Below are 56075 nucleotides of genomic sequence, written 5' to 3'. Positions count from 1 at the left end.
TGTAGAAGGGATGGAAGGGCACCGTGTCCTTCTTCGCCGTCGCGAGGTCCTTGCGCCGCACCTCGACGCCGGTGGGGTTGTTGTTGCCGGTGGTGTGGAAGGCCCAGATGTGGACCGCCACCAGCCCAACGATGACGAAGGGCAGCAGGTAGTGCAGCGAGAAGAAGCGGTTGAGCGTCGGGTTGTCCACCGCGAAGCCGCCCCACAGCCATTCGACGATCGGCTGGCCGACCAGCGGCAGCGCCGAGAACAGGTTGGTGATGACCGTGGCGCCCCAGAACGACATCTGGCCCCAGGGCAACACGTAGCCCATGAAGGCAGTCGCCATCATCGCGAGGTAGATCAGGATGCCGATGATCCAGGTGATCTCGCGCGGGGCCTTGTAGGAGCCGTAGTAGAGCCCGCGGAAGATATGCGCGTAGACCGCGATGAAGAACATCGAGGCGCCGTTCGAGTGGACGTAGCGCAGCAGCCAGCCACCGTTCACGTCGCGCATGATGTGCTCGACGCTGGCGAAGGCCAGGTCGACATGCGGCGTGTAGTGCATCACCAGCACGATGCCCGTGACGATCTGGATCACCAGGCAGACGGTGAGCACGACACCCCAGATCCACATCCAGTTGAGGTTCTTGGGTGTCGGGAAGTTCAGGAAGTCGATCGCCAGCGCCACGGCGGGCAGGCGGGTGTGGAGCCACTTCTCGATGCCGGTCTTCGGCTCGTAGTGGTCCTGAGGAATATGTCCCATCGTGCTCTCCTCAGCCCAGCTTGATGGTCGTGTCATCGAGGAACGCGGCCTGCGGCACGTAGAGGTTCTCGGGCGCCGGCCCTTTGCGGATGCGGCCCGAGGTGTCGTAGTGCGAGCCGTGGCAGGGACAGAACCACCCGCCGAAGTCGCCGGCGCCATCGCCCAGTGGCACGCAGCCCAGATGGGTGCAGACGCCCATCATCACGAGGAACTTGCCCTCCTCGTCCAGCGCGCGGTTCTCGTCCGTCGCCGGGACGGTGCCGGGTATGTTCGCATTCTGCGCGCTCTGGTCCTTCAGGTCGCTCAGGCTTACTGCGCGGGCGGCCTCGATCTCCTCGGCGGTGCGGTGGCGGATGAACACGGGCTTGCCGCGCCACTTCACCGTGAGCTGGGTGCCTTCCGAGATGCCCGAGATGTCGACCTCGATCGATGCGAGCGCGAGCACGTCCGCCGAGGGGTTCATCTGGTCGATCAGCGGCCAGACCGCGGCGCCGGTGACGACGGCACCGGTCGCGGCGGTCGCGACGTAGAGAAAGTCGCGCCGGGTGCCTTCCTCGTGGTGTTCTGCGTGAGACACGTCTGCCTCTCCTTCTTCGCTGCGTGCGCGCACCCCGCTGGGCGCGGGGCAGGTCTCTTATACGGGGCGCGCGGATGCGCGACGCGCATGCGCCCGCTAGGATGGGCCACTAACTAGCCAGACTGCGAGGGCCGGTCCAGCGAAGATCGCGACGCAGAATGCCGCAGCGTGCGGTTTGAGGGGGTAATTTTGTCGTGTGAAACCGATGCGCCGCGCATTGCGCCCCGGATCGTGCTGGTCGAGCCCGACATGGCGCCCAATGTCGGCGCGATCCTCAGGCTGGGCGCTTGCCTCGGCGTGCCGGTCGATGTCGTCGAGCCCTGCGGCTTTCCGTTCAGCCCGCGGGCCTGGCGGCGGCAGGCGATGGACTACGCCGATCTGGCCGTCATCGCGCGGCACGACTCGTGGGCCGCCTTTATGGCCGCGCGGCCGCCGGGCCGGCTGATCGCGCTGACGACGGGCGGGGCGGTGCCGCTGGGAGCGTTCCGCTTCGCGCCGGGCGACTGCCTGCTGCTGGGCCGCGAGAGCGCGGGCCTCGCACCACAGGTTCTGGCGGCGGCGGATGCGCGGGTCGTCATCCCGATGCATCCCGGCGCACGGTCGCTCAATGTGGGGATGGCGGCGGCCATCGCGGCCTTCGAGGCGCTGCGCCAGACGGGCGGGCTTGCGCCCGCGCCCGGCGAGGCGGTCAGAGGCTGAAGCGCGCGATGGCGGCCTCGTCCCACGCCATGCCGTGACCGGGGCGCTCGGGCGCGGTGACATGGCCGTCGCGGATCGTCGCGGGCTCGGCCAGCACCGGGCCCGCGATGTCGAACCATTCCAGCATTTGCGCGGTTGGCGTGAGCGCCAGCAGGTGGGCCGAGACCTCGATGTAGAGGTGGCTCGACATCGGCCGCCCCTCGGCCGCCGCCAGCGCCGCGGCGTCGAGAAATCCGCTGACGCCGCCGATCTTGATCGCGTCGGGCATGATGAGATCGGACGCGCCTGCGTCGAGCGAGGCGCGCATGTCCGGAAGGCCCCACCAGTTCTCGCCGGTCTGAACCGGCGTCGCGATGGCGGCGCGGACCTCGGCGTGGCCGCGGTGGTCCTGGGCCAGCACCGGCTCCTCGATCCAGGCGGGCGCGGCCTCGTCGAGCAGCCGCATCCGACGCACGGCCTCGGGCGCGGTGAAGGCCTGGTTGAAGTCGAGCGCGACCCAGGCATCCGCCCCGGCGGCGCCGCGGGCCGCGTGGATGGCGGCGAGGTCCTCGCGCGCCTCCGGGCGCCCGGCGCGCAGCTTGAAGGCGCGGAAGCCGCGGGCGAGCGAGGCCTCGGTGTCGCGCGCGACACCCCCGGGGTCCACCATGCCGATGCCGTCATAGGCGGGCAGGGGGCGCGGCTGACCGCCGAGGAAGCGCGCGAGCGGCAGCCCCGCGAGCTTTGCCGATGCGTCCCAGAGCGCGATGTCCACCGTGGCGAGGGCCTGCGCCACCATCCCCTGCACGCCGGCGAGCCGAAAGCGCGCGGCCAGCATCGCGCCCACCGCGCGCGGCGCCACCGGCTGGCCGGCCAGCAGGGGTTCGAGCGTCTGCACCAGTGCGGAGAGAGGCTTCGCCGCGAGGGGCGTGTAGGCGAAGGCATAGGCGATGCCAGTGACACCCGCATCGGTGGCGATATCCACCAGCACCAGCGGCGCCACCTCCAGCGTGCCGGAGGCGGTCACGTGCGGGGCGGCGAGCGGGGCCGCCACGGCGCGCGCCCTGAGCCCCGTGATCCTTGCCGTGTCCGTCATTCCGCCGCCTCCGTCGCCATGGCGTCCCCTGCGTCGATGAACCCGCCCGATTGCCGCGCCCAGAGTCGGGCGTAGAGCCCCTGGGCCGCGAGCAGGTCGGCATGGGTCCCGCTCTCGACGACGCGGCCACCGTCGAGCACAATGATGCGGTCCATGCGCTGGATGGTCGAGAGGCGGTGCGCGATGGCAATCACCGTCTTGCCCTCCATCACCACCTCGAGCGCGGCCTGGATCTCGGCCTCGACCTCCGAATCGAGCGACGAGGTCGCCTCGTCGAACACCAGGATCGGCGCGTCCTTCAGCACGGCGCGGGCGAGCGCGATGCGCTGGCGCTGCCCGCCCGAGAGCTTCACGCCGTCCTCGCCCAGATGCGCCTCGTAGCCGCGGCGACCCCGGCCGTCGCCGAGGCCGAGGATGAAGTCGTGCGCGCGCACCCTCCGCGCCGCCTCGATGGCCGCTTCGCGCCCCGCGTCGGGCCGCCCGTAGAGGATGTTGTCGAGCGCCGAGCGGTTGAAGATCGCCGCCTCCTGCGTCACGGTCGCGATGTGGCGCCTCAGCCCGTTCTGCGTGAGGTCGCGGATGTCGTGCCCGTCGATGGTAATGCGGCCCGATTCGACGTCATAGAGCCGCAGCAGCAGCGCGATGGTCGTGGACTTGCCCGCGCCGGATGGGCCGACGAGTGCCACCTTCTCGCCCGGCGCGACATGGAGATCGAGCCCGCTCACCCCGCCGCCCTCGGGCCGGCCATAGCCGAAGCTCACGCCCTCGAAGGCGATCGCGCCCTCGATCCGGTCGGGGTCGAGCGCGCCGTCGCGGTCGGTGACGGCGTGGGGCGGCGAAAGGGTGCGCATGCCGTCCTCGACCACGCCCGCATTGGCGAAGATGCCCATGGCGGTGAACGAGATCCAGCCGCTCATCTGGCTGAGCCGGGTCGAGATCAGCCCGGCCAGCGCGATGGCGCCCGGCCCCGTGGCCCCGATGGTCCAGAGCCAGATCGCCATGCCGATCATCGCAGCGGGCAGGATGCCGGCGAGGATCGCGAGCAGCGTGCGGAACTGCCAGACAACCCGGCCAAAGCCCAGCGCGGTCTGCCAGTGCCGCGCCATCGCGGCCTCGGCGGCGGCCTCCTCGCGCTCGGCATGGGCGAACAGCTTCACGGTCTGCATGTGCGAGATGCTGTCGACGAACTGCCCGGTGATCCCGGCGCGGGTCTCGGCCTTAGCACGGGACAGGCGCCGGATGCGCGGCAGGTAGCGCCGCACCAGCCAGCCATAGGCCACCGCCCAGATGGCGAGCGGCACGAAGAGGCGCCAGTCGGTGCCGATCAGCACCAGCGCCGAGCCGATCACCGCGGCGATGCCGTAGGTCACGGCGTTGATGCTCTCGGTCACGGCGTCCGATAGGGCGAGGCCGGTCTGCACCTCCTTCTGCACGATGCGCCCGGCGAAATCGTCGTTGAAGAACTCCATGCTCTGGCCAAGCGTGTGGTGGTGCAGCCGCTGCGTCCCGAGCAGGAACAGCCCCGGCCCCAGCGCGCGGCTGACGAAGCCGCTCGAGAGGCTCATGAGCGCGGGGCGCACGCCGAGGAAGAACAGCAGGATCAGCGCCGTCTCGGGCCAGTGCTCGGCCAGGAACGTCGTCCCCGGCCCGAGCGCGGCGCGGTCCACGAGCCACGCGACGAGAAGCGCCGCCACTGCCTCGGCTGCGCCCAGCAGCACCGCGACCAGCGTGAACCAGCCAAGGGGCGCGCCCGTCCCCCTCAGCATCCAGCGCGCGAAGGCCCCGGCGCTTCGGGGTGGCGGGCCGCCCGCGCGGGCGAAGGGATCGATGAGGCGCTCGAAGAAGCTCATTCCGCCGCCTCCTCGGCCGTCTCGACGGCCGCGTCGATGAAGCCGCCCGACTGCCGCGCCCAGAGCCTGGCATAGAGTCCGCCCCTGGCGATCAGTTCCGCGTGGCTGCCGTCCTCGACCACCCGGCCGCGGTCGAGCACCACGATGCGGTCCATCCGCTGGATGGTCGATAGGCGGTGCGCGATGGCGATCACGGTCTTGCCCTCCATCAGCTCGCCCAGCGACTGCTGGATCGCGGCCTCGACCTCGGAATCCAGCGCCGAGGTCGCCTCGTCGAGGATCAGGATCGGCGCGTCCTTGAGCACGGCACGGGCAAACGCGATGCGCTGGCGCTGCCCGCCCGAGAGCTTGACGCCCCGCTCGCCCACGAAGGCGTCGAGCCCGCGCCGCCCTTGCTGGTCGACAAGATCGGGGATGAACACGTCCGCATGGACCTGCGCCGCGGCCGCCATGATCTGGTCGTCGGTGGCCTCGGGCCGCCCGTAGCGGAGGTTGTCGCGGATCGAGCGGTGCAGGAGGGCAGTGTCCTGCGTGACCATCGCGATCTGCGCGCGGATCGAGTCCTGCGTGCAGTGCGCGAGGTCCTGCCCGTCGATCAGCACCCGCCCCCTGTCGGGGTCGAAGAACCGCAGCACAAGGTTGACGAGCGTCGATTTCCCCGCGCCCGAGCGGCCGACGAGGCCCACGCGCTCGCCGCCGCGGATGGTGAGCTGGATGTCCTCGATCCCCCCGCCATGGCGGCCGTAGTGGTGGGCGACATGCTCGAAGCGCACCTCGCCCGCCGTCAGGCGCAAGGGCTGGGCGCCGTCGTGGTCCCTGAGGCGCAGGGGCTGGCTCACGGTCTCCATGCCCTCGTAGACCGTGCCGATGTTCTGGAACAGGACCGAGAGCATGTTCATGATCCAGTCGACCATGCCGTTGAGCCTGAGCACCAGGGCCGAGGCGGCGGCGATGGTGCCGACCGTGATCGCGCCCACCTGCCACAACAGGATCGCATAGCCGATGACACCGCCGACCAGCACGGTCGAGAGCCCGCCCAGCGCCACCTGCAACCATGTGTAGAGCCGGGTCTGGCGCGCAAAGGTCCAGCGGAAGTCCTCGAGCGCGTCGCGGGCATAGCTCTCCTCGCGCTCGGCATGGGCGAACAGCTTGACGGTCTGAATGTTCGAGTAGCTGTCCACGATGCGCCCGGCGAGGCGCGAGCGGGCCTCGGCCACGCGCTTGCCGTTCTCGGTGATGCGCGGCACGAACCAGATGGCGATGCCCACGAAGCCCGCGAACCACAGCGCCAGCGGGATCAGCAGGCGGGCGTCGGTCTCGGCGAGGATGGCGGCCGCGCCCAGCAGGAAGATCGAGGCATGCCAGAGCTCCGACGTGATCTGGTGGACCGAGTCGTTGATCGCGGGGGCAAGCTGGATCTGCTTGTTGGCGATGCGTCCGGCGAAGTCGTCGGCGAAGAAGCCAAGCGACTGGCGCAGCATCTTGCGGTGCGTGCGCCAGCGGATCAGCGCGCCCATCGGCGCGTAGAAGCCTTGCCCCGAGATGATCGACTCGAGGATGAGCGAGGCCGGGCGCAGGAAGGCCACCACCAGCGCCATGACCAGGAACTCGGGCCAGTGCTCGGCCCAGAGCGTCGCGGGCTCGGCCTCGCGCAGGATGTCGACGATCCGGCCCGCATAGCGCGCGAGCGCGGCCTCGGTCAGCGCGAACACCAGCCCCAGCGCCATCGAGCCCGCCAGCACCCAGCGCGCCGGGCGCAGCATCGTCCACATGAACGGGATCAGCCGGCCGGGAAACTCGGCGTCCTCGTCATAAGGCTGATAGGGGTCTATCAGCCGCTCGGCGCGGTGCATCAGGCGGGACAGCATCTCGATCGTTTCCGTTTCGGCCTTGCGGCGTGCCCGCGGCCAAGCCTAACTCTGGGACGACACCGGGAGACGGCAAGAATGAATGACAGCTTCGATGCCCGCAAAGCGCGCGCCAGCGCGTGGTTCACCGAGTTGCGCGACATGATCTGCGCGGCCTTCGAGCGGCTGGAGGACCAGCTGGCCGACGGGCCGCACGCAGGTATGCCAGCGGGGCGCTTCGAGCGCAAGGCGACGCGGCGCGTGGCGTCCGACGGCTCGGACGGCGGCGGCGGCGAGATGAGCGTGATGCGCGGGCGCGTGTTCGAGAAGGTGGGCGTCAACATCTCCACCGTCCACGGGCTGCTGGAGGATCGCGCGCAACGCTCGCTGACCGCGAGGAAGGAGATCCCGGGGCTGGCCGAGGATCCGCGCTTCTGGGCCGCGGGCATCAGCCTCGTGGCACACATGCGCTCGCCCAAGACCCCGGCGGTGCACATGAACACGCGCATGTTCTGGACGCCCCAGACCTGGTGGTTCGGAGGGGGCTCGGACCTCAACCCGATGGTCGAGGTGCCCGAGGACACGGCCTTCTTCCATGGCGTCCTGCAAGCGGCCTGCGACCGGCACGACCCCGATTACTACCCCCGCTTCAAGGCCTGGGCGGACGACTATTTCATGATCCGCCACTGGGGCGAGGCGCGGGGCGTCGGCGGCATCTTCTACGACGACCTGAACACCGGCGACTGGGAGGCCGATTTCGCCTTCACGAGGGACGTGGGCCGCGCCTTCCTCGACGCCTTCGTGCCGCTGACCGAGCGCCACCTGCACGAGCCATGGACCGAGGCCGACCGCGAGTGGCAGCTGGTCAAGCGCGGCCGTTATGCCGAGTTCAACCTTGTCTACGACCGCGGCACACAGTTCGGTCTGCAGACCGGCCACAACCCCGAGGCCGTGCTGATGAGCCTGCCGCCGGTCGCCAAATGGCCGTGACGGACCGGATCGCACTTGTCACCGGGGCGTCGTCCGGGATCGGTGCGGCGACGGTTCGCGCGCTCGCCGGCGCCGGATGGCAGGTCCATGCCGTCGCGCGGCGCGCCGACCGGCTGGCCGAGCTCGCGGCCGAGGTGGGCGCGGTGGCGCATGCGCTCGACATCACCGACACCATGGCGCTCGAGCGGCTGGCGGTCGCGGTCGCGCCGGATCTTCTGGTCAACAATGCCGGGATTGGCGCAGGCATCGCGGGGCTCGCGGGCGCGTCCGAGGAGGACGTGGCGCGAACCATCGGGGTGAACGTGACGGCGCTGTTGCAGCTGCTGCGGGTCTTCCTGCCGGGGATGCGGGCGCGGCGGCGGGGCCATGTGGTCAACATCGGCTCGGTCGCCGGGCTCTACCCGAACCAGTCGGCGATCTATGGTGCCTCGAAGGGGGCGGTGCGCCAGCTCTCGCGCAACCTGCGGCTGGAATTGCGCGGCACCGGTATCCGGGTGACCGAGATCCAGCCAGGCCGCGTCGCGACCGAGTTCTACGACGCCGCGATCCCGGATGACGCCGCGACGCGCGACCGCCTCAAACGCACCGCGATCCGCGAGCTTGCGCCCGGAGACGTGGCGGCGGCGATCCTCTACGCGGTATCGGCCCCGGCGCATGTGAACGTGAGCGCGATCGAACTGCAGCCCACCGAGCAGACCTTCGGCGGCGTGTTCTTCGATCCGCTGGACGCGTAGTCCGCCCGCAGGATACCCGTCTGCGCGCCGTCATTTGACGGGCGCGACGACAGCCTGGCGCCGCCGCCGCATCGCCTGCCAGCCGAGATGCGCGAGCAGGGCGGCGAGGATGATTGCGCCACCAGCGACGGTGCGCGCCGATGGAACCTCGGCATGCGCGAGCCAGACCCAGACCGGGCCCAGCACCGGCTCGAGCGTGCCCACCAATGCCGTCAGCGCCGCGGGTGCAAGCCGCGCGCCGGTGACGAAGAGGGCAAGCCCCAGACCGAGATTGAGCGCCCCAAATACCGCGAGCAGCCCCATGTCACGCGCACCAACCGCGAAGCCGCCCGCGAGCGACCCCGCTACGGCGGCCGAGATCAGCGTGCCCAGGAACACCGCCGGTACCATCCGCACATGCGCGTGGCGCCGCGTGATGACCGTGGCCGAGGCGAGCGCCACGGCGATGAGCAGCGCAAGCCCGTCGCCCACGGGCGAGACCTTGCCGGTGAGCGAATCGGACACCATCACCGTGACCCCCGCGATGACCGCGGCGATGGCGATCCAGGTGGGGCCGGCCACGCGCTCGCGGAACAGCACCCAGCCGATCAGCGCGGCAAACAGCGGCACGCCCGCCTGCATCAGCAGGATGTTGGCGACCGTAGTGTGGGCAAGCGCGAGGATGAACGAGGTCGAGGCCGTGGTGAAGCACAGCGCGACCCCCAGACCCGGCAGCCGGATCCCCGCTACCAGCCGCAGCGTCCCCCGCGCCCCGTCGCGCCACAGCAGGAAGCCCAGGAGGAACGCCCCCGCCCAGACCGCGCGCCAGAACACCACCGTCCAGTCGTCGGCCACGCCGATGGCGCGGGCGATGGCGCCGCCGAAGCTCCAGACCAGCGCGGCAAGCCCCACCAGCAGAAGGCCACGCGCCTCCTCGCCCATGCCGCGCGCGGCGGCGCCCTTCTCGACCATGCCTGTCGCCATGGCGCGACAGTCGCGCATCGCGCCGGGCAGCGACCGACCGTCAGCGACTGCGAGGAGTCGCGAAAGGCGATTGGCGCCCGCCCTGCGGTCATGGGGCTTGCCCTTCCCGCCCCGGCGGCAGAAGGTGATGCAGGGAGCACAGTGCGGCGCCGTCGCGAGACGCGGCGCGGAGATCTCGCGGCAAGAGTGATCTCGGGCTCGAGGACCCGGTTTTCGGCGCCTGCGTCATCGCGGCGTCGCTGATGATCCTCAAGGCGGTGGCCATGTCGTGGCTTACCGTGGTGCGGATGATGCAGGAAAGGGGCGGCTTCCGTTCGCCCGAGGACCTGAGGAAGGCCCCGCTCAACACCGAGCCCGACCCTCGCCAGCTTGCGCCGAACGAGCGGGTCGAGCGGATCCGGCGCATCCAGATGAACGGCCTCGAGAACCTGCCGTTCTTCCTCGTCGCGGGCTTTCTCTCCGTCCTCACCGGACCGCCGCCGCTGCTCGCGCAGGCTTTGCTCTATGGCCACGTCGTCTCGCGGCTGCTGCATTTCGTGGCCTACTACACGGCACAGACGCACGAGGTGCGCGCCACCTTCTGGACCGTGGGCTCGCTGATCCTGATCTTCATGGCGGCCCGGACGCTGCTCGCGGCTCTGGGTTTATAGGGCGAGGCCGGCACGCGGCGCGCCCTTTCGCCGGGGGCATGGCTGCTGCTAGGAGAGTGGCCAGACGCAACCCAGCCGGAGCCACGCCATGATCGCCATCATCTTCGAGGTCGAACCCGCCCCGGGCGCGATGGAGCATTATCTCGAGCATGCAGCGCGCCTCAGGCCGCATCTCGAGAAGATCGACGGCTTCATCTCGGTCGAGCGCTTCGAGAGCATCACCAACCCCGGCAAGCTCGTGTCGCTGAGCTTCTGGCGCGACGAGGAGGCAGTGGCCCGCTGGCGCAACCAGGCCGATCACCGCTGCAGCCAGGCGGCGGGGCGGTCGGGACTGTTCGCCGGCTACCGGCTGCGGGTTGCGGGCGTGATCCGGGACTACGGCCTGCACGACCGCGCCCAGGCGCCCGAGGACAGCCTCGCGGTTCTCTGAGCCCGCCGGGCGCGCAATGCGTCAGGCGGCGTCGTCGCGGATCGGCGCCACTTGGTGGTTGACCATGCGCCAGCCGTCGCGCTCGCGGACGAACACGTTCGAGGCGATCAGCCGCAGGCGCCCGATCTCCTCGCGGCACAGGATCATCGCGGTCTGCCCGGCGACGATGGCATGCGGCTCCAGCGCCTCGATCGCGAGCGCGCGCGAGCGCGAGAAGATCCCGCGCCAGCTTTCCATCACGGCTTCGCGGCCGAACAGGCTGGGGCCGCCCGGATGGGAGCAGCTCACGCGCCGGACGCGGGACCAGACCGCATCCATCGCACGCAGGTCGCACCCGCGCATCGCGCGGTAGAACGATTCGTTGGCCTCGATCACGGCTTCGGTTTCGATATCGGACATCTATGGGCCGGCAGCTACGGAACTTGGGTCAGTGCGGGACAGTGGATTTGTTCTGTGGCAACAAGATGTCGGCGGGGTCTCGCAACGGCAAGTCCGTGAGGCAGGGGAAGGGGACGCAAACGTGTCACAATTTTTTGTGTTGGGCTGGGGCTCGCTGCTCTGGGACCTCGAGAACCTCGCGCCGCATGTCGCCGGCGCCTGGCAGAGGCGCGCCGGCCCCGTCCTGCCCATGGAGTTCACGCGCGTCAGCCCCAAGCGGCGCATGGGCCTCGTCGTCTGTCTCGACGCCCGTCACGGGGTCGGCTGCGCGACCCATGCCATCGCATCGCGCCGCGATCGGATCGAGGAGGTCGCGGCCGATCTCGCGGCGCGCGAGCGGGCGGCCGACCGACATATCGGGCGCGTGTGCCTCGCGACCGACGCCGCTGCGGGGGCGTCGGCCGAGGTGATCGACGCGGTAGCCGCCTGGTGCCGCGCGACCGGCCGGCGCGGCGCCGTCTGGACCGACCTGCCGTCGAACTTCGCCGAGCATCTGGGCGAGCCCTTCTCAGTCCCGCGCGCCTTGTCCTACCTGAGAGGGCTGGCGGGCGAGAACCTCGACGAGGCCGTGCGCTACATCGAGAGCGCGCCGGCCGAGACCGACACTCCGCTGCGGCGCCACCTTGCCACCGATCCGTGGTGGCGGGCCGAGGCGGCGCGCGTGGCCGGCTTCTCGTCCGCCACCGGGGCGGGGGCCGCGCCGGGCTGAGTGCGCATCCTCAGCCCTCCAGCACCAGCCACAGCGCCGAGGCGGCAAGCAGGCCGCCCATCGCCATGTTGAAGGTCCTGAGCCGCCAGCCGCTGCCCAGCGCGCGCCCGATGCCGGCGCCGAAGGCCGCCCAGCCATTGGCCGAGGAGAGGCCCGAGAGCACGAAGATGCCGGCGGCGATCGCGGCCTCGAGCAGCGGGCGCGCGCCGGTGGCGAAGGTGGCCGACACGCCGATGCTCATCACCCAGGCCTTCGGATTGACCCACTGGAAGGCCGACGCTTCAACGAAGTTGAGCGGGCGAGGACGGACCTTCGACCCGGCGGCGCCGGCCGTCGCGATCCGCCAGGCGAGCCACAGCATCACCGCGCAGCCCGCCCATGCCAGCGCGGTGCCGAGCGCGGGCTCGCGCTGGAACACCTCGCCCAGCCCCAGCGCGATCAGGAACAGCATCACCGGAAAGCCCAGCGCCACGCCCATCGCGTGCGGCAGCGTGCGGCGAAAGCCGAAGGTCGCGCCCGAGGCGGCCAGCATCATGTTATTTGGCCCGGGCGTCCAGGTCGAGGCGAGGGCGAAACCCGCCAGCGCCGCGATGGTCTCCCATCCCATGGCATCCCCCGGTATTTGGTCAGCCTTCATGACCTTTATCGAGAACCTGCCGCAGCAGCGCGACCTTGTCCAGCGCGAATCCGCTGGCGATCCAGGCATTCTCGGCGCGGGCGAGCGCGACGCCGACCGCTGGGCCGGGGATCATCCCGGCGGCGATCAGGTCGCGCGCGGCGAGCGGCAGGCTGGCCGTGGCGCCGCGCTCGACCTCGCGCCCCGCGGCGGCCCAGTCCGGCGGAGGCGCGCCCGCGGCGGCCGCGAGCAGGAGCCGCCCCCAGGCCGCCCGCGCGCCGAGGCGGTGGGCGGTCGCTTCGATGGGCCCCGCCTCGCCCGCCGCGGTCCGGATGGCCGCCAGCGCCTTCGCGTCCGCGCCCGACATTCGCAGCGCCCCGGCCTCGTCGACTGCGCCCAGCGCGGCGAGGCGCACCAGCCAGTCGGGCGCGCGGCGTGCCTCGCCCTCGGCATGGACCAGCGGCGCGAGAAGCCGCGCATCCGCCCCCGGCAGGCAGCGTGCCAGCACGCCCGCCGCCTGCATCGCGGCGGTGGCGGGCGCGGGGTCGGCCGCGGCCAGGAGCTTGCGCATCTCGGTGCCGATGCGCTCGCGCGCCAGCCGCTCGATCCCCTCGGCGAGCTCGGCGCAGGCGGCGAGGCCCTCGGCCTCGATGCCGTTTGTGCCGTACCAGGCGGTGAAGCGGAAAAAGCGCAGGATGCGCAGGTAGTCCTCGCGGATACGGTCATGCGGGTCGCCGATGAAGCGCACCCGCCGCGCATCCAGATCCGCGAGCCCGCCCAGCGGGTCGATCACCCGCCCGCCGCCATCGGCATAGAGCGCGTTGATCGTGAGGTCGCGCCGCTCCGCATCGGTGCTCATGTCGGTCGAGAAGGCGACGGTGGCGTGGCGCCCATGCGTCTCGACATCGGCGCGGAAGGTGGTGATCTCGAAACCCTTGTGGCCCGACACCGCGGTCACCGTGCCGTGCTCGATTCCGGTCGGCACCGCGCCCAGCCCCGCCGCCGTCAGCCGCGCGGTGACTTCGTCGGGAGTAAGCGGCGTGGCAAGGTCGATGTCGCCGGGCTCCTCGCCGATCAGCGCGTTGCGCACGCAGCCGCCCACCAGGAAGGCGTCGCCCCTCAGCGCGGTCAGCACCGCCCCGAGGTCGGGGTCGTGCAGCCAGGCGCCCTCGATGATCCGGTCGCTGCGCCAGTCGGGGTCGACGCCGCCGGCAAGGTCGGGGTTCATGCCGCGCCCTGTTCCGCCAGCATCGCGAGCCGGTCCGCGAGGCCCTTGAGCATGCCCGCCGTCGCGCCCCAGATGTAATGCCCCTCCCACGGCATGGCGTAGAAGTAGCGCCGCGTCCCCTGCCATTCGCGGTGGTGGCGCTGGCGGTTCGCGGGGTCCATCAGGAAGTCGAGCGGCGCCTCGAACACCTCGTCCACCTCGTTCGGATCGGCCAGCGGTCGCCAGGCGGGCGCGACCAGCCCCACGAACGGCGTCACGCGAAAGCCGGTCGAGGTGAGGTAGGGGTCGAGCGTGCCCAGCACCTCGACCTGGTCGGCAAGGATGCCGATCTCCTCGCGTGCCTCGCGCAGCGCGGTTGCAAGCGGCGAGGCGTCGTCGGCATCCACCTTGCCGCCCGGGAAGCTGACCTGCCCCGCGTGGTGCTTGAGATGCGCGGCGCGGCGCGTCAGGACCACGTGCAGGCCGCCGGGGCGCTCGACCAGCGGGCACAGGATTGCGGCCGGGCGCTGCGTGAGCCGCGGCATCAGCGCCGCGCGTACCTCGGGGTTCAGGTCGAAATCCGACCTGTGTCCCAGCGGGGGAAGCGCGAGCGCCGCGTGGATGTCCGCGAGTGCGAGGGGCATGGGCCTGCATGTGGTGGAAAGCCACAGTTTCATCAATATCGTGGCGCAGTTTACGCTCGGACTGCAAGGGCTCCGAGGGATCACGATGAAGCACGGCGCCGCTCCTGCGGCCGGGAAGCCCGTCGACGCGCGGCCACGCTCCTGCGTGTCCGAGGCGACCGGGCTGATCGGGCTCGCCGGGATGATCGCGTCGATTGCCGCTTGCTGGACGCTGGGCATCGGCGTGGTCGGGGCCACGGCGCTCATCCTTCTGGGGACGCATGGGCCGATGATCCTGTGGCTGGTGCTGGCCGAGCGGGTCTGGGCGCGGTCCTCGACCGGGCTCGACTGGGGCGCGCCGCGGCCCTGGGCGCAGGTCTGGCGCACCAGCGCGACCAAGCTGGCGGGGCTGGGCGTCACGCTGGCCGCGCTTGGCGCGGGCTACGCGCTCATTCCGTATTATTCGGGCGAGACGTTCCGCTTCTTCCATCTCGCGCTCATCGCGCTCGGCGCGCTGATGCCGCTCTGGGCGCTCTATGTCGTCGTCGTCGACCGGGTGATGGTCGAGCCGCGGGACGAGCTGTGGCATTTCGGGCAGTTCGTGCTCGGCCGCGGCGGCAGCGACGCGCAGATGCTGCGCAAGCACCTGCTGGGCTGGGCAATCAAGGGGTTCTTCACGGCCTTCATGTTCTCGATTCTGCCCCCGGTCGTCGCGCGGGTCTCGAGCGCCGACCTCGCCGCGCTGCTGGCGGAGCCGGTGCGGCTGGGACTGTTTCTCGTGACCCTCTGCTTCCTTGCCGACGCGATGTTCGCGGCGATGGGCTACCTGCTACCGCTGCGGGTGCTCGACGCGCATCTGCGCTCGCCCAATCCGCACCTGATGGCCTGGGTCGCGGCGCTGGCGTGCTATCCGCCCTTCGCGGTGATGGCGGCAGGCGGGCCGCTCGACCACCGGGCGCTGTCGGGGAGTTGGACGCAGGTCTTCGGCGAGAGCGGCGTGCCTGCCATCGCGTGGTGCGGCCTGCTTCTGAGCCTTGCGGTCCTCTACGCCTGGGCCACGGTCATCTTCGGCGTGCGCTTTTCCAACCTGACGCATCGCGGCATCATCACGAACGGCCCCTACCGCTATTTCAAGCACCCGGCCTATCTTGCCAAGACGCTCTACTGGTGGCTTGCGCAACTGCCTTTCCTGACGGCCGCGACGCCGGGGCAGGCCGCGCAGGCGAGCTTCCTCCTGGCCTGCGTGACCGCGCTCTACTGGCTGCGGGCGCGCACCGAGGAATGGCACCTGATGGAAGATCCCGCCTACGCCGCCTATGCCGCGTGGATCGCCCGGAATGGCCTGATCCCGCGAATGATCGCCCCGCTGCGGCGATGGCGGGACGGGGCGGGAGTGCTCACGCCTCCATCTCGGCCGACGGAATGACCGGGAAGAACTTCCCGCCCGAGCGCAGGCCGAACCAGCGCGTGCCCTCGACGCGGTCATGCTCGCCGATCTCGACGAGGCGGTAGAAGCTCTTGCGGTCGATCAGCGCCTCGAGCCCGCGGCGGACATGGACATAAGGCGCGGGCTCGCCGGTTTCGGGGTCGCGCACGACGCGGATCGGGTTCTCGGGGCCGGCCGCGGTCTCGTCGCCGACATTGGTCTCGAAAACCACGACCTGATCGGGGCCGGGGTTCTCAACCCGGAAATCGACCGCGACGAAGGGCGCGTCATCGACCGTGATGCCGATCTTCTCGACCGGCGTGACAAGGTAGTGGCGTCCGTTCTCGAGCTTGAGCACCGAGGCAAACAGGCGCACCAGCTCCACCCGCCCGATGGGGGTGCCGAGATACCACCACTGCCCGTTCCGCGCGATGCGGATGTCGAGATCGCCGCAATAGGGCGGGTTCCACAGGTGCACCGGCGGCGGCCCCTTGCGCCCCTTCGTCGCCGCGCTCACCGCCTTGGCCAGGCTGTCGGCCTTGCCCGGATCGGTCGTCGGGTCGGAAACCATCGCTTGAACCCCTGTTGCCTTTCACCCCCGCCGCATACCTTATGGTAGAGAAAGCCGACCACAACCCAAAGCCACCGGGAGACCGTGCGGATGACCGACCCCGTGCTCGAGATCGAGGAAGCCGGCAGGACGCTGGCGCGTGCGCGCGCCGAGATCGGCAAGCGCATCGTCGGGCAGGCGGATGTGGTCGAGCTTGCGCTCACCGCGATCCTGTCGGGCGGGCACGCGCTGCTGGTCGGCGTGCCGGGCCTCGCCAAGACGCGGCTCGTCTCGACCTTCGGCACCGTGCTGGGGCTCGACGCGAACCGCATCCAGTTCACGCCGGACCTGATGCCGGCCGACATTCTCGGCTCGGAGGTGCTGGAGGAGGGCAAGGACGGCTCGCGCCTCTTCAAGTTCATCGAGGGACCGATCTTCACGCAGCTCCTGCTCGCGGACGAGATCAACCGCGCGAGCCCCCGCACCCAGTCGGCGCTGTTGCAGGCGATGCAGGAGGGCGAGGTGACGGTCGCGGGCCAGCACCGCAAGCTCGCGCGGCCCTTCCATGTGCTCGCCACCCAGAATCCGATCGAGCAGGAGGGCACGTATCCGCTGCCCGAAGCGCAACTCGACCGATTCCTTTTGCAGATCGACGTGGACTACCCCAGCCGCGACGAGGAGCGAGAGATCCTGCTCGCGACCACGGGCGTCGAGGACGCGCAGGCCGCGCAGGTGCTCGATGCCGCGGGGCTCATCGCGCTGCAGCGGCTGGTGCGCGCCATGCCGGTCGGCGAGCGGGTGGTCGAGGCGATCCTGACGCTGGTGCGCGCCGCCCGTCCCGAGGGGGTCGAGGCCGCGGTGGCCGCGAACTCGCGGCTGGCCTGGGGACCCGGGCCGCGCGCGGCGCAGGCGCTGATGCTGGCGGTGCGCGCGCGCGCGCTGATCCAGGGGCGGCTTGCGCCTTCGCTCTCGGACGTCGAGGCCCTTGCGGTGCCCGCGCTGACCCATCGCATGGCGCTGACCTTTGCCGCCCGCGCCGAGGGCGCGACCATCCGCGGCGTGATCGGCGAGATCATGGCCGGGCTAAGGCTCGAGGAGGCGGCCTGATGGCCGAGCCCGCCTCGCGCGCCAGCCGCGACCGGGCGGGTTGGCTGCGCCGGGACGCCGAGCGCATCTCGGGCAGCTTGCCGGCGCTGCTGGTCGAGGCCGAGCGGCTGGTGGCGTCGGTCGCGACCGGCGTGCATGGCCGGCGGCAGGCGGGGCCGGGCGAGACCTTCTGGCAATATCGCGCGGCCCAGCCGGGCGACGCGCTCACCCAGATCGACTGGCGCCGCTCGGCGCGCTCGGACCGGCTTTATATCCGCGAGATGGAGTGGGAGGCGGCCGAGACCGTTCTGCTCTGGGCGGATCGGGCCCGCTCGATGCAGTTCCGCTCGGAGACGGTCCCCCGCACCAAGGCCGAGCGCGCGGCGCTGCTCGCGCTCGCGGTCGCCGTGCTGCTGTCGCGCGGCGGCGAGCGGTTCGGCCTGATCGGCACCGAGGCCGAGCAGCCGCGCACCGGCGAGCGGCAGTTGCAGCGCATGGCCGCGATCCTGACCGCGCCGCCCGCCGCGGACGCGCCCGACTACGGCGCGCCGGCCGCGTTTCCGCTGCCGCGCTCAGGGCGGGTGATCTTCCTCTCGGACTTCATGGGCCCCCGCGAGCAGGTCCTGCCGGCGTTGCAGCGCGCCGCGGGGCATGGGATCGGCGGCGTCTATGTCCAGATCCTCGACCCCGTGGAGGAGGAGTTTCCCTTCATCGGCCGCACCCGGTTCGAGAGCGTGGGTCGCGGCGTGCGGCACGAGACCGACCAGGCCGCGGCCTTGCGCGAGCGCTACCGCCACCGCCTGGCCGAGCGGCGCGACGAGCTGGCCGCGGCTGCCCGCGCCGCGGGCTGGCAGCTTCTGCTCCATCGCACCGACGAGAGCCCGCGCAAGGCGTTGCTGCGCCTCCATGCCTTCCTCGGGGGGGCGCGATGATCGGCCTTGGCGCGATCGGCTTCCTCAGCCCCTGGGTGCTGGCGGGGCTCGCGGCGATCCCGGTGCTGTGGTGGCTCCTGCGCGCGATCCCGCCCAGTCCCAAGGTCGAGATCTTCCCCGGCGTCCGGCTGCTGCTGGGGCTCGAGGACCCCGAGCGGCAGGCGGCCAAGACACCGTGGTGGCTGCTTCTGCTGCGCGCGGTGATGGTCGCGGCGGTGATCGTCGGCTTCGCACAGCCCGTGCTCAACCCTTCGGCGCGGCTGGGGCAGGCGGGCGAGGGCGCGGTGCTGATCCTGATCGATCAGGGCTGGGCCAGCGCGCCCGACTGGAGCGACCGCATCGCGCTGGCGGGCGCCACGCTCGACGAGGCGGCGCAGTCCGGCCGGCAGGTCCGCCTGTGGCTCGCGGCCGAGGCGCCGGGCGAGGTGCCGCCACCCGTCGCGCCAGCCGCGGCGCGGCGCGTGCTCGATGGCGCGCGGCCGCAGCCGGTGGCGACGGCGCATGCGGCCGTGCTCGAAGCCCTTGCCGCGGCCGATCCCGCGGGGGTCGCGCAGATCCTCTGGCTCCATGATGGCCTCGCCTATGACGACGCGACGGCCGAGCTCGCCCGCGCGCTCGCCGCGCGGGCGCCGCTGCGCCTGATCGGACCGGCCGAGCCCGCCCGCGCGCTCACGCCCCCCGCGCTGGCCGACGGGCGGATGGTGGTCGAGGTGTTGCGCGCCGACCGCGAGCCGGGGCAGGCCGCGGTCGTGGCGATGGCCGCGGCACCCGACGGGCCAGAGCGGCGCATCGCCATCGGCGAGGCGGCGTTCGACGCGGGCGAGGGTAGTGCGCGCGCCGCGTTCGACCTGCCGCCCGAACTGATCGGGCAGGTCACCCGCGTGGTGCTGGCCGAGCGGGCCTCGGCCGGGGGCGCGGCGCTGGCCGACGCCGCGATCCGCCGCGTGCCGGTCGTGGTGATCGATCCGGCGACCGAGGGCGAGGTGGCGACGCTGACTTCGGCCCGCCGCTATCTGGCCGAGGGGCTGGTGCCCTGGGCCGACGTGGCCGAGGCGCCGCTGGCCGAGGCGCTGGCGCGCGACCCGGCGGCGATCTTTCTGGCCGACCAGGGCGCCTTCGCGCCCGCCGAGCGCGAGGCGCTGACCGCGTGGGTCGAGGCGGGCGGCCTGCTGGTTCGCTTTGCCGGGCCGCGGCTTGCGGCGGCGATCGGCGAGCCGGTGGCCGGCGGCGTCCCGGGCGAGGACCCGCTGCTGCCGGTGGCGCTGAGGCGCGGCGGACGCGTGCTGGGCGGCGCGCTGGCCTGGGGCGCGCCGCGCACCTTGGGGCCGTTCGACGCGCAGGGCCCGTTCCGCCGCCTCGCGATCCCTTCCGAGGTCGATGTCCGCACGCAGGTGCTGGCCGAGCCCGGCCCCGACCTCGCGGGCCGCGTCTGGGCCACGCTCGACGACGGCACGCCGCTGGTGACCTCAGCCAGCCGCGGCGAGGGCCGGGTGGTGCTGTTCCACGTGTCGGCCGATCCCGACTGGTCCTCGCTGCCGCTCTCGGGCCTGTTCGTCGAGATGCTGGGTCGTCTGGTGGCGCTGGCGCCGGGGCAGGCCGCCGCGGTCCCCTCGACGGACGAATTGCAGGGCACGCAGTGGCGGCTCGAGCGGGTGATCGGCCCCGAGGGCGAGCCGCTCGCCGCCCCCGACGGCATCGACCCGGTGCCGGGCGAGGCGCTGGCCGCGGGCCGCGCCGGCGCGGGCCTGCCGCCCGGTCTCTACGCGCGCGCCGACGCGGCGCCGCGCGCGGCCGGGGCTGCCGAGACGCTGGCGCTCAACCTGCACCGCGCGGGCGACAGCCTGGCCCCGATGCCGCCGGCGCCCGGCGGCGCGGTGGCCGAAACGCTGGGCGGAGCGGAGACGCGCCATCTCGCGCCCGCCTTCCTGATGCTCGCGATCGCGCTCGCGGCGCTCGACACGCTGGCCACGCTGTGGCTCTCGGGCCGGCTACCGGGCTTCGGGGCATCGGCCCGGCGCGGCGTGTCCGCGGCGGCGCTGGCGGCCGCGGCGTGGCTGGCAGCGGCGGGCCTGCCCGAGGGTGGCGCGCGCGCGCAGGTGACCGGCGACCCACCAGGTGGCGGCAGCGCCACCGATGTCTCGACGGCGGCCGAGACGACGCTCGGCTATGTCGTCACCGGAGTCCCCCAGGTCGACCGCCTGTCGCGGCAGGCGATGATCGGCCTTGGCGATCAGTTGCTGCGCCGCACCGCGGTCGAGCCCGGGCCGCCGCGCGGCCTCGATCCCGAGACCGACGAGCTGAGCCTGATCCCGGTCATCTACTGGCCGCTGACCGAGGCGGCGGCACCGACTGAACTCGCGCTCGAGCGGCTCGCCCATTACATTGCCCATGGCGGCATGCTGCTGATCGACACGCAGAACGGCGCGGCCGGCTTCGGCGCGACGCCTGCCGCCGAGATGCGCCAGATCGCCCGGGCGCTGAACCTGCCGCCGCTGGCGCAGGTCGATGGCGACCATGTGCTGAGCCGCACCTTCTACCTGCTCAACGACTTTCCCGGCCGCTGGCGCGGCGGGCGCGTCTGGGCCGAGGCGCCGAGGCCGGGTGCCGGTGCCGCGGGCGAAGAGAACGACCTGCCGCAGTTCGACCGGGTCGACGACGATGTCTCGCCGGTGGTCGTGGGATCGGCCGACTGGGCGGCGGCCTGGGCAGTGGACGAGACCGGGCGCCCGGTCGTGCCGGTGGGGCGTGCGGGCGACCGGCAGCGCGAGATGGCCTACCGCTTCGGCATCAACCTGGTGATGTATGCGCTGACAGGGAACTACAAGTCCGATCAGGTGCATGCCCCGGCGGTGCTGGAACGGCTGGGCCAGTAGGAGGGCGCGGTGCAGACGACGATCGCCTTCGACCCGCTGCTGCCCTGGCCGCTGATCGCGCTGGCGGCGGGGCTTGCCGTCTTTTCGGTCGGCGCGGCGATGTGGCGCGGGCTTGCCGGGTGGTGGCTGCGGGCGCTCGCCCTCGGCGTGCTGATCGCGGCGCTGACCGGCCCGCAGCTCAAGCGCGAGGAGCGCGAGGGGCTGGGCAATGTCGGCTTCCTGGTCGTCGATCGCAGCGAGAGCACGACGCTCGAGGATCGTGGCGACCAGATCGCGGCCGCGGTGGCCCGGCTCACCTCGGATGCCGAGGCGCTTGCCGAGCGCGGTGGCGGCCTCGACCTGCGGGTGGTCGAGGTGGGCCCCGACGGCACCGGCCGGAACCGCGGCACGCGGCTTCTCTCGGCGCTCGACGAGGCGGCGGCGCGCGTTTCGGCCGACCGCATCGCGGGCGCGGTGCTGGTGACCGACGGCCAGGTCCATGACGAGGGCCGGCTCGACGCCTTCCCCGCGCCGGTCCATGCGCTGATCGCGGGCGGGCGCGACGGCTTCGACCTCAGGCTCGAACTGACCAACGGCCCGGCCTTCGGCATCGTCGGCGAGAGCGTGACCTTCCGGCTTCGCGCGGTCGCGCTGGGCGAGAGGCCCGCGGGCCTCGGCTCGGCGGTCACCGCCCAGGTCTCGGTCGATGGCGGGCCGGCGCGGCCGCTCAGGATGATGCTGGGCGAGGAAACCGAGGTCGAGATCGCCATCGAGCATGGCGGCCCCACCGTGGTGGACATCCAGCTGCCGGTGCTGACCGAGGAGCTGACCGACCGCAACAACCGCCTCATCGCGACCGTCAGCGGCGTGCGCGACCGGCTGAGGGTGCTTCTGGTCTCGGGCGAGCCGCATCCCGGCGGGCGCACATGGCGCGACCTGCTGAAGTCCGACCCCACGGTGGACCTGATCCACTTCACCATCCTGCGCCCGCCCGCCAAGCAGGACGGCACGCCGGTGTCCGAGCTGTCGCTGATCGCCTTCCCGACGCGGGAGCTGTTCCTCGAGAAGATCTCGAACTTCGACCTGATCGTGTTCGACCGCTACCGCTGGCGCGGCGTGCTGGCCAGCGCCTACCTGGCCAACATCGCGCGCTACGTCCGCGAGGGCGGCGCGGTGATGGTCTCGTCCGGCGCGGCCTTCTCGGGACCGCAGAGCCTCGCGCGCACGCCGCTGGGGGAGGTGCTGCCCGCCGACCCCACGATGGAGGTGTTCGAGCGTCCCTTCCTGCCGCGGGTCAGCGCGCTGGGCCAGCGCCACCCGGTCACCGCGGGGCTGGAAGCCGCGGCCGGGCTGGCCGAGGATGGCGACCCGCGCTGGGGGCGCTGGCTGCGCCATGTCGATGTCGCGCAGAGCCGGGGCGACGCCGTTATGGAAGGCGTCGAGGGCCGGCCGCTGCTGATCCTCGACCGCGTGGGCGAGGGGCGCGTGGCGCTGCTCGCCTCGGATCATGCCTGGCTGTGGAGCCGCGGCTACGAGGGCGGCGGGCCGCAGGCCGACCTGCTGCGGCGCACCGCGCACTGGCTGATGCGCGAGCCGGAGCTGGAGGAGGAGGCGCTGTTCGCGCGCACCGAGGGCACGCGCATCCTGATCGAGCGCCGCACGCTGGCCGAGACGCCGCCCGAGACGGTACAGGCGGTGACGCCCTCGGGCGCGCCCGCCGAGATCACGCTGCGCCCGGCGGGGCCGGGCCGCTGGCGCGCCGCCGTCGAGGACGCCGAGGAGGGCCTCTGGCGCTTCACCGACGGCACACGGCGCGCCGTCGCGGCCGTGGGGCCGCCGAGCCCGAAGGAATACGAGATGCCGCTGGCGACCGACGCCCTGCTCGAGCCGCTGGCCGAGGCCACGGGCGGCAGCGTCCGCTGGCTCGCGGACGGCGTGCCGGAGCTGCGCCTCGTCGCCGAGGGGCGCCGCGCGCAGGGCCGGTCCTGGGTCGGCATGACCGACCGCGACGCCTACCGGGTGAGCGGCGTGCGGCTGAGCCCGCTCTTGCCGGTGTGGCTCGCGGCCCTGATGACGGGCCTCCTGTTCCTCGGGGCGTGGCGGCGCGAAGGCCGCTGAGGGCCGCGCGTCAGGCGTCGCGCCGGTTGCGCCCGAGCGGCGCTGCTGCCGCGGTGCCGGTCGAGGGGTTTCCCCGGACCGCGCGCCGCGCTAGGAGGGCCGCCCGGGAACGATCAAAGGACGGCAGGCAGGCATGGCACGGCGGCGCAAGGGCAATCCGGTCCATGGCTGGCTGGTGATCGACAAGCCGCTGGGCATCACCTCGGCGGCGGTCGTCAACAAGGCGCGCTGGGCGCTCAAGGCGCAGAAGGCGGGCCATTCGGGCACGCTCGACCCGCTGGCGACCGGCGTGCTTGCCGTGGCCTTCGGCGAGGCCACTAAGACGGTCGCGCTGGCGCAGGAGGGGGCCAAGACCTACCGGTTCACGGTGCGGCTGGGGCAGGCGACCGCCACGGACGACGCCGAGGGGGCGGTGATCGCCGAGAGCGACGCGCGCCCCACCGACGACGAGATCCGGGCGGCGCTGCGCGGCTTCGAGGGCGATATCGAGCAGATCCCGCCGCGCTTCTCGGCCGTCAAGGTCGCGGGAGAGCGGGCCTATGACCTGGCGCGCGAGGGCGGTACGTTCGACCTGAAGTCCCGCCCGCTGCGCGTCCATCGCATCGAGCTTGTGGCCCGGCCCGACCCCGACCACGCCGAGATCGAGATGACCTGCGGCAAGGGCGGCTATGTCCGCTCCATCGCCCGCGACCTGGGCGAGCGGCTGGGCTGCCACGGCCATGTGACGGCGCTCAGGCGGCTCGCGAGCGGCCCGTTCCGGCTCGCAGATGCGATTCCCTTTGAAATGCTCGACGAAATCGGGCATGAGGGCGCCACCGTGGATCTGCTAGAGGTGGCGACCGGGCTGGACGACATCCCGGCCTTGGCCGTGCCCGAGGCGATCGCGGCGCTGCTCCGCAAGGGGCAGGCCGTTCCGGTTCCGGGCTCATCGCTCGCCGACGGGGACATCGCATGGGCGGAATGCCAAGGGCAGCCCGTCGCCATCGGTGTTTTCCGGGCGGGCGTTCTGCATCCGGACCGGGTGTTCAACCTCTGATAGACCCGAAGGGAGTCACCCGATGTCGATCACGCCCGGGCGCAAGGAAGCGCTCATCAAGGAATACGCGGCGAAGGAAGGCGACACCGGCTCGCCCGAGGTGCAGGTCGCGATCCTCACGGAACGCATCTCGAACCTCACCGAGCACTTCAAGACCCACGCCAAGGACAAGCATTCGCGGCGTGGCCTCCTGAAGCTCGTAAGCCAGCGGCGCAAGCTCCTCGACTACGTGAAGGGCAAGGACGAGGCACGCTACCGCGACCTCATCGGGCGTCTCGGCATCCGCCGCTGACGCGCCCCGCGACGATCCGGCGCGGCCCGCCACGGGCCGCGCCGCACCATTTCAGGGCAGGGCCGCGCGCTGCGGCCGGGGCCTGGACGGCAAGACGGGCGGGTCCGCCGCCCGGGGACGCAGAGGGCCGCGTGCCCGTCCCGAAACGCGGGCATTCACGTCCGACGACGCCCCCGTCACGCCCCGGCGGGCAGCGTCAGGATGAAGCGAAAGGGGCCGCGCCGCTTGGGCGCGACAGACGGGCCGGGCCATCCGGGTGCCGGCCGGGAACAGGAAAACGCATGTTCGATATCGTTCGCAAGGAAATGCAGTGGGGCGGCGAGACGCTCGTCCTCGAGACGGGCAAGATGGCCCGCCAGGCCGACGGCGCGGTGGTCGCGACGCTCGGCGAGACCACGGTGCTGGCCACCGTCGTCTACGAGAAGAAGCCGAAGGTCGGCCTCGACTTCTTCCCCCTCACCGTCCACTACCAGGAGCGCTACTACGCCGCCGGCAAGATCCCTGGTGGCTTCTTCAAGCGCGAGGCCAAGCCCACCGAGAAGGAGGTGCTGACCTCGCGCCTCATCGACCGGCCGATCCGGCCGCTGTTCGTGCCCGGCTTCAAGAACGAGACGCAGGTCATCGTCACGGTCCTGAGCCACGACCTCGAGAACGACCCCGACGTCCTCGGCATGATCGCGGCCTCGGCCGCGCTGACGCTGTCGGGCGTGCCCTTCCGTGGCCCGATCGGGGCTGCGCGCGTGGGCTTCGCCGATGGCAAGTACGTCCTCAACCCCAGGGTCGAGGACATGCAGAAGCTGTGCGAGAACCCCGATCAGCGCCTCAACCTGGTCGTTGCCGGCACCAAGGACGCGGTGATGATGGTCGAGTCGGAGGCCTACGAGCTCTCCGAGGACGAGATGCTGGGCGCCGTGCAGTTCGGCCACGAGCAGATGCAGCCGGTGATCGACCTGATCGTCGACCTCGCCGAGGCTGCCGCGAAGGAGCCCTTCGACTTCCAGCCCGAGGACAACTCGGCGCTCTACGCCAGGGTCAAGGCGCTGGGCGAGGCGGGCGTTCGCGCGGCCTACGCCGTCAAGGACAAGCAGGACCGCCATGCCGCCATCGGCGCCGCCAAGGAGGTGGTGCTGGCCGGCCTGAGCGAGGAGGAACTGGCCGACGAGAACGCGGTCGGCAGCGCCTTCAAGAAGCTCGAGGCCTCGGTGCTGCGGGGCGATCTGGTCGAGAAGGGCGTGCGCATCGACGGCCGCGACCTCTACACCGTGCGCCCGATCCGCTGCGAGGTCGGCATCCTGCCGCGCACCCACGGCTCGGCGCTGTTCACCCGCGGCGAGACGCAGGGGCTGGTGGTCACCACCCTCGGCACCGGCGACGACGAGCAGATCATCGACAGCCTGGAAGGCGACTGGCGCGAGCGCTTCCTGCTGCACTACAACTTCCCGCCCTACTCGGTCGGCGAGGCGGGGCGCATGGGTCCTCCGGGACGGCGCGAGGTCGGGCACGGCAAGCTTGCGTGGCGTGCGCTGCAGGCGGTTCTGCCGGCGCCCACGGACTTCCCCTACACCATCCGCATCGTGTCGGAGATCACGGAATCGAACGGTTCGTCCTCGATGGCCACGGTCTGCGGCTCGTCGCTTTCGATGATGGACGCGGGCGTGCCGCTGAAGGCTCCGGTCGCGGGCGTTGCCATGGGGCTGGTGCTGGAGGATGATGGCCGCTTCGCGGTGCTGACCGACATCCTGGGCGACGAGGATCACCTCGGCGACATGGACTTCAAGGTCGCGGGCACGTCGCAGGGCGTCACCTCGCTGCAGATGGACATCAAGGTCGCGGGTATCACCCCCGCGATCATGAAGCAGGCACTGGCGCAGGCCAAGGACGCGCGGATGCACATCCTGGGCGAGATGGCCAAGGCGCTGACCGAGGGACGGCAGGAGTTCTCGGTCCACGCCCCGCGCATCGAGACCATGCAGATCAACCCCGAGAAGATCCGCGAAGTGATCGGCTCGGGCGGCAAGGTCATCCGCGGCATCGTCGAGGAGTCGGGCGCCAAGGTCGACATCAACGACGACGGCGTGATCAAGATCGCCTCGCCCGATGCCGCCTGCATCGAGAAGGCACGCGACCTGATCAACTCGATCGTGGCCGAGCCCGAGGTCGGCAGGATCTACACCGGCAAGGTGGTCAAGATCATGGATTTCGGCGCCTTCGTGAACTACTTCGGCAAGCGCGACGGCCTCGTTCATGTCAGCCAGATGAGCAACGAGCGCGGCGTGAACCCCAAGGACATCGTCAAGGAAGGCCAGTCCGTGAAGGTCAAGCTGATGGGCTTCGACGACCGCGGCAAGACCCGCCTGTCGATGAAGGTCGTCGACCAGGAGACAGGCAAGGAGATCGTCCGCGAGGACGCGCAGAGCGAGGGCTGAGCGCCCCGCGCCCAGCCTGCGACCGACATGGAGATGCCCCGGCCTCGGCCGGGGCATTCTTCGTTTCACGCGGAGCGCTGTCGGCTGCAGGCCCGCACTGGCGGGCTTTGCTGCGCCACGCGGAGTGGGGGTTTATAGTTGTGAAGATTTCTGCCATTATCGCGCTAAGGTTGTAATTCCGCCTCGGGAGACGGCAGATGGCGTTTCAACCCGCGCTGAAGGCGCTGATCGCGCAATATCTCGACGCTTATGCGGCGCGCGACGCGCGCGCGGCGAGCGCCGTCTTTGCCGAGCGGGCACGGATCATCACCCCCTTCGGCCCGCCGATCGTCGGGCGCGACGCCATCGCGGCGGCGCATTACGATTGGTTCGACGACGGCGAGACGAACAAGCGGCTCGACGTGGTCGAGGCCGGGGCGCGCGGCGAGATGGGCTATGCGGTGCTGCGCTGGTCGGCCGATCTGCGCGAGCCGGACGGGCGGATCGTCCGCGACACGGGGCTGAGTCTCAATGTGCTCATGCACAGCTATGGCGGCTGGATGATCGCGCAGACCGCGCTGGTGCCCGACGCCTCGACCCTGGCCGGGGTGCCGCCGCTGGAACTTGCCGAGGCGGGGACGCCGGTCTGAGTCGCCCGCGCGCCTGGTGCCGCGCCGCCTGGACTCAGCGGCCTTCCTCGAGGCGCAGCATCACCCCGCCAGCGGCGTCGAGGAGCAACAGTTCGCCCGCGTTGATGCGCCAGCCGCGAACGTCTTCCAGCGCTTTCAGCAGCTGGCGCTCGACGCGCATCACCGGGGTCTGGCAGCCGCGCTTGGTCAGCGCGAAGGCGCCGAAGTCGAGCACCTCGGGCGAGGCCTCGTAGGTCGCGCGAAAGTCGTTGCAGCCCGACGAGCCGCGCGCCGTGCCGCCCTCGTCCAGCCGCAGCGTCGCCCGGACAGGGCCGCGCAGCGGCTCGTCGAGGATCGAGACGACCGCCCAGTCGCGCCCGACCGGGCTTGCCCCCGCCTGGCCCGCGGCGATCGAGATGCGCTCGAGCAGGATCTCGGGATCCGCCGTGCCGCCGCTGGTCAGGACCGGTGTCGCGCGCAGGCTCTCCATCAGGGCGAGCTTGCCCACCGTCATCCGCGCGGTCAGCCGGTAGCTGCCCTGCGGCGCGATCAGCGCGTCGTCGTAGAGCAGGCGGAAGACCAGCGGCCCTTCCTCGCCCGGCCGCATCACGATCGAGGCGAGCTCGACCGCACCATCCGGTTGCCCGGCGTCGATCAGCCGGACCGTGACCAGCGTGCCTCGCGGCAGGCGCGTGCCGCTGTCCCAGTTCACCGTGCCGGTGATCTCGGTCACCCCCGCCGGTGCCGTCCCCGCCATCGCCGCCGCCATCGCGGCGCCCGCCACGAGCCGTCGCAGGCCGCGCCCGCGCCGCCGCGGGCGGGCCACGTCGTCCCGATGCAAGCCGCCGCTCTCCGGATCCATTGCGCTCATCCCCGTCCCATGCCCGGCCAGACTAACCCGGCCGGGCACGCGGGGCGAGGGGGCGCTGCGTCAGCCGTCCCTGCGGATCGTGGCGTTGGTGGGGTCGTAGGGGCTTTCCTCGACCACCTCGGCGTCCCAAAGCTCGTTCAGCATCCGCACCTTGAGCTTCTGGCCCACGGTGGCGAAGCCGGGCTCGACATAGCCGATGCCGATCTGCTTGCCGAAATGGACGGAATAGCCGCCCGAGGTGAGCCGCCCGACCTTGCGCCCGTCGGCCAGCAGCGCCTCCTTCCCCCAGGGGTCGGTGTCGGCGGGGCCGTCGATCAGCACGGTGACGCAGGCCGCGCGGATGCCGGTATTCTCCATCGCCGCCTTGCCGCGGAAGTCCTTGTCCATGTCGACGAAGCGGTGGAGTCCCGATTCTAGCGGCGTGGCGTCGCGCCCGAGGTCCGAGCCGAAGGCGCGGTAGGACTTCTCGTGCCGCAGCCAGTTCATCGCGCGCGCGCCGCAGAGCTTCAGCCCATGCGGCTCGCCCGCCTCCATCAGCCGGTCGAACAGGTAGTTCTGCATCTCGATCGGGTGATGCAGCTCCCAGCCGAGCTCGCCGACATAGGCGACCCGGATCGCCATCGTCGGGCACATGCCGAGGTCGATGGTCTTGGCCGACAGCCACGGGAAGCGCTTGTTCGAGAGCGCGGTCGCGGGGTCGGCATCGACCACCAGGGGGCGCAGCACCTCGCGCGCCCTCGGCCCCGCGATGGCGAAGACGCCCCACTGGGTCGAGACGTCCTGGACCTCGATCCAGCCGAATTCGCCGCGCTTCCTCGCTGCTTCCTTGACCAGGTAGTCGTGGTCGTAGGCCTGCGCCGCGCCGGCGGTGACGCAGTAGTACTCGTCCTCGGCCAGCCGCACGATGGTCAGCTCGGTCCGCACGGTCCCGGCATCGGTCAGCGCGTAGGTGAGGTTGATGCGCCCGACCTTGGGCAGCCGGTTGCAGGTGAGCCAGTCGAGGAAGGCGGTCGCGCCCGGCCCCCTGATCATGTGCTTGGTGAAGGCGGTCGCGTCGAACAGGCCCACCCCCTCGCGCACGGCGCGCGCCTCGGCTTCGGCGAACTTCCACCAGCCGCCACGGCGGAAGCTGCGCGAGGCGTGGTCGTCGAAATCGGGGCCGTCGGCGAAGTAGATTGGCCGCTCCCAGCCGTTCACCTGCCCGAAGCGGGCATTGCGCGCTACCATCCGGTCGTAGCACGGCGCGGTGCGCAGCGGGCGAGCGGCCTCGCGCTCCTCGTCGGGGTGGTGCAGGATGAAGACGTGGGCGTAGCACTCCTCGTTCTTCTTCTGCGCATACTCGCGGTTGACCCACTTGCCGTAGCGGCGCGGGTCGAGCGCCCACATGTCGATCTCGGCCTCGCCCTCGGTCATCAGTTGCGCGAGGTAGTGGCCGGTGCCGCCCGCCGCGGTGATGCCGAACGAGAAACCTTCCGCGAACCAGAAATTGTCCACCCCCGGCGCTGGGCCGACCAGCGGGTTGCCGTCTGGCGTGTAGCAGATGGGACCGTTGAAGTCGTCCTTCAGCCCCACGCTCTCGGAGGACGGGATGCGGTGGAGCATCGACATGTATTCCGCCTCGATCCGCTCGAGGTCGAGCGGGAACAGATCGGCGCGGAAGCTGTCGGGCACGCCGAACTTGAAGCAGGCGGGGGCGCCGTGCTCGTAGGGGCCGAGGATCCAGCCGCCGCGCTCTTCGCGGACATACCACTTGGCGTCGGCGTCGCGCAGCACCGGGTGTTCGCCATGGGTCTTGCGCCACTCGACCAGTGCGGGGTCGGGCTCGGTCACGATGTACTGGTGCTCGACCGGCATGGCGGGGATGTAACAGCCAATCATCGCCGCCGTGCGCTGGGCATGGTTGCCGGTGGCGGTGACGACATGCTCGCAGCGGATCTCGAAGGGCTCGTCGGTCGGCACCAGGTTGCCGCCCTTCTCGCCCATGATGCGGCCGCGGACGACCCATTCGCCCCCCTCGCGGTGGAAGCTGTCGACCTGCGCCTTGCGCACGATCTCGACGCCGCGCTGGCGGGCGCCCTTGGCCATCGCCTGCGTCACGTCCGCGGGGTTTATGTAGCCGTCGGTCGGGTGGTAGATCGCGCCCTTGAGATCATCGGTGCGCACCAGCGGCCAGCGGTCGGCGATCTGGGCGGGGGTGAGCCACTCGAACGGGATGCCCACGGTCTCGGCGGTGGACGCATAGAGCATGTATTCGTCCATGCGCGCCTGCGTCTGCGCCATGCGCAGGTTGCCGACGACGCTGAACCCCGCGTTCAGCCCGGTCTCGGCCTCGAGCGTCTTGTAGAACTTCACCGAATAGTCGTGGATATGCGTGGTCGCGAAGCTCATGTTGAACAGCGGCAGCAGGCCCGCGGCATGCCAGGTCGAGCCCGAAGTCAGCTCGTCGCGCTCCAGCAGCACGGTGTCGGTCCAGCCGGCCTTGGCCAGGTGATAGGCGATCGAACAGCCGACGGCCCCGCCGCCGACCACCACTGCACGCGCATGCGTTCTCATCGCCTGTCCCTCCCGGCCGACGCGAATTCAGGCGCGACCATGGCGGATCGGCGCGGCGCGGGCTTGGGGGGATGCGACGCGGCGCGATGGGTTTCCGACCTCCGCCGCGTCGTGCCGGCTGTGCCCGCGCGCCTTGCCGGGAGCGCGGGCAGGTCTTGTGCCGGCGTCAGGGGAGCGAGTGGTAGATCACCACCTCGATGCGATCCGAGGGGCCGAGCTCGACCAGATGCCTGCCGACGCCCACCCAGCGCGCGCCGGGCGTGATCTGGGGCAGCTTGCCGGCGATCTGCTCGGGCACCGGGCGGACCGGCGCGTTCGCAGGCAGGGTGTTGCCGGGATAGATCTGGTCGTCGATCTCGGGTGCGAGCCCGGTGCCGGTGTTCACGACCGCGGTCCGGCCGAAGGCCGCCTCGACGATCGAGACGATCTCGCGCTCCTGCGCGGCCCGCTCGGCCGCCGCATCGACGGTGAGGCGCTGCTCGAGCGTGTTCTGCGCTGCCGCCGCGCCGGGGCCGGCGAGGAGTCCGGCGGCGAGGGCCGCGGTGGCAATTGAGCGGAAAAGCAGGTGTTTCATCGAACTCTCCCTTTCGGTCCGGTGCGCATGGCCCGCCCGGCATGTGCCGTGCGCCGCGCGCGTCGCGCGCGCCCGGGCGTCCCTGGCCGGCGCGCGCTGGAACAAGCTAGTGATAGAACGCGCGAAGTGCGAGGGGGGTTGCAGCGCCGCGCCTCGGACCATTCGCGCCGATCCGGACGCACGCGGCTCAAGCAGGGCTGCGTCCCGGGCTCGACCCGGGGCCTCGTATCGTCGGCGATCCCATCGCTGCCCCGGCTAGGGGCCGGGGCCGCGGGGTCTTCGCCGATGGATTTCAGTCGGTGCAAGCCGGTATCAGACCGGGTCCTTGTGGACGATCACCTCGGCGCGCGGGAACTCGGCCAGCAGGTGGTGGCGCAGCGTGGCCCCGATCGCGTGCGCCTCGTGCAGGCTGCGGGTGCCGTCGATTTCGACATGGATCTGGATGTAAACCCGCGAGCCCGAGCGCCGCGTCTTGAGGTCGTGAAACCCCGCGAGCCCCGGCGTCGCGCGGGCGATGGCGGCGATGCGCTCGATCTGCCGAGGGTCGAGCTCGCGGTCGAGCAGGCCGGCGAAGGCCTCGGCGGCGATGCCCCACGCCCCGCGCATCAGCACGCAGGCCGCGAAGATCGACAGCACCGGGTCGAGCCAGGCGATCCCGAGCCAGCCCGAGGCGCCCAGCGCCAAGATGGCCGCGCCGGCGGGCAGGGCGTCCGAGAGGTAATGCAGCGCATCCGCGGCAATGACGCGCGAGCCGGTGCGCCGCGCGACATAGCGCTGGAACAGCACCAGCGCCGCCGTGATGCCAAGCGAGACGACCATGACCGCGATGCCCGCGCTTTCCGAGGCAAGCGCCACCGGCTCGATCAGCCTGGCCATGGCGTTCCAGCCGATCGCGAGCGCCGAGCCCGCGACGATAAGCGCCTGTCCCAGGGCGGCCACGTCCTCGATGGCGTCATGGCCGAACTGGTGCTCGGCGTCGGGCGGGCGGGCGGCATAGATGATCGCCGCGAAGTTCGCAGCCGAGGTCAGCAGGTCCAGCGCCGAATCGACGACGCTGGTCGCCACCGACAGCGAGCCCGTGGCCAGCCACGCCCAGCCCTTGATCGCGACCAGCACGAGCGCGGTCAGGATCGCCGTCGCCCCCGCGATCCGGTTCAGCCGGTGCGAAGCCGCATCCCCCTGCGGCAGCGTGCTTGCCATGCCCGGCCGCCTCGTCAGCTGCCGCCCGCGCGCACGCGCGCAAGCAGGGCGGAGGAGAGATAGCCGTCCGGTGTCAGACCCTCGCGCAGCTGGAAGGCCCGGATCGCCGCGCGGGTGTTGGGGCCGACGATCCCGTCGACGCCCTGGGTGTCGAGGCCCATCGCGGTCAGGCGCTCCTGAAGCTCCACCGTCTCGCTCCGTGACAGCGGCCGCTCGCCGCGCGGCCAGGCGGTCATGTAGGGACCGGCGCCGCCGATGCGCTCGGCCAGGTGGCTCACCGCGAGCGCGTAAGAGGTGGCGTTGTTGTAGCGCCGGATGACGCCGAAATTCGGGTAGACCGCGAAGGCCGGCCCGGCCGCGCCCGCGGGCAGCAGGATCGACACGCCCTCGCCCGGCGGCAGGGCGGCGGCGCTGGCGGTGGTCACGCCCATCGCCGACCACTCGGCGGCGGGGCGGCGGGTCGATTCGTCCGCCGCCATGAAGTCGAAGCCGGCGGGCAGGCGCGCCTCGACCGCGACCGGCGCCCCGCGCGTCCAGCCGAAGGCCGCGAGGTAGTTTGCGGTCGAGGCCAGCGCGTCCGCGGCGTCGGGCGCCCAGACGTCGCGCCGCCCGTCGCCGGTGAAATCGACGGCGTAGTCGAGGAAGCTCGTCGGGATGAACTGCGTATGCCCCATCGCGCCCGCCCAGGACCCCACCATCCTCCCCGGCGCGACATCGCCCGATTGCAGGATCCGCAGCGCGGCGAGAAGCTGTGCCTCGGCGAAATCGCGCCGCCGGCCGTCATGCGCCAGCGTGGCCAGGCTCTCGATCACCGGGATCGAGCCGTAACTCGCGCCATAGGCGCTCTCCAGCCCCCAGATCGCCAGCACCACCTCGCGGTCGACACCGTGGCGCGCCTCGATGGCGTCGAGCAGCGCCGCCTTCTCGACGGCCATCCGGCGCCCCGTTGCGATCCGCGAGTCCGACACCGCGCTGTCCAGATACTCCCAGATCGGGCGGGCGAATTCCGGCTGGAAGCGGTCGAGTTCGATCACGCGCGCGTTGGGCTCGACGCCGGCAAAGGCCGCGTCGAACACCCCCGCCCGGATCCCTTCCGCCAGCGCCCGGCCGCGGAACGCCGCGCGCCATTCGGCGAAGCTCACCTGCGGGGCGGGGGCGATCTCAGGCGCCACGGGCTTGGCCCGCGGTGTCGGCGCGGCCGAGGTGTTGGCCTGCGCCGCGCAACCCGCCGAGACTGCGCCCGCAACAAGGATCGCCACGACCCTGAGGCCGCGCCGGATGCGTGTCATGCCGTCTGCTCCCTGCCATCGGGATTTTCGCAGAACTCTAGCCGCCGCCGCCGCCCGCGTCGAGCCGCGCATGCCGTGTCACCGGCCCGCCCCCCGCCGTCTCGATCCGGCCCACTGCCTCGGCAAGCGGCTCGATCGCCACCGCCATGTGGTGGGCGTTCGCGTGCAAGAGGCGCGTGCCATCCAGCATGACCCCGACATGGCCGCGCCAGAAGAACAGGTCGCCCCGGCGGGGTGCCGCACCGGGCGGCAGCGTCGCGCCCAGCGCCGTCGCCTGAACGCCGGAATCGCGCGGGCATGCATGGCCCGCCGCCTGTCGCGCGACCTGCACGAGCCCCGAGCAGTCGATCCCGAAGCTGCTGCGCCCGCCCCAGAGGTAGGGCACGCCCACGAGCCGCTCGGCCTCGGCCACCCAGTCGGGCGCGGGCCGCGCCAGCGACTCGAGATGCTCGGCCATGACATGCCCGCCGCGCGCCAGCCGCGCCATCGGCGCGCGCGTGCCCGCCGCCCCGCACGTGCCCACGACCGCGAGCCGCGCGCCATAGGACAGCACCGCCTGCGGCCGCGTCTTGATGTCGGGCTCGGCATAAAGATGCGTCATCAGATGCGCGACGCGGTGGGTGGGTTCGGGGCCGAGGGGCGCGAGCGCTTCGGCCGGGACATGCCCCGCATAGCCGTCGAGCGCGGCGTGGCCCCGGCACCAGCCGCCGCTGTGCTCGATCACGTCGAAGCGCTCGCCGAGCAGGAGTTCGGTGTCGAGCCCGCGCCGCCCGCCGCCCGGCTCGCGCATCACCGGCGCCGTGGGCGCGATCACCCGCATCGGCCCCAGCGCCGGATGCTGCGCCGCCGGCGCGCCGCTCAGTTCCAGCCGGGTTCCAGCCGCGTCGCTCATGGCCTGCCGTACCTGCGCTCCAGCACCGCGAGGAGCGCGCGCGCGGCCTGCGCCTCGGCCCCCTTAGGCCGGCCGGGTTTCGGCTTGGGCGTCCAGGCGTAGATGTCGAAATGCGCCCAGGCCGTCTGGTCGACGAAGCGCCGCAGGAACAGCGCCGCGGTGATAGACCCCGCCATGCCGCCCGAAGGCGCGTTGTCGAGATCGGCGATCCCCGGCTCGATGTCCGCCTCGTAGCCCGGCCACAGCGGCATCCGCCACAGCGGGTCCGACACCCGCGCCGCGGCCTGCGCGAGATCGGCGGCCAGCCCATCGTCGTCGGTGTAGAAGGGCACGACCTCGGGCCCCAGCGCCACGCGCGCGGCCCCGGTCAGGGTCGCCATGTCGACGATCAGCCCCGGCGCCTCCTCCGAGGCCAGTGTCAGCGCGTCGGCCAGCACCAGCCGCCCCTCGGCGTCGGTGTTGTTGATCTCGACCGTCAATCCCTTGCGCGAGCGCAGGATGTCGCCCGGCCGGAAGCTCGCGCCCGAGACCGCGTTCTCGACCGCCGGGATCAGCACCCTGAGCCGCAGCCTCAGCCCCAGCGACATCACCATGTGGGCGAGCCCCAGCACGGTCGCCGCCCCCCCCATGTCCTTCTTCATCAGCGCCATCGAGGACGACGGCTTGAGATCGAGCCCGCCGGTGTCGAAGCACACGCCCTTGCCGACCAGCGTCACCAGCGGCCCGTCGGCCGCGCCCCAGGTCATGTCGATCAGCCGCGGGGCCTCTGCGCTCGCCCGGCCCACCGCGTGGATCAGCGGGAAATTCGCGTCCAGCAGCGCGTCCCCCGTTGTCACGTCGACACGCGCGCCGTGCCGCTCGGCCAGCTTGCGGGCAGCCGCCTCCAGCGCGGCGGGCCCCATCTCGTTCGCCGGGGTGTTGATCAGGTCGCGGGCGAGGAAGACGCCCTCGGCGATCTTGCCAAGCCGCGCGCCGTCCACCCCCTCGGGCACCGCCAGATGCGCCTCGCCGCGTTCCGGCGCCGAGCGGTAGCGCTCGAAGCGGTAACGCGCGAGCAGCCAGCCCAGTGCTGCCTCCTCGGCCTCGGCCGGGTCGAGCCGCGTGGCGAGCCGGTAGACACCCGCCGGCGCCGTCTCGGCGAAACGGCCGAGCGCAAAGCGCGTGCGCCGCCGCTCGACGGCCGTGCCCCAGCCGAACAGCACGCGCGCGATGGCGCCATCCGCGCCGGGAAGCGCCAGCGTCGTGCCCAGCGCGGCGCGGAAGCCGTTGGCGCGGGCCCAGGCCGCATCGGCCGCGGGCAGGGTGGCCAGGTGCTCGTCCAGCCGGTCCGCGTCCACGAGGTCGATCGGCACGGGCGCGCGCGCCGCCGCCTCCGCCGCGTCTGCGCCGGCCGCGCCGTCTCCTGCCCGTTCGCTCATGCCGCTCTCTCCTCGCGCCTCGTTCCGCGCCCGTCCCGACGCGCCGCCGCGAGCCTATGTGCAGGAGGCGCCACCCGGCAAGCGGCGTGAGGCGCGAGGACACGGCGCTGGCGGCTTTCCGGCGAACGGGGCGTGAGAACGCCGCAAGGCGATGCGAGCCGGTCGCGCGCCGGCGTCGGGCAAGGAAATGCGGCTGCGGAGGCCGTGCGGCACGGGCCGCGGCGGCGGCTCAGGCGCTCGCGACGCCGCCGTTGCAGCGCTTCTCGAGCGCGTCGATCGAGGGGATGCCCAGCGCGATCACGGAGCTGGCGAGCAGGGCCAGCCGGCCTGCCGCCGGGTCATCGTCGTCCTCGCGCAGGGCGCGGCAAAGCTCGACCGCGGCGGCCGAGAGGGCTCCCAGACCCATGTGTCCCGCGACGGCCACGATGTCGTGGGCAAGCGCCGCGACCGCAGGCCTGTCACCTTCCCGCGCGACATGCTCGAGTCGCCCGAGCCGGTCCGCGAGCTCGATCGCGCCGTCCGACAGCAGTTCCGCCAGCACCTCGCCGCCGATCGCGAGCTCCAGCCGGTCGAGATAGCCCGCGTCCACCAGCGCCCGCTGCGGCGCCGCCTCTGGCCCAGGACGTGCCATGCGAAACCCCGCTCCTCCCGCGAGGTCGCCCGTCTAAAGCGCATTGGGCGATCTCGCGTCCCTTTTCACCACCTGAGGCTGAGAGTGACGCCGATTCGCGGCTGAATTGTGCCGAGAAAGCGGCCGAGGGGACGCGTTGCGCCACATTCCCGCCGCGCGGCCCGCGGCGCCGTCACTTGCGGCGGCGGTGCTCCTCGAGCCGGGGCATGATCTCGACGAAGTTGCAGGGCATGTGGCGGTAATCGAGCTGCAGCTTCAGGATCTCGTCCCAGCCATCCTTGCAGGCGCCGGGCGAGCCGGGCAGGGCAAACAGGTAGGTGCCGTGCGCGACGCCGCCGCAGGCCCGGCTCTGCACCGCCGAGGTGCCGATCTTTGCCATCGAGACATGGGTGAACACCACCCCGAAGGCGTCGATCTCCTTCTCGTAGACGGCGCGGTGGGCCTCGACCGTCACGTCGCGCCCGGTCAGCCCGGTGCCGCCGGTCGAGATCACGACGTCCACGCCGGGATCCGCGATCCAGGCGTTGAGCTGGGCCTCGATCTTCTCGCGGTCGTCCGTGACGATGGCGCGGGCGGCGAGGCGGTGGCCCGCCGCCTGGAGGCGCTCGACCAGCACGTTGCCCGAGCGGTCGTCCGCCGCAGTGCGGCTGTCCGAGACGGTCAGGACGGCGATGTTGACCGGGATGAAGGGGCGGCTCTCGTCGATGCGGCTCATGGGATCCTCGCGGGGTCTCGCCCGCCCTTACTCGGGCGCGACCGGGGCGCCGTCAAGTGCCGCGCGCAGCGCCAGTAGGTCCCGCCACGACTCGCGCTTCTTCTCGGGGCTGCGCAGCAGGTAGGCGGGATGGAAGCTCGGCAGGATCGGGCATCCGGTGGCCGCGTGGCGCTGCCAGCGCCCCCGCATCCGGGTAATGCCCGTCGCGGTGGCGGTGAGCGCCTGCACCGGCGTGTTGCCCAGCGCGAGGATGAAGTCGGGCGCCGCCAGCTCGATGTGCCGCACGAGGAAGGGCAGGAACAGCGCGGCCTCGGCCGAGGACGGCGTTCGGTTGCCGGGCGGGCGCCAGGGCAGCACGTTGGTGATGTAGGCGGCCTCGCCGGGGTCGGGCGCCTCACGCGAGAGACCGATCGCTGCAAGCATCCGGTCGAGCAACTGCCCCGCGCGGCCGACGAAGGGCCGGCCCAGCCGGTCCTCCTCGGCGCCCGGGGCCTCGCCGATCACCATGACCCGCGCGCCCGGCCGCCCGTCCGCGAAGACGAGGTTCTTCGCGCCCAGCCGCAGATCGGACCCCTCGAAGCGCCGCATGGCCTCGGCCAGCTCCTCGAGCGTCCCGGCCGCGGCGGCGATGGCGGCGGCGGCGCCCTCGGGCGCGTCGCGCGGGGACGCGGGCCGCGCGTCTGGCGTCGCGGCGGCGGCACCCGCGTGCCCGCGCGGCACTGCCGGCGTGCCGCGAGTTGCAGGCGCCACGGGCGGCACCGGCGCTCGCGACTCCGCCGGGGCGGGGGCCGCGAAGCGGTCTTGGGGTGCATCGAGAATGGCCTCGTCCGCGCCCAGCTCGATCTGCCAGGCGAGGGCGGCCAGCAGGCTCTCCTCTAGGGACTCGCGCGCGGTCATGGCGCGACCCTAAGCCCCCGCGCGGCGCCGGTCGAGGTCTTCCCGCCACAGGCACCGCCACCCGTCATGCCGCGCGGGCGCGCGGGTTCCGCCGTCGCGACGCCCGACGCGCGGCCCTGGTTGCGTCACGCCCTGGCCCGCGGGTCGATCGGGCCGGTCTCGACCCCCAGTTCCCGCTCGAGCGAGGCCGCGAGTGACAGGAGCCGGGCCTCGGACCGCAGCGGCCCGACAACCTGCAGCCCCACCGGCAGGCCGGACGCGGTGAAGCCGCAGGGCAGCGACAACGCCGGGGCCGAGGTCAGGGTGATCGCGTAGGCGATGGCGAGCCAGTCGATATAGGTCTCGAACCGCACGCCCGCGCAGTCCATCACCGTGCGCTCGCCGACCGGGAAGGGGGCGACGCAGGTCGCTGGGCACAGCAGCAGGTCGAACTCGCGCAGGAACGCGACCAGCCGCGAGGTGATCTGGGTGCGCAGGATGTTCGCCCGCGCGACATCGGCGCCCGTGAGCGCGTGTCCCTTCTCGATGTTCCAGATCACGTCGGGTTTCAGCAGGTCGCGCTTTTCCGCGTAGTGCGCCGCGTGCCCGGTGGCGAAGGCCACCGCCCGCAGCGTCTGGAACGCCTCGTGCGCGCCGGTGAAGTCGGGCGAGGCCTCGACCACCTCGGCCCCCAGCGCCTCGTATCGCCGCGCGGCCGCCTCGCAGATGGCGGCAACCTCGGGATCGACCGGCGTGAGCCCGCCCAGGTCCGGGGTGAAGGCCACCCGGCGCGGCACCGTGGGCGTCTCGGCCGCGCGGCGGAAGCTCACCTCGGGCGCGGGCTGCGCGAGCGGCTCGCGCGGGTCGGCGCCCGCCATGGCGTCGAGCAGCAGGCCAAGGTCGCCCAGGTTGCGTGCCATCGGCCCCTCGACCGAGAGCGAGCCGAACATGTCCGCGGCCGGCCCCTTTGGCACCCGGCCCGGCGAGGGGCGCAGCCCCGCGACGCCGCAGAAGCTCGCGGGGTTCCTCAGCGAGCCGCCCATGTCCGAGCCCTGCGCGACCCAGGCCGTGCCCGAGGCGAGCGCCGCCGCCGCGCCCCCCGACGACCCGGCGGCCGAGCGCGACAGGTTCCAAGGGTTGCAGGTCCGCCCGAACACCTCGTTGAAGGTCGAGCCGCCCGCGCCGAACTCGGGCGTGTTCGACTTCGCATAAACGACCCCGTCCGCCGCCTCGATCCGCTCGACGATGTGGTCCGACTGCGCGGGCACATGGTCGGCATAGATCGGGGAGCCCTGCGTCGAGCGCACGCCCGCCACGTTCGCAAGATCCTTGATCGGCACGGGCAGGCCTCCGAGCACGCCGCGTTCGGCCACCGGGCGGCGGGCAATCGCGGTGGCCCGCTCGCGCGCCCGCTCGAAGCATAGCGTCGGCAAGGCGTTGACCGCGCCGTCCACCTCGGCCACGCGGGCCTCGAGCACGTCGATGAGCTCGCCATGGCTCACCTCGCCCGCGTTCAGCCGGGCCAGCACCTCGCGCGCCGTGGCCTTGATCAGTTCGTGCAAGTCGCAGTCCTCCCCGCCGCGCTGCCGCCGGCGTCGGGCTGCCGGCAGGTTCCCGGCGACCAGCGGTACTGCGTGGCTCAGCCCGCGGCAACCCGGCTCTGTGTCAGCATCCGGCGCTGGAGCTCGCGCTCGCGCTCGGACCGCCCGTCATTGCCCGCCTCCCTGGCGATGCGCGTGCCGATCGTCTCGACGACATGGCGCGAGAACGGGCCGAGATGGGCATACATGGACGCGAGCGACATCACCGGTGTCACCGCGCCGGGATTGGTCCTCAGCGTGTAGGCCAGCAGGCCCCACAGGTGCCGGCGCATGTCGGGTCGCTTCCAGGTGACGTTCCACATCAGTGCGAGGAACTGCCGCGTCTCGTGGACGACGCTCGCGCGGTGCAGCCTGCCGTTCGGGCCCGACATGTCGAGAAGGTCGACCATCCGGCGCATCCGGCCGAAGAACGCCTCGGGCGCATAGGCGCGCGCGACCACCGAGCGGTAGTCGGCCAGCACCTCCTCGCGCGGGCGCAGCGTGTCGAAGTTGAGCCCCTGCGTGCACTGGTCGCCCTGCAGGAACTCCTCCTCGATCTCGGTGTGGTCGAGGGTATGGAGCCGCCCCTCTCGCGCGAGCCGGCGCTCGAGCTGGGTGCTTGGCAGCGCGACGAGGAGGCCGATCATCGCCACCGAGATCGCGGCCTCCTCGATCAGCTCGACGAGGTCGTCCGCGACGCTCCGTTTCTCGTTGTCGAAACCCACGATGAAGCCGCCTACCACGGCGATCCCCGCGGCGTAGATGCGGTGGATGCTCTCGGCGATGTTGCGGCGGGTGTTCTGCTTCTTCTGCATGGCCGCCAGCACGTCGGGGTCGGGGCTCTCGATGCCGACGAAGATCGCCATGAACTTGGCCGCGCGCATCAGTTCGAGGAACTCGGCGTCGTCGGCGAGATTGAGCGAGGCCTCGGTGGTGAACTGGAAGGGATAGCCGCGCGCCTTCTGCCAGGCGATGACCTCGGGCAGGACCGCCTTCACCGCCTTCTTGTTGCCGATCAGGTTGTCGTCGACGAAATCGACGATGCCGCGATGGCCGGTGGCGTGGATTGCGTCGAGCTCGGCCAGCACCTGCGCCGCCGTCTTGGTCCGCGGCTTGCGGCCATACAGCTCGATGATGTCGCAGAACTCGCAGAGGAACGGGCAGCCGCGCGAGAATTGCAGGCTCAGCTCGATATAGGCGCCCTTGCGCAGCAGGTCGTAGCGCGGCACCGGCGTCGTGGTGATGTCGGCCGCGAACTTCGGCGCCTCGTAGACGCCGCGGCGCAGGCCCGCGCGCCAGTCGGCGACGAAGCGGTCGAGCGTGCCCTCGGCCTCGCCGATCAGCTGGAACTCGCAATGGGCGTAGACGGCCGGGCTCGAGGTCGTGTCGGGCCCGCCGATCAGGACGGGCTTGGCCCGGGCCTGCGCCCGCTCGATCGCGCGCAGCGTGCGCGGGCGCTGCGGCAGCATGCCCCCACACAGCACGAGGTCGGCCCAGTCGAGCGCCTCGTCAGTGAGTTCCTCGACATTCTCGTCGATCAGCCGGAACTCCCATTCCTGCGGCAGCATCGCGGCCACGGTGATGAGGTTGAGCGGGGGCGCGGGATACTTCGCCCCCACCAGCCCGCAGGTCGCGCGGTAGTTCCAGAAACTGTCGTCGGCGAACCAGGCGTGGATCATGAGCACGCGGCAGCGGTCGGCAGTCATCGTATCTCCCCTTGCGGCCGGGGCGCACCATGGCATGGATCGGTTGCCGCGGCCACTGGCATCAGGGCGATGACTCGTGCCCGCCCGGCTCGGCGCGCCCCGGATCGGATTGACCTGCCGGGGAGGGGCGGCTATCCCGACTCGGGACGCCCTCACCTCACCCATGCCGCAAGAGAGTGGACCGCCCCATGACCGAGATGACACGCGAATCCGTCGAATATGACGTCGTGATCGTGGGCGCGGGCCCGGCCGGGCTGAGTGCTGCGATCCGGCTCAAGCAGCTTGGCGGCGACGATGTGTCGGTCGTGGTGCTGGAGAAGGGCTCCGAGGTCGGGGCGCATATCCTGTCGGGCGCGGTGCTCGACCCCTCGGGCCTCGACGCGCTGATTCCGGACTGGAAGGCCAAGGGCGCGCCGCTCAACACGCCCGTGAGCGAGGATCGTTTCTACGTGCTGGGCGAGGCCGGGCAGCTTCGCCTGCCCAACTTCCTGATGCCGCCGCTGATGTCGAACCACGGCACATACATCGTGTCGATGGGCAGTGTCTGCCGCTGGCTCGCGGAACAGGCCGAGGCGCTGGGCGTCGAGATCTTCCCCGGCATGGCCGCCTCGGCGCTGGTGACCGGCGACAATGGCGAGGTCAGGGGCGTCGTCGCGGGTGAGTTCGGCCTCGGCAAGGACGGCAAGCCGGGCCCGAACTACGAGCCCGGCATGGAGCTTCACGGCAAGTACGTGATGATCGCCGAGGGCGTGCGCGGCAGCCTCGCCAAGCAGATCATCGCGAAATACGGCCTCGCGAAGGACTGTGACGTCCAGAAATACGGCCTCGGCATTAAGGAGCTGTGGGAGGTGAAGCCCGAGCATCATCGCCCCGGCCAGGTCACCCACACCATGGGCTGGCCGCTGGGCGGGAATGCTGGCGGCGGCTCGTTCATGTACCACCTCGAGAACAACCAGGTCTATGTCGGCTTCGTCGTCCACCTGAACTACGAGAACCCGCATCTCTACCCCTACATGGAGTTCCAGCGCTTCAAGCACCATCCGCTGGTGGCCAGGGTGCTGGAGGGGGGCAAGCGCGTGGCCTATGGCGCGCGGGCGATCTCGGAGGGCGGCTGGCAGTCGTTGCCGAAGCTGACCTTCCCTGGCGGCGCGCTGCTGGGCTGCTCGGCCGGCATGGTCAACGTGCCGCGCATCAAGGGCAACCACAACGCGATGCTGTCGGGCAAGGCGGCGGCGGAAGCAGCGTGGGAGGCATTGCAGGCGGGACGGGCCTCGGACGAGCTTGCGGCCTACGAGGAGTCGGTCAGGACCGGCCCGATCATGGCCGACCTGCGCCCGGTCCGGAACGTGAAGCCCCTGTGGTCGAAATACGGGATGGCGGCGTCGCTGGCGCTTGGCGGGTTCGACATGTGGGCGGCGAACCTCAGCGCGAAGCTGGGTTTGGGCCCCCGGCTCAGCGGGCTCAACCCGCTTGGCACGCTCGCGCATGGCAAGACGGACGCGGAAGCCACGGGCCGGGCCAAGCGGTTCGCGCCGATCGACTACCCCAAGCCCGACGGGGTGCTCAGCTTCGACCGTCTCACGAACGTGGCGTTCAGCTTCACCAACCACGAGGAAAGCCAGCCCGCGCATCTGAAGCTGGTGGACCCCGAGATCCCGATCTCCGACAATCTGCCGAAATATGCCGAGCCCGCGCAACGCTACTGCCCCGCCGGGGTCTACGAGGTGGTGCGCGACGACGACGGCTCGAACCCGCGGTTCCAGATCAACTTCCAGAACTGCGTGCACTGCAAGACCTGCGACATCAAGGACCCTGCCCAGAACATCGTCTGGACGGTGCCGCAGGGCGGTGACGGGCCGAACTATCCGAACATGTGAGGCGAACCGCCGCCAATCGGTCGGGCCCCGGGCTTGACCCGAGGCCACTTTGTTCTTTCGGCACGCGCGCCGCTTGACGCCGCCGCGGCGCTGCGGGATCTCTGCGGCCGAACCTGCCCCCGGCTGCCGGGCGGTGCCCCCTCCGAGGCGACGGACCATGACCAGCGACGACGACACGCCCCTTGCCCGCGCCTACAACCGCGCGCTCGCGCTCGAGAAGGCGGGCCGGCACGACGAGGCGGCAGCGGCCTACCGCGAGGTGCTGGCGCTCGACCCCGCCGACCATGGGGGTGCCGCGGTGCGGCTGGCGGCGCTTGGGCGGGGCGCGGCGCCGGACGGGGCGCCGGCGGCCTATGTCGCGACCCTGTTCGACCAGCAGGCCGAGGCCTTCGAGGGCATCCTCGTGGACCGCCTCGGCTATGGCGTGCCGGGGCTGATCGCGGCGCGTCTCGCCGGGCTGCGCTTCGCGCGCGTGCTCGACCTCGGCTGCGGCACCGGGCTGGTGGCCGAGGCGCTGGGGGCGGCCGCGGGCTACATCGCGGGGGTGGACCTGTCCGAAGGGATGCTGGGCGTTGCCGAGGACAAGGGGCTCTACGACGATCTCTATGTGGGCGACGTGGCCGAGTTCCTCGCCGCCGAGGACGAGGAGGACAATGCGCCTTTCGACCTGATCGTCGCCGCCGACGTCCTGCCCTATCTGGGCGGGGTCGAGGCGCTGCTCGCGGGCGCCGCCAAGAACCTCGAGCCCGGCGGGCTGTTCGCCTTCTCGACCGAGACGCTGGCGGAGGCGGCGTTCGCAGGGCAGCCCTGGACGGTCGGCCCGCGGCACCGCTTCGCCCATTCCGAGGGCTACCTGCGCGCGGCGCTGGCCGGGGCGGGGTTCGCCATCGAGAGCATCGAGCCCATCACCGTGCGCTACGAGGAAGGTGTGCCGGTGCCCGGCCACCTGGTGATCGCGCGCCTGGAGGGCTGAGAGGCCCCGCGGGCGATGGCGGCCCCTGCCGGCGCCGCGCGCGCTGGGTCCTTCGGGACAGCCGCCCGAAGGCCGGACGATACCAATCCGCATGATTCGGGAACGTCGCGCGCGGCGTGCGGCGAGCCCGCGTCGGGCGTGAAGGTGGTCCCGGGCGAGGCCCGCGACGGCGGCGCACCTCGGGCTGCGGCGGCAATGCTGCCCGGCATGAACGGCCCGGCAGGCGGGGTGCGGCAGAAGGGTGCTGGCGCGGCGCCGGCGTGCCGCTATGGTGTGCCGCGGTCGTATGGCCCTGCGCCGCCGGAGGTGGGACGATGAAGAGCGTGCTCGACAACCATCCGCGGCGCTTCGCGCTGACGAACGAGCTGCACGCCCGGCCTTTCACGCCCACGGACGCGCCCGGGCGGGTGCTGATGATCGCCTTCAAGCAGACCGAGAACGCCGCCGAGCGCGATCCCGCCGCCGACCGCGCGCATCTGACGGCGCTGATCGACCGGCACGGCGCGCCCCATCCCGCGCCCGACGCAAACCACTACTTCGCTGATCTGGGTCGCTTCCGCCTGAAATGGGAGCGGCACACCGAGTTCGTGAGCTACACGCTGTTCGAGAGCGGTCCCGCCGAGACGCTGTTCGCCCCCGCCCTGATCGAGCACCTGCCCTCGGACTGGCTGGCGCAGGCGCCCGGCAAGGTGGTCGCGGCCGTCGAGATCGAGCTCCTGAGCGTGGCCGACTTCGACGCGGCGGTGGCGGCACTCGATGGCCCACTGGCCCGCGCCTTCTCGCGCGAGAGCATGGTGGCGGCGCGGGTGCTGGACGGGGCGGGGCTCGCGATCGGCGACTTCCGCATCCACGAGGGCGGCTTCACCCGCTTCGCGCTTGTCCTGCATGGCGAGGTGGGCGACCGCCGCATCGGCCGCGCGGTGCAGCGGCTGATCGAGATCGAGAACTACCGCATCCTGTCGATGCTCGCCCTGCCGATCGCGCGCGACGCGGCGCGGCGGCTCAACCAGATCGACCGCGAGCTGACCGACCTGATCCGGCTGGTGGCATCGAGCGACCGCTCGGCCCCCGAGCAGGCGATCCTCGACCAGCTGACCGCGCTCTCGGCCGAGATCGAGGCGCTGTCGGCTGCCACCGCCTTCCGCTTCGGCGCGGCGCGCGCCTACGAGGCAATCGTGCACCAGCGCATCGAGAACCTGCGCGAGGAACGGCTGATGGGCCGGCAGCTGTTCTCGGAGTTCATGATGCGCCGCTACGACCCGGCGATGCGGACCTGCCATGCCACCGCGGGGCGGCTTGCGGATCTTGCGACGCGGGCGAGCCGGATCGCGGACCTGCTGCGCACCCGCGTCGATGTCGCGGTCGAGTCGCAGAATCAGAAGCTGCTCGCCTCGATGGACGCGCGGGCCGACATGGCGCTGCGGCTGCAGGAGACGGTCGAGGGCCTGTCGGTCGTCGCCATCAGCTATTACGCGGTGAGCCTGCTCGGCTACATCCTCGCACCCGCGGCCAAGCTTGCGGGCATCGACAAGACCACGCTGATCGCGGTTGCGGCACTGCCGGTCATCGCGGCGGTCGCATGGTCGGTGCGGCGCGTCCGCAAGCGCATCACCCGCCACCACTGACGCGCTTACATCAGGCTGTCGGCCACCAGACCCGCGAACAGCGCAAGCCCGCCCCAGCGGGTCGCCCGGAACAGCGCGAGGCAGCGCGCCGGGTCGTCCATCCTGAGGCGCAGGATCTGCCACGCCATGTGCGCACCGAACGCGGCGACGCCGAGGAAGCCGAGCGGCCCGCCCCCCGCCGTCAGGACCGCGGCCGCCGCCAGCACGATGGCGGCATTGGCGAAGCCCCACAGCCAGCCGGGGGTCGCCGCGCCGAACAGCCGCGCGGTGGACTTCACGCCGATCAGCGCGTCGTCCTCGCGGTCCTGATGGGCATAGATCGTGTCGTAATGCAGCGTCCAGGCAATGCCCGCCAGATACAGCAGCACCGCCGGCAGTCCGATCGAGCCGGTATGCGCGACCCAGAGCAGCAGCGCCCCCCAGTTGAAGGCGAGGCCAAGAAAGACCTGCGGCCACCAGGTGAAGCGCTTGGCGAAGGGGTAGATCGCCACGAACACCAGCGACGCGATGCCCCAGCCGATCGCGGTCCAGTTGAAGGTAAGCAGGATCAGGAAGGCCGCCAGTGCCTGCGCCACCATCCACGCCACGGCGCGAGTCACCGTCACCGCGCCCGAGGGGATGGGGCGCGAGCGGGTGCGCGTGACCTTGGCGTCGAAGTCGCGATCCTGGATGTCGTTCCAGGTGCAGCCGGCGCCGCGCATGAGGAACGCGCCGATGCCCGACCCTGCGATGAGCCAGAGATCCACGAGCCGCCAGCCAGTGGCTCCCGCCGCCAGCGCCACGGCCCAGAGGCAGGGGATGTAGAGCAGCCACGTCCCGATCGGCCTGTCGGCGCGGCTCAGCCGCAGATAGGGCCGCCAGCCCTCGGGCGCGAGGGTGTCGACCCAGTTGCCGCTGACCGCATCCGCGACCGTTTGCGCGGCGCTGCGCGGGGTGTTAGCTGATGCCTCATCCATGGGGCGAGCTATGGCACAGGACGGCGCGAAAATCAGGCTCTATCTCGACGCGCCGCTGGCCGCGGGCGTCAGGGCCGAGCTGTCGCGCGAGCAGGCGCATTACCTCTTTGCGGTGATGCGGCAGGGGCAGGGCGCGCGCATCCTCGCGTTCAACGGCCGCGACGGCGAGTGGCTGGCCGAGGTGACCGAGGCGGGCCGGCGCGGCGGCGCTCTGCAGATGGTCGGGCGCGTGCGGGCGCAGGACGCGCCGCCCGACCTGTGGCTGATGTTCGCGCCGGTCAAAAAGGCGCGCACCGACTTCATCGCCGAGAAGGCCTGCGAGATGGGCTGCCGCCGCCTCGTGCCGGTCTTCACCCGCTTCACCAACTCCGAGCGCGTCAACCTCGAGCGCCTTCGCGCGCACGCGGTCGAGGCGGCCGAGCAGTGCGGTTTGCTGAGCGTGCCCGAGGTGGCCGAGCCGGTGGCGCTGTCGCGGCTCCTCGACGGCTGGGACGGGGCGCGGCGCATCCTGTTCTGCGACGAGACCGGCACGGGCGCCCCGGCGGCCGAGGTGCTGCGCGCGGCGGGGCAGGGGCCCTGGGCCGTGCTGACAGGGCCGGAAGGCGGCTTCGCGCCCGAGGAGGCCGAGCGGCTGCGCGGGCTGCCCTTTGCCCATGCGGCAAGCCTTGGGCCGCGCATCCTGCGGGCCGACACGGCCGCGGTGGCGGCGCTTGCGATCTGGCAGGCCGTGCTGGGGGACTGGCGGTGAGCTTCATACGGCCCGCGGCGCGCGCGGTGATCGTCCGCTGGGCGGAAAGCGCGGTGGCGGGGGCGCTTGCCGTCATCGCCGCCGTCGAGGCGGCGCGGCTGATCGGGCGGGGCGACGTGCTGGGCTGGTTCGCGGCCCTCGGTGCGGTGCTGGCGGCGCTGTGGCTGCGCTCGGCCGTCGCGCGGGGCCTGAGCGCGCGGGCGGGCGAGGCGCCGGGGCTGGTCGAGATCCGCGAGCGCGAGATCCGCTATTTCGGGCCACTGGCGGGCGGGGTAGCCGATCTCGACCTGATCGCGCGGGTCGAGGTGTTCGTGCCGGCGCGCGGCGTGGGCACGCTGTGGCGGCTCACGGTCGAGGACGGGCGGGTCATGGTGATCCCCGCCGCGGCGAAGGGGGCCGAGGGGCTGATCGGCGCCTTCGCCGCGCTGCCGGGCTTCAGCGAGCTTGCCGCGGCGGCCGCGCTGCGGCGCGAGGCGCCAGGGCGCTACGCCGTCTGGAGCCGGCCCGGCGCCCGCGGCGCACCGGCGCTCAGCGCGTTCTGATCCCGGCGATGGCGCGGATCAGTAGGAACATGAGCCAGCAGAACACGGTGCCCACGGCGAGCCCTGCCGGCGTCACCTGACCATGTTGCGCGAGACCCAGCAGGGCCGAGGCCGCAGCCCCCAGCACCGCCCCCGCCACCGACCACGCGAACACCCGCCGCTCGCCCAGCGCCCAGAGGGTGGCGACCCCCGGCAGTCCCGCGAGCAGCAGCAGAAGCCCGGCCAGAACGGCGAAGGTGATGGTGGCATTGCGCGTGACCGCCATCGTGCCTTCGCGCGTCTCCTCGCTCGCGCCGGCGATCACGAAGCTGAGCCCCGCCCCCAGCGCCACGAGGATCGCGGGCGCGATCAGCATGGCCAGGAGAAGGCGCGGCCAGCGTGGGATGTCGTCGGGCCAGAGGGAGGGGCGCGGAGCGGTCATGGCGGGGGACACTAGCCGGGCGCGGGCGCCGCGGGCAATCGCTATTCGCGCATGGCGGGGTACGACATGGGCCTCCCCCTTGCGCGTTGCCCCGCGCGGGCCGCGGCGGTAGTGTCGCGGCCAACGAACACATGGAGGACGCCATGAACACCGAGGCGCCGATCCGGCCCGCCGCGCGGCAGAGATTCGTCTGGGACGACCCGTTCCTGCTGGAGGACCAGTTGACCGAGGAGGAGCGGATGGTGCGCGACACCGCCCGCGCCTATGCCGAGGAGAAGCTGGCGCCCCGGGTAATCGAGGCCTACGCGAAGGAGCAGAGCGACGCGGGCATCTTCCGCGAGATGGGCGAGCTGGGCCTTCTAGGCCCCACCATCCCCGAGGAATACGGCGGCGCGGGAGTGGGATACGTCTCCTACGGCCTGATCGCGCGCGAGGTCGAGCGCATCGATTCGGGCTATCGGTCGATGATGTCGGTGCAGTCCTCGCTGGTAATGTTCCCGATCCATGCCTACGGGTCGGAGGAGCAGCGGAAGAAATACCTGCCCAAGCTCGCCTCGGGCGAGTTCATCGGCTGCTTCGGGCTGACCGAGCCGGATGCGGGCTCGGACCCCGGCGGCATGAAGACGGTCGCGACGCAGGTTCAGGGCGGCTATGTGCTGAACGGGTCCAAGATGTGGATCTCGAACGCGCCGATCGCGGACGTCTTCGTCGTCTGGGCGAAGTCAGAGGCGCATGGCGGCGAGATCCGCGGCTTCGTGCTGGAGAAGGGCATGAAGGGTCTCTCGGCGCCCAAGATCGAGGGGAAGCTGTCGCTTCGCGCCTCGATCACCGGTGAGATCGTGATGCAGGACGTCGAGGTGGGCGAGGACGCGCTGCTGCCCAACGTGCAGGGGCTGAAGGGTCCCTTCGGATGCCTCAACCGCGCGCGCTACGGCATTTCCTGGGGCGTGATGGGGGCGGCCGAGTTCTGCTGGCATGCGGCGCGGCAATACGGGCTCGACCGCAAGCAGTTCGGCAAGCCGCTGGCACAGACGCAGCTGTTCCAGAAGAAGCTCGCGGACATGCAGACCGAGATCGCGCTGGGCCTGCAGGGGTCCTTGCGCGTCGGCCGGCTGATGGACGAGCACCGCGAGGCGCCGGAGATGATCTCGATCGTCAAGCGCAACAACTGCGGCAAGGCGCTGGAGATCGCGCGCCACGCCCGCGACATGCATGGCGGCAACGGCATCAGCCAGGATTTCCAGGTGATCCGGCACATGATGAACCTCGAGACGGTAAACACCTACGAGGGCACGCACGACATCCACGCGCTGATCCTGGGCCGCGCGCAGACGGGCCTTCAGGCGTTCTTCTGAGCGGGCCGGTCCGGGCGGGGCATCGAGCCCCGCCCGGACCGCCGCCGGCTTCGCCGTCGGGGGGCGACACTCATGCGGATTGCGCTTTGGCAGACGGTGCCGGTCGCGGCGGACGCGGGCGAGGGGCTCGCACGGCTGCGTGCCGTGGCGCATGATGCGGCGGGGCAGGGCGCGGCGCTCTTGGTGACGCCCGAGATGGCGCTGACCGGCTATGCCATCGGGTGCGAGGCCTGCGCGCGGCTCGCCCGGCCGCGCGGCGGCGAATACCACAAGGCGGTTGCCGCCATCGCGCGCGAGGCAGGGCTTGCCATCGCCTTCGGCTACCCCGAGGCGGCTGGTGGCGGCGCGCGCAATTCTGCGGCGCTCATCTCGGCCAATGGCGACACGCTGGCGGATTACGCCAAGACGCATCTGTTCGACGAGATCGACCGGGCGCAGTTCCTGGCGGGTGATGCGCTCTCGCCAATCGTCGAGCTCGAGGGCTGGCGGGTGGGGCTGGCGATCTGCTTCGACATCGAGTTCCCGGAAGTCGCGCGGGCGTTGGCGCGGGCCGGGGCGGAGCTGATCCTCGTGCCGACGGCCAACATGGAGCCCTACCGCTCGGTGCCCCTGCGCCTCGTGCCGGCACGGGCCGAGGAGAACGGCATCTACGTCGCCTATGCCAACTACACCGGTGCCGAGGGCGCGATCCGCTACTGCGCACGGTCCTGCGTGGCGGGGCCGGATGGCGAGGACCTGGCCCGCGCGGGCGAGGGCGAGGCGCTGGTGGTGGCCGATCTCGACCGCCTCGCCATCGTGCGGCGCCGGGCGGCGATCGACTATCTCGGCGAGTTGCGACCCGCGCTCTACCGGAGCACTTCATGAGCCCCACGGATGCGCCGCGCCTGACGATGTTCGGGCCGGATTTTCCCTTTGCCTATGACGACTGGCTTTCCTCGCCGCGGGGGCTGGGGCAAGTGCCGGGCGAGGCGATGGGTCGGCCCGTCGCGATCATCGGCGCAGGCATGGCCGGGATGGTCGTGGCCTTCGAGTTGATGCGCCTCGGGCTGCGGCCGGTGGTCTACGAGGCCTCGCAGCTTGGCGGGCGGCTGCGCTCGCAGCCCTTCGAGGGCGCGGGGGACGTGGTGGCGGAGCTGGGCGGCATGCGCTTCCCGGAGTCGTCCGCCGGCTTCTGGCATTACGCCGACATGCTGGGCTTGGAAACGCGGCCCTTCCCCAACCCGCTGACGCCGGCCGCGGGCTCGACGGTGATCGAGCTGGAGGGCGAGAAGCACTACGCGCAGACGCTCTCCGACCTGCCGCCGCTGTTTCGCGAGGTGGCTGAAGCCTATAACGCGGCCCTGGAGCAGGGGGCGCGGTTTTCCGACCTTCAGGCCGCGATCCGGGCACGCGACTGGGTGCGGATCAAGGCGATCTGGGACCCGATCGTGCGCGACTGGGACGAGCGGACCTTCTACGACTTCGTGACCCATTCCCGCGCCTTCCAGCGGCTGAGCTTCCGCCACCGCGAGGTGTTCGGGCAGGTCGGCTTCGGCACCGGGGGATGGGATTCGGACTTCCCGAACTCGATGCTGGAAATCCTGCGCGTCAACGTCACCGGCTGCGACGAGAACCAGAGGTTCTTCGTGGGCGGGGTCGAGCAGGTGCCGCGGGGGCTGTGGACCCGCCGCGTGGCGGCGCGGCACTGGGGCGAGGTGTCGCTGGCGGGCCTCCACGCCGGTGCGCCGCGGCCGGGCGTGGTGCGGTTGGCGCGGGCGGACGACGGGCGGATCGAGGTGAGCGACCGCTGGGGGCGGCTGGACCGCTTCGACGCGGTGGTGGCGACCTGCCAGAGCTGGTTGCTCACCACCGCCATCGAGACCGAGGAGCGGCTGTTCAGCCATAAGATGTGGATGGCGCTTGACCGGACGCGCTACATGCAGTCCTCGAAGACCTTCGTCATGGTCGACCGCCCGTTCTGGCGCGACCGCGACCCCGAGACCGGGCGCGAGGTCATGTCGATGACGCTGACCGACCGGATGACGCGGGGGACCTATCTGTTCGAGACCGGGCCGGACCAGCCGGGCGTGATCTGCCTCACCTATTCGTGGATGTCGGACGCGCTGAAGATGCTGCCCCTGCCGGTCGAGCGGCGGGTGGAGCTGGCGCTCTCGGCGCTCGAGAAGATCTACCCCGGCGTCGACATCCGCGGCCACATCGTCGGCGACCCGATCACCGTGAGCTGGGAGGCCGACCCGCATTTCCTGGGCGCCTTCAAGGGCGCGCTGCCGGGGCATTACCGCTACAACCACCGCATGTTCGGGCATTTCGTGCAAGGCGCCCTGCCGCCCGACGAGCGGGGGCTGTTCCTCGCGGGGGACGACATCTCGTGGACGCCGGCCTGGGTCGAGGGCGCGGTGCAGACCGCGCTCAACGCGGTCTGGGGCGTGGTGCGGCACATGGGCGGCGACAGCGTCCCGGGCAATCCGGGGCCGGGAGATCTGTGGGCCGAGCGCGGGCCCGTGGCGTTGCCGGAATGAAGGGGACGGGCATGACGGGAACGGCGCCCCTGCGGGGGTTGAGGGTGGTCGAGCTTGCGCGCATCCTCGCGGGGCCGTGGATCGGGCAGACGCTGGCGGATCTTGGCGCTGACGTGATCAAGGTCGAGGCGCCGGAGGGTGACGACACCCGCGGCTGGGGCCCGCCCTTCATCGAGCGCACCCTGCCCGACGGGCGGGTGGACCGCTCGGCCGCCTATTTCCACTCGGCCAACCGTGGCAAGCGGTCGGTCACAGCGGATTTCCGCACCGAGCAGGGGGCCGGGTTCGTGCGCCGGCTGGTCGCGCGGGCGGACGTGCTGATCGAGAACTTCAAGGTCGGGGGCCTGACGAAATACGGGCTCGATTACGCGGCGCTCTCGGCGGTCAATCCGCGGCTGATCTACTGTTCGGTCACGGGCTTCGGGCAGGACGGGCCGCGGGCGCACCAGGCGGGCTATGACTTCATGATCCAGGGCATGGGCGGGATCATGGACCTGACCGGCGAGCCGGACGGGGCGCCGCAGAAGATCGGGGTGGCGTTTGCCGACATCTTCACCGGGCTTTATGGCGTCATCGCGATCCAGGCGGCGCTGAGGGTGCGCGAGCAAACGGGGCGCGGCCAGCACATCGACATGAGCCTGATGGACGCGATGACCGGGGTGCTTGCGAACCAGGCGATGAACTACCTCGCCACGGGCATCAGCCCGCGCCGGCTGGGCAACGCGCATCCGAACATCGTGCCTTACCAGGTGTTCCCGGCGTCGGACGGGCACATCATCATCGCGGTCGGCAACGAGGGGCAGTTCCGGCGGATGTGCGCGGTGCTGGGGCTCGAGAAACTTGCCCCCGACCCGCGCTTCGCGTCGAACGCGCTGCGCGTGGCGGCCCGGGCCGAGATCGTGCCGCTGATCGAGGCCGCGACGCGCACCCGCCCGCGCGACCAGATGCTGGCCGGGCTCGAGGCGGCGGGCGTGCCCGCGGGGCCGATCAACCGGCTCGAGGACGTGTTCGCCGACCCGCAGATCCTGCACCGCGGCATGCGGATCGAGGTCGAGGGCGTGCCGGGGGTGCGCAGCCCGATGGCCTTCTCGGACAGCGGCCTCGCGCTCGAGCGCGCGGCGCCGGGACTGGGCCAGCACGATGCCGAGGTCCGCGCGGAACTGGACGCGGCGGAGCGGGGCGCCTCGTGAGCGGCGTCTCGGACCCCGCGCGGGGCATCCGGTTCGTCCTCATGGCGGTGGCACTCTTCGCGGTGCAGGACGGCATCTCGAAGCACCTCGCGCAGTCCTACCCGGTGCCATTCTTCGTGATGATCCGCTACTGGTTCTTCGCGGCCTTCGTGATCGCGATGGCCGTGCGCAGCCCGGGCGGTATCCGGGGGGCGTGGCGCACCAAGATGCCGCTCACGCAGGTGTTCCGGGGCGTGCTGCTGGTGTTCCAGATCTGGGTGATCGTGACCAGCTTCGACCTGATCGGGCTGGGACCCACGCATGCGATCTTCGCGCTGCATCCGCTGGTGGCGACGCTCATGGCGATCCCGCTCTTGGGCGAGATGGTGGGCTGGCGGCGCCTAGCGGCGGTGGGCGTGGGGTTCCTGGGGATCCTTGTGATCCTGCGGCCCGGCGCGGGGGTGTTCGACCCCTACGCCCTGATCGCGGTCGGCTCGTCGTTCCTGTTCGGCTTCTATTCGGTGCTGACGCGGATGGTGGCGAAGGCCGATGGCTCGGCCCGGCCGGCGTTCTTCTACACGGGCGTCGCAGGCGCGGTGGCGGTGACGGCGGTGGGGCCGTTCTTCTGGACTCCGATGCTGCCTGCCGACTGGGCGTGGCTCGGCGTGCTGTGCGTCACCGGGATGGCCGGGCACTACTGCCTGATCCGGGCACTGGACGCGACCGAGGCGGTGCGCATCCAGCCCTTCATCTATCTGCAGATGGTGTTCGCGACGGCGATGGGCTGGACGCTGTTCGGCGAGCCGTTCGACCCGGTGGCGCTGATCGGCATGGCGATGATCGTCGGCGCCGGGCTTTACGCGATCTGGCGCGAATGGGTGGCGATGGAGCGGGCGAAGGTCGCGGCGCGGGCGGCGCGGGAGGGCGGGCCGGGGTGAGGCTTTCGCGCGTGGCCATGGCGTAAATTATTGAATTTAATCTGTTTATGGAATCACTTGGCGTGAAAGGAGTTGGGGGCGAGGCGGCCCCGGGTCAGGCCCGGGGCCCGGTCAGGCGGTAGGCCGCGGGGCGCGCGCGGGTCAGTCGAACAGCGTTTCGGCCGCCCTCAGATGCCCGTGGACGATGCCGCGGCGGTTCTCGATGGGGTGGTCGGCGTAAAGGCGGAAGGCCGGGTCGTGTGCATCCAGCGCGCCGTGGCGGACGAGGAGGGCGGCGATCGCTGCCTCGGCGCCGCGGGTTCCGCCGTCGTCGATCTTGAGCGCGATACCGAGGCCCTGTTCTGGCAGGATGCCCACGAACACGGCCTCGGCGCCCGACTTGATCACGCTGCGGCCGCCCATGGCGCGGATCAGCGTGGTGGTGGGGCGCCCCTCGCCCGACACGAGGACGGGGTGCGCGGCCATGGCGTCGCGCAGGCGCGTCGCGGCCTCGGCGCGGATACCGCGGAAACCCTCGGCCGGCCGGGCAAAGCGGGCCATGGCGGTCGCGAGGCCCTTCAGCGTCACGGCGAAGTTGGGAGCCGAGCAGCCGTCGATGGCGAAGGCCGTTACGGTCTCGTCGCAGACCTCCTCGGTCGCGGCGCGAACGGCGCGCTGCACCGGGTGGTCGGGGTCCACGTATTCGGGGTCGCCGCCCAGATGGGCGTTGACGGTCAGGAAGCCGCAATGCTTGCCCGAGCAGTTGTTGTGCACCTGGCAGGGGCGCTGGTGCCGCTCGCGCAAGCCGTGTCGGGCGACGGTGTCATAGGGCGCGTGTGCGCCGCAGCGCAGGTCGTCGTCAGAAAGCCCCAGCGTCGCCAGCCAGTCGCGGGCGAGCGCGGTGTGCACCGCCGCGCCAGCGTGCGAGGCGCAGGCCAGCGCGAGGTGCTCGGCCGTCAGGCCCCAGCGATCGGCCGCGCCCGATTCGACCAGCGGCAGGCCCTGGATCATCTTGCAGGCCGAGCGCGGCAGGATCACGCGGCGAGGCTCGCCCCAGGCCTCGACCAGTTCGCCGTCGGGGCGGCAGATGGCGACGGCGCCGCGGTGGACGCATTCCAGCACGGGGCCGCGCCAGACCTCGGCCAGCACGGGCGAGGCCTCCATCCCCGTGGCGCGGTGGTCGTGCAGCCCG

Annotated in this window: 51 protein-coding genes (1 of these 51 only partly in view); 25 read left to right on the top strand and 26 right to left on the bottom strand. The window is 71.7% G+C overall.

Annotated features, from left to right (window positions below; translation table 11 throughout):
* On the bottom strand, positions 1–745 hold the 5' portion of the coding sequence (locus M1105_RS03495) for a cytochrome b (RefSeq protein WP_249578950.1). Its footprint begins 554 nt before the window's first position; the window shows 745 of its 1299 coding nt (coding positions 1–745); the start codon lies at positions 743–745; its stop codon lies off the left edge, out of view.
* A gap of 10 nt (positions 746–755) precedes the next feature.
* Complete coding sequence (petA, locus tag M1105_RS03490) at positions 756–1322, bottom strand: ubiquinol-cytochrome c reductase iron-sulfur subunit (protein ID WP_249578949.1); 567 nt, start codon at positions 1320–1322, stop codon at positions 756–758.
* A gap of 189 nt (positions 1323–1511) precedes the next feature.
* Between petA and M1105_RS03485 the strand changes: the two genes are divergently transcribed.
* Positions 1512–2021: a tRNA (cytidine(34)-2'-O)-methyltransferase gene (locus M1105_RS03485; RefSeq protein ID WP_249578948.1), complete on the top strand. Its 510-nt coding sequence runs from the start codon at positions 1512–1514 to the stop codon at positions 2019–2021.
* Here M1105_RS03485 and M1105_RS03480 read toward each other — a convergent pair.
* The 3 genes from M1105_RS03480 to M1105_RS03470 are packed head-to-tail and all read right to left on the bottom strand — an operon-like array spanning position 2011 to position 6811.
* Positions 2011–3093, bottom strand: a complete 1083-nt coding sequence (locus M1105_RS03480) for an enolase C-terminal domain-like protein (RefSeq protein ID WP_249578947.1) — start codon at positions 3091–3093, stop codon at positions 2011–2013. The genes M1105_RS03485 and M1105_RS03480 overlap by 11 nt on opposite strands.
* Positions 3090–4943 carry an ABC transporter ATP-binding protein gene (locus tag M1105_RS03475; protein WP_249578946.1) on the bottom strand — a complete coding sequence of 618 codons (1854 nt, stop codon included), beginning with the start codon at positions 4941–4943 and terminating at the stop codon, positions 3090–3092. The genes M1105_RS03480 and M1105_RS03475 overlap by 4 nt, the downstream gene beginning before the upstream one ends.
* Positions 4940–6811 carry an ABC transporter ATP-binding protein gene (locus M1105_RS03470; RefSeq protein ID WP_319936760.1) on the bottom strand — a complete coding sequence of 624 codons (1872 nt, stop codon included), beginning with the start codon at positions 6809–6811 and terminating at the stop codon, positions 4940–4942. The genes M1105_RS03475 and M1105_RS03470 overlap by 4 nt, the downstream gene beginning before the upstream one ends.
* Positions 6812–6889: 78 nt before the next feature.
* Here M1105_RS03470 and hemF point away from each other — a divergent pair, with 78 nt between their 5' ends.
* Both hemF and M1105_RS03460 read left to right on the top strand, forming a co-directional pair.
* Complete coding sequence (gene hemF / locus M1105_RS03465) at positions 6890–7780, top strand: oxygen-dependent coproporphyrinogen oxidase (RefSeq protein WP_249578945.1); 891 nt, start codon at positions 6890–6892, stop codon at positions 7778–7780.
* A complete protein-coding gene (locus M1105_RS03460) occupies positions 7777–8514 on the top strand; it encodes an SDR family oxidoreductase (protein WP_249578944.1) in 738 nt (245 codons plus the stop codon). The genes hemF and M1105_RS03460 overlap by 4 nt, the downstream gene beginning before the upstream one ends.
* A 30-nt stretch (positions 8515–8544) precedes the next feature.
* Here the strand turns inward: M1105_RS03460 and M1105_RS03455 are convergent, their stop codons facing one another.
* Positions 8545–9477, bottom strand: coding sequence for a DMT family transporter (locus M1105_RS03455; protein ID WP_249578943.1), 933 nt, complete (start codon positions 9475–9477; stop codon positions 8545–8547).
* Between the two features lie 227 nt (positions 9478–9704).
* On the opposite strand from M1105_RS03455, the gene M1105_RS03450 reads away from it, so the two are divergent.
* On the top strand, positions 9705–10127 hold the full coding sequence (locus M1105_RS03450; RefSeq protein WP_406600594.1) for an MAPEG family protein: 423 nt from the start codon (positions 9705–9707) through the stop codon (positions 10125–10127).
* An 88-nt stretch (positions 10128–10215) separates the two neighbouring features.
* Entirely contained in the window at positions 10216–10557 is a 342-nt protein-coding gene (locus M1105_RS03445) for an antibiotic biosynthesis monooxygenase family protein (RefSeq protein ID WP_249578941.1), read from the top strand.
* Positions 10558–10578: 21 nt separating this feature from the next.
* On the opposite strand, the gene M1105_RS03440 is transcribed toward M1105_RS03445, so the two are convergent.
* The gene (locus M1105_RS03440; RefSeq protein WP_249578940.1) at positions 10579–10956 is read right to left on the bottom strand and encodes a nuclear transport factor 2 family protein; all 378 of its coding nucleotides are present in this window, start codon (positions 10954–10956) and stop codon (positions 10579–10581) included.
* Positions 10957–11077: 121 nt separating this feature from the next.
* Between M1105_RS03440 and M1105_RS03435 the strand changes: the two genes are divergently transcribed.
* Positions 11078–11704, top strand: coding sequence for a hypothetical protein (locus tag M1105_RS03435; RefSeq protein ID WP_249578939.1), 627 nt, complete (start codon positions 11078–11080; stop codon positions 11702–11704).
* A 10-nt stretch (positions 11705–11714) separates the two neighbouring features.
* Here the strand turns inward: M1105_RS03435 and M1105_RS03430 are convergent, their stop codons facing one another.
* The 3 genes from M1105_RS03430 to M1105_RS03420 are packed head-to-tail and all read right to left on the bottom strand — an operon-like array spanning position 11715 to position 14171.
* A complete protein-coding gene (locus tag M1105_RS03430) occupies positions 11715–12311 on the bottom strand; it encodes a LysE family translocator (RefSeq protein ID WP_249578938.1) in 597 nt (198 codons plus the stop codon).
* A gap of 19 nt (positions 12312–12330) precedes the next feature.
* Entirely contained in the window at positions 12331–13548 is a 1218-nt protein-coding gene (locus M1105_RS03425) for a CCA tRNA nucleotidyltransferase (protein ID WP_249578937.1), read from the bottom strand.
* Positions 13545–14171 (bottom strand): CoA pyrophosphatase, encoded by a 627-nt coding sequence (locus M1105_RS03420; protein ID WP_249578936.1) that lies wholly within the window; start codon positions 14169–14171, stop codon positions 13545–13547. Before M1105_RS03420 ends, M1105_RS03425 begins: the two co-directional genes overlap by 4 nt.
* Here M1105_RS03420 and M1105_RS03415 point away from each other — a divergent pair.
* Positions 14149–15576 carry a protein-S-isoprenylcysteine O-methyltransferase gene (locus tag M1105_RS03415; protein ID WP_249578935.1) on the top strand — a complete coding sequence of 476 codons (1428 nt, stop codon included), beginning with the start codon at positions 14149–14151 and terminating at the stop codon, positions 15574–15576. The genes M1105_RS03420 and M1105_RS03415 overlap by 23 nt on opposite strands.
* Here the strand turns inward: M1105_RS03415 and M1105_RS03410 are convergent.
* Positions 15548–16147, bottom strand: coding sequence for a DUF1285 domain-containing protein (locus M1105_RS03410; RefSeq protein WP_249578934.1), 600 nt, complete (start codon positions 16145–16147; stop codon positions 15548–15550). The two genes, M1105_RS03415 and M1105_RS03410, sit on opposite strands and share 29 nt — an antisense overlap.
* 90 nt (positions 16148–16237) lie before the next feature.
* Between M1105_RS03410 and M1105_RS03405 the strand changes: the two genes are divergently transcribed.
* The 8 genes from M1105_RS03405 to M1105_RS03370 all read left to right on the top strand — a co-directional run bounded on the left by M1105_RS03405 (position 16238) and on the right by M1105_RS03370 (position 27497).
* Complete coding sequence (locus M1105_RS03405) at positions 16238–17233, top strand: AAA family ATPase (RefSeq protein ID WP_249578933.1); 996 nt, start codon at positions 16238–16240, stop codon at positions 17231–17233.
* On the top strand, positions 17233–18144 hold the full coding sequence (locus M1105_RS03400; protein WP_249578932.1) for a DUF58 domain-containing protein: 912 nt from the start codon (positions 17233–17235) through the stop codon (positions 18142–18144). The genes M1105_RS03405 and M1105_RS03400 overlap by 1 nt, the downstream gene beginning before the upstream one ends.
* Positions 18141–21017, top strand: coding sequence for a DUF4159 domain-containing protein (locus M1105_RS03395; protein WP_249578931.1), 2877 nt, complete (start codon positions 18141–18143; stop codon positions 21015–21017). Before M1105_RS03400 ends, M1105_RS03395 begins: the two co-directional genes overlap by 4 nt.
* A 9-nt stretch (positions 21018–21026) precedes the next feature.
* On the top strand, positions 21027–23114 hold the full coding sequence (locus M1105_RS03390; protein ID WP_249578930.1) for a hypothetical protein: 2088 nt from the start codon (positions 21027–21029) through the stop codon (positions 23112–23114).
* Positions 23115–23247: 133 nt separating this feature from the next.
* On the top strand, positions 23248–24150 hold the full coding sequence (gene truB / locus M1105_RS03385) for a tRNA pseudouridine(55) synthase TruB (RefSeq protein WP_249578929.1): 903 nt from the start codon (positions 23248–23250) through the stop codon (positions 24148–24150).
* Between the two features lie 22 nt (positions 24151–24172).
* Complete coding sequence (gene rpsO, locus M1105_RS03380) at positions 24173–24442, top strand: 30S ribosomal protein S15 (RefSeq protein ID WP_249578928.1); 270 nt, start codon at positions 24173–24175, stop codon at positions 24440–24442.
* A gap of 281 nt (positions 24443–24723) precedes the next feature.
* The gene (gene pnp, locus M1105_RS03375; RefSeq protein WP_249578927.1) at positions 24724–26868 is read left to right on the top strand and encodes a polyribonucleotide nucleotidyltransferase; all 2145 of its coding nucleotides are present in this window, start codon (positions 24724–24726) and stop codon (positions 26866–26868) included.
* A gap of 197 nt (positions 26869–27065) precedes the next feature.
* On the top strand, positions 27066–27497 hold the full coding sequence (locus M1105_RS03370; protein ID WP_249578926.1) for a YybH family protein: 432 nt from the start codon (positions 27066–27068) through the stop codon (positions 27495–27497).
* 34 nt (positions 27498–27531) lie between these two features.
* On the opposite strand, the gene M1105_RS20580 is transcribed toward M1105_RS03370, so the two are convergent.
* The 12 genes from M1105_RS20580 to M1105_RS03300 form a co-directional block, all read right to left on the bottom strand.
* On the bottom strand, positions 27532–28338 hold the full coding sequence (locus M1105_RS20580; RefSeq protein ID WP_264759455.1) for an META domain-containing protein: 807 nt from the start codon (positions 28336–28338) through the stop codon (positions 27532–27534).
* A 69-nt stretch (positions 28339–28407) separates the two neighbouring features.
* Positions 28408–30900, bottom strand: a complete 2493-nt coding sequence (locus M1105_RS03355) for a GcvT family protein (protein WP_249578925.1) — start codon at positions 30898–30900, stop codon at positions 28408–28410.
* A 166-nt stretch (positions 30901–31066) separates the two neighbouring features.
* Positions 31067–31474 (bottom strand): hypothetical protein, encoded by a 408-nt coding sequence (locus M1105_RS03350; RefSeq protein ID WP_249578924.1) that lies wholly within the window; start codon positions 31472–31474, stop codon positions 31067–31069.
* Positions 31475–31786: 312 nt separating this feature from the next.
* A complete protein-coding gene (locus M1105_RS03345) occupies positions 31787–32674 on the bottom strand; it encodes a cation diffusion facilitator family transporter (RefSeq protein ID WP_249578923.1) in 888 nt (295 codons plus the stop codon).
* A gap of 14 nt (positions 32675–32688) precedes the next feature.
* Entirely contained in the window at positions 32689–33963 is a 1275-nt protein-coding gene (locus M1105_RS03340) for a lytic murein transglycosylase (protein WP_249578922.1), read from the bottom strand.
* A gap of 37 nt (positions 33964–34000) precedes the next feature.
* On the bottom strand, positions 34001–34855 hold the full coding sequence (locus tag M1105_RS20770; protein WP_319936759.1) for a C40 family peptidase: 855 nt from the start codon (positions 34853–34855) through the stop codon (positions 34001–34003).
* Positions 34852–36273: a leucyl aminopeptidase family protein gene (locus tag M1105_RS03325; RefSeq protein ID WP_249578921.1), complete on the bottom strand. Its 1422-nt coding sequence runs from the start codon at positions 36271–36273 to the stop codon at positions 34852–34854. The genes M1105_RS20770 and M1105_RS03325 overlap by 4 nt, the downstream gene beginning before the upstream one ends.
* Positions 36274–36502: 229 nt before the next feature.
* A complete protein-coding gene (locus tag M1105_RS03320; protein WP_249578920.1) occupies positions 36503–36904 on the bottom strand; it encodes an Hpt domain-containing protein in 402 nt (133 codons plus the stop codon).
* 172 nt (positions 36905–37076) lie between these two features.
* Positions 37077–37619, bottom strand: coding sequence for a molybdenum cofactor biosynthesis protein B (moaB, locus tag M1105_RS03315; protein ID WP_249578919.1), 543 nt, complete (start codon positions 37617–37619; stop codon positions 37077–37079).
* A gap of 27 nt (positions 37620–37646) precedes the next feature.
* On the bottom strand, positions 37647–38516 hold the full coding sequence (locus M1105_RS03310) for a uracil-DNA glycosylase (RefSeq protein ID WP_249578918.1): 870 nt from the start codon (positions 38514–38516) through the stop codon (positions 37647–37649).
* Between the two features lie 125 nt (positions 38517–38641).
* A complete protein-coding gene (locus tag M1105_RS03305; RefSeq protein WP_249578917.1) occupies positions 38642–40057 on the bottom strand; it encodes an amidase in 1416 nt (471 codons plus the stop codon).
* Positions 40058–40134: 77 nt separating this feature from the next.
* Positions 40135–41781 (bottom strand): B12-binding domain-containing radical SAM protein, encoded by a 1647-nt coding sequence (locus M1105_RS03300; RefSeq protein ID WP_249578916.1) that lies wholly within the window; start codon positions 41779–41781, stop codon positions 40135–40137.
* A 188-nt stretch (positions 41782–41969) separates the two neighbouring features.
* Between M1105_RS03300 and M1105_RS03295 the strand changes: the two genes are divergently transcribed.
* From M1105_RS03295 to M1105_RS03285, 3 genes are all read left to right on the top strand, one after another.
* Positions 41970–43658, top strand: a complete 1689-nt coding sequence (locus M1105_RS03295; RefSeq protein WP_249578915.1) for an electron transfer flavoprotein-ubiquinone oxidoreductase — start codon at positions 41970–41972, stop codon at positions 43656–43658.
* A 157-nt stretch (positions 43659–43815) separates the two neighbouring features.
* Positions 43816–44631, top strand: a complete 816-nt coding sequence (locus tag M1105_RS03290; protein WP_249578914.1) for a methyltransferase domain-containing protein — start codon at positions 43816–43818, stop codon at positions 44629–44631.
* 314 nt (positions 44632–44945) lie between these two features.
* A complete protein-coding gene (locus M1105_RS03285) occupies positions 44946–46256 on the top strand; it encodes a DUF3422 family protein (RefSeq protein WP_249578913.1) in 1311 nt (436 codons plus the stop codon).
* 5 nt (positions 46257–46261) lie between these two features.
* Here the strand turns inward: M1105_RS03285 and ubiA are convergent, their stop codons facing one another.
* Positions 46262–47212: a 4-hydroxybenzoate octaprenyltransferase gene (ubiA, locus tag M1105_RS03280; protein ID WP_249578912.1), complete on the bottom strand. Its 951-nt coding sequence runs from the start codon at positions 47210–47212 to the stop codon at positions 46262–46264.
* A 10-nt stretch (positions 47213–47222) separates the two neighbouring features.
* On the opposite strand from ubiA, the gene M1105_RS03275 reads away from it, so the two are divergent.
* Together M1105_RS03275 and M1105_RS03270 are read left to right on the top strand one after the other, a co-directional pair.
* Positions 47223–47960 (top strand): 16S rRNA (uracil(1498)-N(3))-methyltransferase, encoded by a 738-nt coding sequence (locus M1105_RS03275; protein WP_249578911.1) that lies wholly within the window; start codon positions 47223–47225, stop codon positions 47958–47960.
* Positions 47957–48502, top strand: coding sequence for a hypothetical protein (locus M1105_RS03270; protein WP_249578910.1), 546 nt, complete (start codon positions 47957–47959; stop codon positions 48500–48502). Before M1105_RS03275 ends, M1105_RS03270 begins: the two co-directional genes overlap by 4 nt.
* Here M1105_RS03270 and M1105_RS03265 read toward each other — a convergent pair.
* Entirely contained in the window at positions 48489–48923 is a 435-nt protein-coding gene (locus tag M1105_RS03265) for a hypothetical protein (protein ID WP_249578909.1), read from the bottom strand. The two genes, M1105_RS03270 and M1105_RS03265, sit on opposite strands and share 14 nt — an antisense overlap.
* A gap of 143 nt (positions 48924–49066) precedes the next feature.
* On the opposite strand from M1105_RS03265, the gene M1105_RS03260 reads away from it, so the two are divergent.
* From M1105_RS03260 to M1105_RS03240, 5 genes are all read left to right on the top strand, one after another.
* On the top strand, positions 49067–50278 hold the full coding sequence (locus tag M1105_RS03260; RefSeq protein WP_249578908.1) for an acyl-CoA dehydrogenase: 1212 nt from the start codon (positions 49067–49069) through the stop codon (positions 50276–50278).
* A gap of 72 nt (positions 50279–50350) precedes the next feature.
* On the top strand, positions 50351–51142 hold the full coding sequence (locus tag M1105_RS03255; protein ID WP_249578907.1) for a carbon-nitrogen hydrolase family protein: 792 nt from the start codon (positions 50351–50353) through the stop codon (positions 51140–51142).
* On the top strand, positions 51139–52797 hold the full coding sequence (locus tag M1105_RS03250; protein WP_249578906.1) for a flavin monoamine oxidase family protein: 1659 nt from the start codon (positions 51139–51141) through the stop codon (positions 52795–52797). Before M1105_RS03255 ends, M1105_RS03250 begins: the two co-directional genes overlap by 4 nt.
* Positions 52798–52808: 11 nt before the next feature.
* A complete protein-coding gene (locus tag M1105_RS03245; RefSeq protein ID WP_249578905.1) occupies positions 52809–53987 on the top strand; it encodes a CaiB/BaiF CoA transferase family protein in 1179 nt (392 codons plus the stop codon).
* On the top strand, positions 53984–54904 hold the full coding sequence (locus tag M1105_RS03240; protein WP_249578904.1) for a DMT family transporter: 921 nt from the start codon (positions 53984–53986) through the stop codon (positions 54902–54904). Before M1105_RS03245 ends, M1105_RS03240 begins: the two co-directional genes overlap by 4 nt.
* 141 nt (positions 54905–55045) lie before the next feature.
* Here M1105_RS03240 and M1105_RS03235 read toward each other — a convergent pair whose 3' ends face one another.
* On the bottom strand, positions 55046–56047 hold the full coding sequence (locus M1105_RS03235; protein WP_249579045.1) for an asparaginase: 1002 nt from the start codon (positions 56045–56047) through the stop codon (positions 55046–55048).
* Between the last annotated feature and the right edge of the window lie 28 nt (positions 56048–56075).

The sequence above is a fragment of the Thermohalobaculum sediminis genome (assembly GCF_023487995.1).
Classification (GTDB): domain Bacteria; phylum Pseudomonadota; class Alphaproteobacteria; order Rhodobacterales; family Rhodobacteraceae; genus Thermohalobaculum; species Thermohalobaculum sediminis.
Note: the sequence above shows the minus strand (reverse complement) of the source record. Positions and strands in the feature narration are given on the sequence as shown.

Coding starts and splice junctions, on each gene's coding strand:
- M1105_RS03480 (WP_249578947.1), bottom strand. CDS start 3,093: ATGACGGACACGGCAAGGATCACGGGGCTCAGGGCGCGCGCCGTGGCG.
- M1105_RS03475 (WP_249578946.1), bottom strand. CDS start 4,943: ATGAGCTTCTTCGAGCGCCTCATCGATCCCTTCGCCCGCGCGGGCGGC.
- M1105_RS03470 (WP_319936760.1), bottom strand. CDS start 6,811: ATGCTGTCCCGCCTGATGCACCGCGCCGAGCGGCTGATAGACCCCTAT.
- hemF (WP_249578945.1), top strand. CDS start 6,890: ATGAATGACAGCTTCGATGCCCGCAAAGCGCGCGCCAGCGCGTGGTTC.
- M1105_RS03455 (WP_249578943.1), bottom strand. CDS start 9,477: ATGGCGACAGGCATGGTCGAGAAGGGCGCCGCCGCGCGCGGCATGGGC.
- M1105_RS03445 (WP_249578941.1), top strand. CDS start 10,216: ATGATCGCCATCATCTTCGAGGTCGAACCCGCCCCGGGCGCGATGGAG.
- M1105_RS03440 (WP_249578940.1), bottom strand. CDS start 10,956: ATGTCCGATATCGAAACCGAAGCCGTGATCGAGGCCAACGAATCGTTC.
- M1105_RS03430 (WP_249578938.1), bottom strand. CDS start 12,311: ATGGGATGGGAGACCATCGCGGCGCTGGCGGGTTTCGCCCTCGCCTCG.
- M1105_RS03425 (WP_249578937.1), bottom strand. CDS start 13,548: ATGAACCCCGACCTTGCCGGCGGCGTCGACCCCGACTGGCGCAGCGAC.
- M1105_RS03415 (WP_249578935.1), top strand. CDS start 14,149: ATGTCCGCGAGTGCGAGGGGCATGGGCCTGCATGTGGTGGAAAGCCAC.
- M1105_RS03420 (WP_249578936.1), bottom strand. CDS start 14,171: ATGCCCCTCGCACTCGCGGACATCCACGCGGCGCTCGCGCTTCCCCCG.
- M1105_RS03410 (WP_249578934.1), bottom strand. CDS start 16,147: ATGGTTTCCGACCCGACGACCGATCCGGGCAAGGCCGACAGCCTGGCC.
- M1105_RS03405 (WP_249578933.1), top strand. CDS start 16,238: ATGACCGACCCCGTGCTCGAGATCGAGGAAGCCGGCAGGACGCTGGCG.
- M1105_RS03400 (WP_249578932.1), top strand. CDS start 17,233: ATGGCCGAGCCCGCCTCGCGCGCCAGCCGCGACCGGGCGGGTTGGCTG.
- M1105_RS03395 (WP_249578931.1), top strand. CDS start 18,141: ATGATCGGCCTTGGCGCGATCGGCTTCCTCAGCCCCTGGGTGCTGGCG.
- truB (WP_249578929.1), top strand. CDS start 23,248: ATGGCACGGCGGCGCAAGGGCAATCCGGTCCATGGCTGGCTGGTGATC.
- rpsO (WP_249578928.1), top strand. CDS start 24,173: ATGTCGATCACGCCCGGGCGCAAGGAAGCGCTCATCAAGGAATACGCG.
- pnp (WP_249578927.1), top strand. CDS start 24,724: ATGTTCGATATCGTTCGCAAGGAAATGCAGTGGGGCGGCGAGACGCTC.
- M1105_RS03370 (WP_249578926.1), top strand. CDS start 27,066: ATGGCGTTTCAACCCGCGCTGAAGGCGCTGATCGCGCAATATCTCGAC.
- M1105_RS20580 (WP_264759455.1), bottom strand. CDS start 28,338: ATGGATCCGGAGAGCGGCGGCTTGCATCGGGACGACGTGGCCCGCCCG.
- M1105_RS03355 (WP_249578925.1), bottom strand. CDS start 30,900: ATGAGAACGCATGCGCGTGCAGTGGTGGTCGGCGGCGGGGCCGTCGGC.
- M1105_RS03350 (WP_249578924.1), bottom strand. CDS start 31,474: ATGAAACACCTGCTTTTCCGCTCAATTGCCACCGCGGCCCTCGCCGCC.
- M1105_RS03345 (WP_249578923.1), bottom strand. CDS start 32,674: ATGGCAAGCACGCTGCCGCAGGGGGATGCGGCTTCGCACCGGCTGAAC.
- M1105_RS03340 (WP_249578922.1), bottom strand. CDS start 33,963: ATGACACGCATCCGGCGCGGCCTCAGGGTCGTGGCGATCCTTGTTGCG.
- M1105_RS20770 (WP_319936759.1), bottom strand. CDS start 34,855: ATGAGCGACGCGGCTGGAACCCGGCTGGAACTGAGCGGCGCGCCGGCG.
- M1105_RS03325 (WP_249578921.1), bottom strand. CDS start 36,273: ATGAGCGAACGGGCAGGAGACGGCGCGGCCGGCGCAGACGCGGCGGAG.
- M1105_RS03320 (WP_249578920.1), bottom strand. CDS start 36,904: ATGGCACGTCCTGGGCCAGAGGCGGCGCCGCAGCGGGCGCTGGTGGAC.
- moaB (WP_249578919.1), bottom strand. CDS start 37,619: ATGAGCCGCATCGACGAGAGCCGCCCCTTCATCCCGGTCAACATCGCC.
- M1105_RS03310 (WP_249578918.1), bottom strand. CDS start 38,516: ATGACCGCGCGCGAGTCCCTAGAGGAGAGCCTGCTGGCCGCCCTCGCC.
- M1105_RS03300 (WP_249578916.1), bottom strand. CDS start 41,781: ATGACTGCCGACCGCTGCCGCGTGCTCATGATCCACGCCTGGTTCGCC.
- M1105_RS03295 (WP_249578915.1), top strand. CDS start 41,970: ATGACCGAGATGACACGCGAATCCGTCGAATATGACGTCGTGATCGTG.
- M1105_RS03290 (WP_249578914.1), top strand. CDS start 43,816: ATGACCAGCGACGACGACACGCCCCTTGCCCGCGCCTACAACCGCGCG.
- M1105_RS03285 (WP_249578913.1), top strand. CDS start 44,946: ATGAAGAGCGTGCTCGACAACCATCCGCGGCGCTTCGCGCTGACGAAC.
- ubiA (WP_249578912.1), bottom strand. CDS start 47,212: ATGGATGAGGCATCAGCTAACACCCCGCGCAGCGCCGCGCAAACGGTC.
- M1105_RS03275 (WP_249578911.1), top strand. CDS start 47,223: ATGGCACAGGACGGCGCGAAAATCAGGCTCTATCTCGACGCGCCGCTG.
- M1105_RS03265 (WP_249578909.1), bottom strand. CDS start 48,923: ATGACCGCTCCGCGCCCCTCCCTCTGGCCCGACGACATCCCACGCTGG.
- M1105_RS03260 (WP_249578908.1), top strand. CDS start 49,067: ATGAACACCGAGGCGCCGATCCGGCCCGCCGCGCGGCAGAGATTCGTC.
- M1105_RS03255 (WP_249578907.1), top strand. CDS start 50,351: ATGCGGATTGCGCTTTGGCAGACGGTGCCGGTCGCGGCGGACGCGGGC.
- M1105_RS03250 (WP_249578906.1), top strand. CDS start 51,139: ATGAGCCCCACGGATGCGCCGCGCCTGACGATGTTCGGGCCGGATTTT.
- M1105_RS03245 (WP_249578905.1), top strand. CDS start 52,809: ATGACGGGAACGGCGCCCCTGCGGGGGTTGAGGGTGGTCGAGCTTGCG.
- M1105_RS03235 (WP_249579045.1), bottom strand. CDS start 56,047: ATGGAGGCCTCGCCCGTGCTGGCCGAGGTCTGGCGCGGCCCCGTGCTG.